The organism is Streptomyces sp. NPDC029014 (genome assembly GCF_055564695.1).
This window is the reverse complement of record NZ_JBVHVT010000017.1, coordinates 1-54,129: the sequence shown is the minus strand read 5'-3', so window position 1 is coordinate 54,129 and position 54,129 is coordinate 1. Positions and strand designations below refer to the sequence as shown.

The window sequence follows — 54,129 nt, the reverse complement described above, 5'->3', positions numbered from 1 at the left end:
TTACGGGTGGAGGGGTTCGCGATGACGCGCACGGCGACCGACTGGCAGGCCTGGCAGGACAGCTGGGACCGTCAGCAGGAGGCGTACATGCCGGACCGCGAGGAGCGGTTCCGCGTGATGCTGGACATGCTGGAGGCGTTCGTCGGCCCCACCCCCCGGGTGCTGGATCTGGCGTGCGGTACGGGAAGTATTACGGACCGCGTCCTCAAGCGGTTCCCGGGCGCGACGAGCACGGGCGTGGACCTCGACCCGGCGCTGCTGACCATCGCGCGCGGCCACTTCGCCGGCGACGAGCGGGTCACGTTCGTCACCGCCGACCTCAAGGACCCCGACTGGACGGCGGCGCTCCCCCACGGCACGTACGACGCCGTACTGACGGCCACCGCGCTGCACTGGCTGCACAGCCCGCAGCTCGCGACCCTCTACGGGCAGCTCGCCCCGCTGGTGCGCGAGGGCGGGGTCTTCATGAACGCCGACCACATGCCCGACGCCTCGACCCCGCGGATCAACGGGGCCGACCGCGTCGCCCGGCACGCCGCCCTGGACCGGGCCCGCGCGGCCGGCGCCCTGGACTGGGCGGGGTGGTGGGCGGTCGCGGCCGCCGACCCGGTGCTCGCCGAGCCCACCAGGCGCCGCTTCGAGATCTACGGCGAGCACGCCGACGGGGACACCCCGGACGCGGCCTGGCACGCCCGGACCCTGCGCGGGGCCGGCTTCGCCGAGGCGCGCGCGGTCTGGTGCTCCCCCTCCGACTCCCTGGTCCTCGGTCTGAAGTAGGAGTCCCCGCAGGAGAGCGAGAACCCGCGCAACGCGGGAGGGGCGGTACGGGATTCCGTACCGCCCCTCCCGGGGTGTCGGGCGCCGGCCCGGCCGGCTCAGAGCACCTTGGACAGGAACGCCTTCGTCCGGTCGTGCTGCGGGTTGCCGAGGACCTCGCGCGGGTGGCCGGACTCGACCACGACGCCGCCGTCCATGAAGACGAGGTTGTCGCCGACCTCGCGGGCGAAGCCCATCTCGTGCGTGACCACGACCATGGTCATGCCCGACTCGGCCAGGTCCCGCATGACGTCGAGGACGTCGCCGACGAGCTCGGGGTCGAGCGCCGAGGTGGGCTCGTCGAACAGCATCAGCTTCGGCTCCATGGCCAGCGCACGGGCGATCGCCACGCGCTGCTGCTGGCCGCCGGAGAGCTGCGAGGGGTAGTTCCCGCCCTTGTCGCCGAGGCCGACCCGGTCGAGCAGCTTGATGGCGCGCTCGCGGGCCACCGCCTTGGACTCGCGCTTGACCATCACCGGCGCTTCCATGACGTTCTCGATGGCCGTCATGTGCGGGAAGAGGTTGAAGCGCTGGAAGACCATGCCGATGTCCCGGCGCTGGGCCGCGACCTCGCTGTCCTTCAGCTCGTAGAGCTTGTCGCCCTTCTGGCGGTAGCCGACGAGCTCGCCGTCTACGTACAGCTTGCCGCCGTTGACCTTCTCCAGGTGGTTGATGCACCGGAGGAAGGTCGACTTGCCCGAGCCCGAGGGGCCGATCAGGCAGAACACCTCACGCGGGGCGACCTCCAGGTCGATGCCCTTGAGGATGTGCGCAGCGCCGTAGGACTTGTGGACGCCCTCGGCCTTCACCATGGCAGTCGTCATCAGGCCACCGCCTTGCGGTTCGAGAAGCGGGAGATGTTCGCCTTGAGCTTCTGCCACGGCGTGGGCGGCAGGGTGCGCAGCGCACCGCGGGCGTAGTGCCGCTCCAGGTAGTACTGGCCGATCGAGAAGACGCTGGTCAGCGCCAGGTACCAGATGGACGCGACGAAGAACATCTCCATCACCGCGAACGAGGTGGACGCGATGTCCTGGGCGGCCCGCAGCAGGTCGAAGTACTGCACGGCCACGACCAGCGACGAGGTCTTGAGCATGTTGATGAACTCGTTGCCCGTCGGCGGGACGATCACGCGCATGGCCTGCGGGAGAACCACGCGGCGCATGGTCTGCGTCTGGGTCATGCCCAGGGCGTGCGAGGCCTCGGTCTGGCCCTCGTCGACGGACTGGATGCCGGCGCGGACGATCTCCGCCATGTACGCGCCCTCGTTCAGGCCGAGGCCCAGCAGGGCGGCCAGGAACGGCGTCATGACCTGGGTCATCTCGTCCTTGTAGAACCCGAGGTTCAGGATCGGGAAGATCAGGGCGAGGTTGAACCAGATGAGGAGCTGGACGTACACCGGGGTACCGCGGAAGAACCAGATGTAGAACCAGGCGATCGTGCTGGTCACGGGGTTCTTCGAGAGCCGCATCACCGCGAAGACGACACCGAGGACCAGGCCCAGCGCCATCGAGGTGACGCTGATCCAGATGGTGTTGCCGACGCCCTTGATGATCGTGGGGTCGAACAGCTTCTCGGGCACGGTGGCCCAGCGCACGTTGCCCTGGGAGAAGGCGTAGATGAGCGCTGCGGCGAGTGCGAGGACGACCACGGCGCTGATCCACCGGCCGTAGTGGCGCACCGGGATGGCGCGGATCGCCTCGTGGGGGACGGCCCCGGCCGGCGGGTTGTCCGCCGGGCCGGAGGCCTTGTCGAGCTTGTCAGTCACAGTGACTGCCCTTCGATGGTGCAAGGAAGACGAAGTACGAGGGGAGTACTCCGCGGGGTCACTGGCCGGCGTTGACCTTGGCCTCGGTCACGGCGCCGGAGCCCGCGTTCCACTTGTCCAGGGCGGCCTTGTAGGTGCCGTCCTTGATGATCGCGTCGAGCGCCTGCTGGAGGGCGTCGCGGAGCTCGGTGTTCTTCTTGTCCACGGCGATGCCGAAGAGGCCGGCGTCCGTCGGGTCGGCGATCGCCTCGAAGTCGTTGCCGCCGCCCGCGGTCTTCGCGATGTACGCGGCGACCGGGGAGTCGTTCAGGTCGGCGGCGGCGCCACCGGCCTTCACGCGGGTCTGGGCCTCGGCGTCGGTCGGGAAGGACTCGATGCCGAGCTCGCCCTTGCCCTCCGACTTGCACTTCTCGGCCAGGTCCTTGGCGGCCTGCTCGTAGGTGGTGCCGCGCTGGACGGCGACCTTCTTGCCGCACAGGTCGGCGAGGGTCTTGAGGCCCTCCGGGTTGCCCTTCTTGACCAGCAGGGCCGTGGAGGAGGTGAAGTAGTCGACGAAGTCGACGCCCGCACCGGTCTTGTTGCCCTTGTCGTCCAGGCCCTCCTGGCGGGCCTTGGTGTCGCTCAGCGAGGACATGACCACGTCGCTGCGGCCGGTCTGCATGCTGCCGATCAGGGTGTCGAAGGTGCCGGACTCGAACTTGAACTGCACACCCAGCTGCTTCGCCAGCGCCGCAGCGACGTCGGGGTCGACACCGACGATCTTGCCGCCCTCGGTGAACTCCATCGGGGCGTAGGTCGCGTCCGTACCGACCTTGATCACGCCCGCGTCCTGGATCTTCTTCGGGAGCTTGGCGAAGAGCGGGGCGGAGCTGTTCGCGGCCTGGCCCGACGGGGTCGTGGAGGCCTTGTCGGTCTGGTCGCCGCAACCGGTCAGGATCAGGGCGCCGGCGACCGCGATCGCGCCGACCGCGGCAATCCGGGACCGGGCGGCGGTCGTACGACGGGTGGTGCTTGCGGTCATGAGCTGGTTCCTCCGGCTGACTGGTGAAGAGCAAGCGAGAGCGGTCGGGCACACACCTTCGAGTGTCGCGACCTCGTGTGAATCCGCATCTTGCCATTCGGACTGACGCATTCAGGCAGTTCGTCAGGTCAAAATCGGATAACGGGTGTCCCGGAGTGTCCAACTTGCCTACGGGAAGCGCGCCGGTGGACCGAAGAAACGGCTGTGACCTGGCGTTTTTACTGGATGATTTACGGCTCGTCTCGCCTATTGGACAGAGCCGTTTGGACCTTTCGCCGAAATCGGGACAAGAGCCCTCCAGTACCGCGGGAAGCGACTCGTCTGGGTGAGCGTTCTTCAGGTACAACGGATCCTTACACCCCTCATCCGGGGCTCAGGGCGCGCGTGCGGCGCGCCCCGCGCGTACGAGCCTCCCCTTCGCGGAGACGGGCCAACCGTCGATGCGGAGTACGTACGCGGTGCCCGCCCACCCCTTAACCAGGAGTGGCCACCCTCAACGACAGAAGACTTAAGGGGTCTAGAACAGTGGCAGCGGAGATCGTCAATCCTCGCAGCGACAGCGATACGGACAACAACCCCGACGCGGTGTTCGCACTGCACCGGGGCGGCAAGATGGCCATCCAGGCCACGGTGCCGGTCCAGAACAAGGACGACCTGTCCCTCGCCTACACGCCCGGCGTGGCAAAGGTCTGCACCGCGATCGCGGAGCAGCCCGACCTCGTCAACGAATACACATGGAAGTCCAACGTGGTCGCCGTCGTCACCGACGGCACGGCCGTGCTCGGACTCGGCGACATCGGTCCCGAGGCCTCCCTTCCGGTGATGGAAGGCAAGGCCATCCTCTTCAAGCAGTTCGGTGGTGTGGACGCGGTTCCGATCGCGCTCGCCACCAAGGACACCGACGAGATCGTGGACACCGTCGTCCGCCTCGCGCCCTCCTTCGGGGGGGTGAACCTGGAGGACATCTCGGCGCCGCGCTGCTTCGAGATCGAGCGCCGCCTCCAGGAGGCGCTCGACATCCCGATCTTCCACGACGACCAGCACGGCACGGCCATCGTGACGCTGGCCGCCCTGCGCAACGCCGCCAAGCTCACCGGGCGCACGCTCGGCGACCTGCGCGCCGTGATCTCGGGCGCCGGCGCGGCGGGCATCGCCATCGCCAAGATCCTCGTGGACGCGGGCATCGGTGACGTGTGCGTCACCGACCGCAAGGGCGTCGTGTCCGCCGACCGCGGCGACCTGACGGACGTCAAGGCCGAGATCGCGGGCCTGACCAACCGGTCCGGGATCACCGGCTCGCTGGAGCAGGCCCTGGCCGGCGCGGACGTGTTCATCGGCGTCTCGGGCGGCACGGTGCCCGAGGAGGCGGTGGCCTCGATGGCGAAGGAGTCCTTCGTCTTCGCCATGGCCAACCCGAATCCTGAGGTCCACCCGGACGTCGCGCACAAGTACGCGGCGGTCGTGGCCACGGGCCGCTCGGACTTCCCGAACCAGATCAACAACGTGCTGGCCTTCCCGGGCATCTTCGCGGGCGCCCTCAAGGTCCGCGCCGCCCGAATCACCGAGGGCATGAAGATCGCCGCTGCCGACGCCATCGCCGGTGTCGTGGGTGACGAGCTCGCCGCCGACTACGTGATCCCGTCGCCGTTCGACGAGCGGGTCGCGGACGCGGTGGCGGCCGCGGTCGCGGCTGCGGCCAAGGTCGACGGCGTGGCCCGACTGGGCTGACGGTACCGCTGTGCGTGAAGGGGCCCGGCCGGAGCGATCCGGTCGGGCCCCTTCACGTGCGGGCCCACCCGCGGGCGCACCCTCCCCGCCCCCGAACCGGGAGGGGTCGCGCCGCGTCGGCGAGTTGTGCGAGGCACGCCTCGGAAGAGGGGGGCGGCCTGAATGACAGGCTCATGACGAGCCGCCGCCTGGCCTGAATACTACCCCTCCGCCAGGCTTGATCTTGTCATTCCACTTAGTGCTTTCTGCGACACAAGACCGCAGGTACAGCGCGTAGTTGAGTGCATGACGGACAGTTCCGTTCATGATCCAAGCACCCACTGTTCACCACCTTCCCGGACGCGGGGCGACGCAGCTTCGGTTCCCGGGTCCGACCTGCGGTCCGAACCTTTCTCGGGGCCGGCGGGTGCGACGAAGACCTCACCGACCGAAGGCACGTCAGGGGTGGCCGGCCGGGCTACCGGGCGGTAGCGTCGCCGCATGTTCGCTGCCTACGCCGCCCGAATCGACCGTGACCAGCCGCTGAGCGGCCTTGAGCTGGGCGAGCGCCCGGCCCCCGAGGCCCGCCCCGGCTGGGTGACCGTGAACGTCAGGGCCGCCTCCCTCAACCACCACGACCTCTGGTCGCTGCGCGGGGTCGGCCTCGCCGAGGACAAGCTCCCGATGATCCTCGGCTGCGACGCCGCCGGCATCGACCAGGACGGCAACGAGGTCGTCCTGCACTCCGTGATCGGCCAGAGCGGCCACGGCGTCGGGCCGGACGAGCCCCGGTCCATCCTCACCGAGCGCTACCAGGGCACCTTCGCCGAGCAGGTCACCGTCCCCGCGTGGAACGTGCTGCGCAAGCCCGCCGAGCTGTCCTTCGAGGAGGCCGCATGCCTTCCCACGGCCTGGCTGACGGCCTACCGGATGCTCTTCACCAACGCGGGCGTCCGGCCCGGCGACTCGGTCCTGGTGCAGGGCGCGGGCGGCGGGGTCGCCACCGCGGCCATCGCCCTCGGCAAGGCGGCGGGCCTGCGGGTCTTCGCGACCAGCCGGGACGAGGCCAAGCGCGAGCGGGCCGTGGAGCTGGGCGCCGTGGAGGCCTTCGAGCCGGGCGCGCGGCTGCCGCAGCGGGTGGACGCGGTGATCGAGACGGTCGGCGCGGCCACCTGGTCGCACTCGGTCAAGTCCCTGCGCCCGGGCGGCACCCTCGTCATCTCGGGCGCCACCAGCGGCGACCGCCCGGCCCACGCCGAGCTGACCCGGATCTTCTTCCTGGAGCTCAAGGTGGTCGGCTCCACGATGGGCTCCAAGGACGAGCTGGAGGACCTGCTGTCGTTCTGCGCGGCGACCGGGCTGCGACCGGTGATCGACGAGGTACTGCCGCTGGACCGGGCCCGCGAGGGCTTCGAAAAGCTCGCCTCCGGCGACCTCTTCGGCAAGGTCGTCCTGACCGTGTGACGCCCCGGGGTCCCGCCGCGCCACGCGTCAACAAAGGTTGACACCCTGAGGGTGTCAACCTACATTGACATGCATGACGGAAGCGACCGATCTCGCCGAGCGGGCCGGCGACCGCGACCCCCGTGTGGGCCTGCGCGCCGTCGCGGCGCTCCGGCGGCTGCTGGAGCAGCTGGAAGCCGTACAGGTGCGCAGTGCCCGCGCACAGGGGTGGTCCTGGCAGGAGATCGCGGCCGAGCTGGGCGTCAGCCGGCAGGCCGTGCACAAGAAGCACGGGAGGGCCTGATGTTCGAACGCTTCACGCGGGACGCCCGGGACGTCGTGACCGGCGCCGTGGCCGAGGCCCGGCGGTCCGGGGACACCAGGGTCACCGAGGAGCACCTGCTGCGGGCGCTCCTGGAGCGGGGCGTGCTGGACGGCCTCGGCGTGGACCGGGCCGCCGTGGCCGCGGACCTGGCGGCGGCCCGCCGCCGGGGCGGCATGACCCGGGCCGACGAGGAGGCCCTCGCCGGGCTCGGGATCGACCTCGCCGAGGTCGTCTCCCGCGTCGAGGAGGTCCACGGCGCGGGCGCGCTGGCCGCCGCCGCACCGCGGCGGCGGACCCTGGGGTCCTCGCTGCGCTCGGCCCTGGGCCGCCCCGAGCCGACCGCCCGCCACGTCCCCTTCGGCGAGGGCGGCAGGAAGACCCTGGAGCAGTCCCTGCGCATCGCGGTCGGCCGCCGGGAGAACCACATCACCGCCCTGCACCTGCTGCTCGCCCTGCTCTCCCGGCCGGGCACGGCCGCCGAGGTGCTCGCCGACCACGGAGTCACCTACGCGGCGGCGGAGGCGGGACCGGCCGTCTGAGGCCGTGCGTACGCGTGCCCCCTCCCCCCGTGGGAGGGGGCAACGCGCGACGGCGCGCCGCGGGCGCTAGCGGGACGGCTTCAGGGTGGCCGCGATGCGGTCGGCCGCGGTGGCCAGGTGGGCCCGGGCCTGCGCCAGTTGGTCCGCGGTGACGCCGTGGTCGCGGGCCGTGTCGCGGACGTCGTCGCGGAAGCGGTCCAGGAGCCGGTCCAGGTCGCGGGCCGGGTCGCCGGTGGGCGCGAGGTCCTCGGCCCAGCGCGGGCGCGGGCCGGCGTCCGTGACGGGGGCGTCCGCGGTGGCGGCCGACGGGCCGGCCGCGGTGCCGCCCAGCCAGCTTCCGGCCAGGCTGCCGAGGACCCCGCCGGACTTGGCGAACTGCTCCTGGAGCTGGCTCGCGATCCGCATGACCTCCTCGCGGGCCCGCTCCTGCGCCTCCTTGGCCTGGCGGCGGGCCTGCTGGGCCTCTTCGCGGGCCCGGCGGCTCTCGTCCTTCGCCCGGCGCGCCTGCTCCTTCCACTCCTGTCTCGCCCGGCGCAGCTCCTCCTTGGCCGCCGCCCAGGACTCGTCCTCCACCCGGGTGGCCGAGGCGGAGGCCGCCGCCTGCATCTCGCGCCGCAGGGCGCCGGCCGCCCCGCGTACGTCGTCGCGGATCTCGGCGGCCAGTTCGGAGACCGAGTCGCGGATCTCCAGCTCCAGGTCGGCGAGTTCCCCGCCGCGGTCGGCCAGTTCGGCGCGACCGGCGTCGGTGATGGAGTACACCTTCCGCCCGCCCTCGGTGGCGTGCGTGACCAGCCCCTCCGCCTCCAGCTTGGCCAGGCGCGGGTACACCGTGCCCGCGGAGGGCGCGTACAGGCCCTGGAAGCGCTCCTCCAGCAGGCGGATCACCTCGTAGCCGTGGCGCGGGGCCTCGTCCAGGAGCTTGAGCAGGTAGAGGCGGAGACGTCCGTGGGCGAAGACGGGCGGCATGTCAGAGCACCTTCTTGTCGAGCACGAGCGGGGTGGCCGGGGGGTCGGCGGGCGGCCGGCGCAGCAGGGCGATCGAACCGGAGACGGTGGTGGCGCGTAGGCTCCCGGTGCCCGCGCCCAGGGTCCCGGTGATCCGCTTGGCGCTCATCTGGCCGGAGACCCGCAGGTCCTCGAAGGCGTTGGAGACGCCGCCGGTGGCGGTGTTGGCCTCGACCCGCGCGTCGGTCGGGTGCGGCAGGCGGATCGCGAGCTGGCCGGAGACGGAGTTCAGGGCGATGTCCACGCCGGCGGGCGCCGCCGGGTCCGCGTCCAGGTCGATCAGCATGTCGCCGCTGACCGAGTCGGCCCGTACGGTAAGGCCCGCGCCGTCGACCACGGTCAGCTCGCCGGAGACCGAGCGGAAGCCGAGCTCGCCGGTGACGGACTGGGCCTCGACGTTGCCGGAGACGGTGTGCGCGCAGACCCGGCCGGACAGCCCGACCAGGGTGGAGTCCCCGGAGACGCCGTTGACGTCGGTGCCGCCGCGGATGCCGGAGACCACGGCGGCGGCGCTGACGGCGGCCACGCGCACCCGGGTGGCGGCGGGGACGGTGAGGGTGACGGTGGCGCTGCGCTCCCAGGCCTTGCGGCCCTCCTCGTTGGAGCCGGTCCAGGCCTTCCAGGGCTTGGACTCGAACCACTTCTTGAAGCCCTGCGAGCCGTTCCAGGGCAGGTCCTCGTAGGAGAGGGTGAGGGTGCCGCCCTCCTGGACCACGAACAGGGGCGGGCCGTCGACCGCGGTCGCCTCCAGGCGCGCCGGTCCCTCGTCGGCGACGACGTTGACCGTGCCGCCGACGAGGCGGACGCGCAGCTCGGTCACCGGCTCGTCGAAGGCGAGCTTCTGCGGTTCACCCACCGACCAGGTCTTCTGCTCTGCCATGGCGTCGCTCCTCCTCGGTAAGGACGCGGCACGCAACATATCGCGTCTTCTGAACAACACGATATATCGCGGTCCGTCGAAGTCAAGGGCGCGGCCACCGGCGGCATGCCGAAGCACCCGGCGCCGGTCCGCGGCGTCGGTACGGGGCAGGGCTTGCGGGGCGGGGGCGAGGGTGGGGGCGGCCGCGGGCTACGAAGCGGCCAGCAGGGGGCTCGCGTGGTGGTGCAGCCAGGCCCGGTACGGCGGGGCGTTCAGGGCGGCCTCGCGGTAGGCGGCGCGGAGGTCCTCGTAGGCCTCGGCGTACTCGCCGGGCCGGGTCGCGAGCAGCAGCCGGACGGCCAGGGGGTCGCCGGCGAGCGGCCGGATCGCCATGTCGGTGCGCGGCCCGGAGGTGGGCTGGCAGGGGGCGACGGCCTCGCCGGAGACGATCAGCGAGGCCGCGGTGTGGTAGTCGGCGTGCAGGACGGGCGGGTCGACCCCGGCCTCGGCGAACACCCGCCGCAGGCCGTCCCATTCGCCGTCCACCGAGGGGTCCACGGTCCACCGGTCCTCGGCGAGGTCCTGCAGCTCGACCACCGGACGGGCGGCCGCCGGATGGTCCAGGGACATCGACACGAACTGCGGCTCCCGCTCCATCAGGACCCGCACCTCCAGGCCGGGCGGCACCCTGAGCGGGCTGCCCTCCACCTCGTGGACGAACGCCACGTCGAGCTGGTCCGCGACCACCATGCGCAGCAGGGCGTTCGGGGAGCCGTCGACGACCAGCGAGGTCTCGGCGTCGGGCCACCGCCGGTGCAGCCGGCGCAGCCAGCCGGGCAGGGCGCGACTGGCCGTCGAACCGATCCGCAGCCGCGGCCCGCGGGCCGCCGCCCGGGCTTCGGCGACGAGGGCGGCCATGCCGTCGACGAGCGGGCGGGCCCGGCCGAGCACGGTCCGGCCGAAAGGAGTGGGTCGGCATCCGGTCCGTTCGCGCAGGAACAGCTCGCCGTCCAGGGCGCGTTCGATACGGCGCAACTGGGTCGTCAAGGAGGGCTGGCTCACGCCGAGCTGCCGCGCCGCCTTGTGCAGGCTGCCGGCGTCGGCGATGGCGCACAGCGCGCGCAGATGCCTCACCTCGAGCTCCATGTCCCGAGGGTAGGTCGGCCCCTGCACACTTCACCAGCCACTGATACCCCACCGAATCACGCCATTCTCAAGGATGTTGGCTCGCCGTCACCCTCCCGATAGCACGGTGTTATCGCTGGCTGACATCATCCGCCGGCCCCTCCGACTCCCGCAGACTCCGGTACCGAACGACCCACCCCCCGCACCGGATTGAGTAGGAGCCCCCCACATGCGCCACTCCCGTATGCCCCGGAAGAGCCTGCCCGCCGCCGCCGTCGGTCTGGCCCTCGCCGCCGCCCTCGGTGGTTTCGCCCCCACCGCCAGCGCCGCCTCCGCCCCGGCCGGCAGCGCCGAGTCCTACGCCGCGTACGAGCGCTCGCAGGAGAACCAGGCCGCCAACAAGGCGTTCTTCGAGGCCGTGCAGCGCTCGGTGGCCGAGCAGCGCGCCGCGAACCCGGGCGCCCTGGTCGTGACGGTCACGTACAACACCCGCAACGCGCCGAGCTTCCGCTCCCAGATCGCCCGCTCCACCCAGATATGGAACGGCTCGGTCTCGAACGTGAGGCTCCAGGAGGTCTCCTCCGGCGGGAACTTCGCCTACTACGAGGGCAACGACTCGCGCGGCTCGTACGCGAGCACCGACGGGCACGGCCGCGGCTACATCTTCCTGGACTACCGGCAGAACCAGCAGTACAACTCCACCCGCGTCACCGCGCACGAGACCGGCCACGTGCTGGGCCTGCCCGACCACTACTCCGGCCCCTGCTCCGAGCTGATGTCGGGCGGCGGCCCGGGCACCTCGTGCACCAACGCCAACCCGAACAGCGCCGAGCGCGCCCGGGTCAACCAGCTGTGGGCCAACGGCTTCGCCGCCTCGGGCCTGGGCACCAAGAGCTGACACCCGGCCCGCGGCCGTACCCGAACGGGGCCCGCTTCCCGGTCCCGCGCGGATCCGCCCGGATCCGCGCGGGAGCCTCCCGGGACGGTGGCGCCCCGTTCCCGGCGCCCGGGGCTAGGCCGCCCCGGGCGCGTAATCCCGGCAGTCCGGGTTCCGGCAGGGACCCGGCACCCATTCCGGGATGAAGATCCCGAGCGCCTTGCGCCGCCTGACGAGCGTGTCGACGGGGAGCCCGCAGGCCGCGCACGAGCGCTGCTCGTGCCCGGCGTGCGGGGCGACCACCTCGTGCCCGTGCGGCGGGTGGCGCTCGGACTGTTGCTGTTCACCGGCCATACCTCCACGGTAGGCCGGTTCCGTGCGTTCGGCGGGGTTCAGCGCTTGCGCGCGTAGGTGGTGATCGTCTGGCCGCCGCCGCAGGCCATGAAGCCGGTCTGCTCCAGCTCCCGCAGCCCGAAGCCGGCGCGGGACATCGGCATGCCGGACCCCAGGAACACCGGGTAGGTCTTGACGACGAACTCGTCGATCTCCTCGACCAGCTGCCCCGCCAGGTCGGCGCCACCGCACAGCCAGATGCCGAGGCCCGGCTCCGCCTTCAGCTCGCGCACCCGGGCCACGACGTCGCCGCTGATCAGCTTCACCGCCGGGTCGGGCGGGGTGACGAGGGACCGGGAGACCACGTACTGGTCGAGGTGGGCGTACGGGCTGGTCATGCCCGCCTTGAGGCCCGGTTCGTAGGTGGCGCGGCCCATCAGGACGGCGTCGAAGTGGCGGGCCTCGAAGTCCTCGGGGATGCCGAACAGCCCGCGGGCCGGCTCGGGCAGGGTCTCGGGGTACTCCGCCGCGAGGGTGGCGCGGTACTCGGCGTCCAGCCAGTCGTTGAAGAAGTCGGCGCTGCCGTCCGGGTCTCCGATGAAGCCGTCGACGGAGGTGGCGATGAAGTAGGTGAGCTTGCGCAAGGGTTCTCTCTCGTCTTCGTCGGTGGGCGCCCCGCACGGGGGTTCGCCCCAAAGTACTCCGCGTGAAGTGGTCAGGCCGCCGTCGTCGGCTGCGGCTTGCGCCACATCGGCCACATCAGCGGCCCGTCCGGCAGCTGCACCGCCTCGCCCGTGAACTCCCAGCCGAGCCGCTCGTACAGCCGCATGCTCCGCTCGCTGCTCGCCTCCAGGTACGCGGGCACGCCCTCCCGGTCGCAGCGGTCCAGGACCGGCCGCATCAGCTCGGTCCCCAGCCCCCGGCCCTGCCACCCGGGGGCGACCGCGATCATCAGCAGGTACTCGTGCTCCTCGGCCGTCGGGTGCACCGCCCCCGTCAGCCGGCCGACCAGCTCGCAGCGCTCGTTGTCCGGGTCGGCCGCCGCGCGCATCCGGGCCGGGACGTCGTCCTCGGCGGCCCCGTCCTCAGGCTCGCCCGCCGGGATCCGCAGCCACAGGGCGGCCGCCGAGCCGTCCGCGGCGTAGTCGATCCGGCCCTCCTCCAGCGCCACGTCGACGAAGACCCCGAGGAAGGCGCCGTGCACGGCGGCCCGGTGCTCCGGATCGGGGAAGACCCAGCTGCTCACCGGGTCCTCGCGGAACGCCTCGTCGAGCAGCCGTGCCACCGCGTCCCGGTCCGACCGGCCCGCCCGGCGTATCTCCAGCACCACTGGTCACACCCTTCGCTCACGTGTTCAACAACCGCAAGCGATCCTAGAGTTGGACCACGATGGCTGAAAGTCCCGTTCCGGCACCGTGCAGTGCCGGAACGGGACTTGCGCACCGCTCGTTCTCCGCTACTCCTCCGCCGGATCAGACCGGTTCACCGGGGGCGGCGGGCCCACCGGTTCACCGGGTGCGGCGGGTGACGAACTCCGCCAGCGCCAGCAGCCCGCCCGCCGCCCCGAGGTCCGGGACCGCCCGGGACAGCTGCTGCACCGCCCGGCCCATCCGGTCCGCGGCATGGGCCTGCGCCCAGTCCCGTCCGCCGGCCCGCTCCACGGCGTCCGCGGCGCGCCGGACGTCGTCCCCGGTCATGGGGCCCGCGTACAGGGCGGCCAGTTCCTCGCCCGCCGCGGTGCCGGAGGTGAGGGCCGCGACCACCGGGAGGGACTTCTTGCGGGCGATGAGGTCCGCCCCGGCGGGCTTGCCCGTGTGTCCGGGATCCCCCCAGATGCCGAGCAGGTCGTCGATCAGCTGGAAGGCCAGGCCGGCCTCCCGTCCGAAGGCGTCCAGCGCCTCGACCTCGTCCGGCCCGGCGCCGGCGTACAGCGCGCCGAGCGCGCAGGCGCAGCCCAGCAGCGCGCCGGTCTTGGCCGTGGCCATGGCCAGGCACTCGTCGAGCGGAACGTGCGCCCGCTGTTCGAAGGCGCAGTCGGCCTGCTGGCCCGCGCACAGCTCGATCACGCAGGACGCGAGCCGGGCGGAGGCGGCCCCCGACGCGGGGTGCGGGTCCTGCGCCAGCAGCCGCTGCGCGAGGGCGGCCATCGCGTCCCCGGTGATGACCGCGTCCGGCACCCCGAACACGGTCCAGGCCGTGGCCCGCCCCCGCCGCGTCACGTCCTCGTCGATGACGTCGTCGTGCAGCAGCGTGAAGTTGTGCGCCAGTTCCACGGCCGCCGCCGCCCGCACCGCGCCCTCGGAGGCGCCGCCGTACGGGCCGTCCTGCCCGTCCCCGCCACCCCGCAGGGCGCGGGCGGCGGCGAGCACCAGGGCGGGCCGGATGGCCTTGCCCGCGCTGCCCGCGGCCGGGGTGCCGTCCGCGTGCTCCCAGCCGAAGTGGTACATCGCCACCCGGCGCATGGGGCCCGGCAGGCCCTCCAGTGCCCGGCGCAGTTCCGGATCGACCGCCTCTCGTGCCCGCTCCAGCAGGGCCGCGGCCTCCTGCCCCTCGCTGGTGGTGATCGCCTCAGTGGTACCCATCGCTGCCCCCGATCGCTGGTGTTGTCCGGCCCGGCCGCTCAGTGCCGGCGGGCGATCTCGACGTTCTCCAGGACGCCCAACGCGTCCGGCACCAGCACCGCCGCGGAGAAGTAGGTCGTGACCAGGTAGGAGATGATCGCCTGCTCGTCGATGCCCATGAACCGCACCGAGGTGCTCGGCTCGATCTCGTCCGGGATGCCGGGCTGGCGCAGGCCGATCACGCCGGACTCGTCCTCACCGGTGCGCAGGCAGAGGACGGACGTCGTCCGGGTGTCACTGATCGGGATCTTGTCGCACGGGAAGATCGGCACACCGCGCCACGTGGCGATCCGGGTCCCCTCGACGTCGACGGTCTCCGGGTACAGGCCGCGCTCGTTGCACTCGCGGCCGAAGGCGGCGATGGCCCGGGGGTGGGCGAGGAAGAGCTTCGAGCCGCGCCGCATGCTGAGCAGCTCGTCCATGTCGTCCGGGGTGGGCGCGCCGGCGTGCGGCTGGATGCGCTGGCCGTGGTCGGCGTTGTGGAGGAGGCCGAACTCCCGGTTGTTGATCATCTCGTGCTCTTGGCGCTCGCGCAGCGCCTCGACCGTGAGCCGCAGTTGCTGCTCGGTCTGGTTCATCGGGTGGTTGTAGAGGTCGGCGACGCGGGTGTGGACCCGCAGGACCGTTTGCGCGAGGGAGAGTTCGTACTCGCGCGGCCGGGTCTCGTAGTCGACGAAGGTGCCGGGGAGGGCGGGCTCGCCGCGGTGTCCGGCGGAGAGGTCGATGGCTGCCTCGCCGTACGTGTTGGTGTGCCGCTCGGGCTCGGCCCGGACGGACTCCACGTGCCGGCGCAGCGATTCGGCGCGGTCCGCGAGCAGCCGGAAGTCCTGGCGGGACAGGACGAGGGCGGTGCCGGGGGTGGCGGCGCGCGCGGTGTACTCGCAGATGGCGTCGTCGTCGATGAGGGAGTCCTCGCCGAAGTAGGCCCCGTCGGCGACGGTCCGCAGGACCGCGTCCTCGCCGTAGGGGCCGGGGCCGATCTGGTCGATCCGGCCGTGGGCGATGAGGAACACCTGGTCGGAGGGGCTTCCGAAGGAGGTCAGCTCCTCGCCGGCTGCGAAGTCGATCTGGCGGCACCGCTGGGCGAGCTCGGCGAGCACGTCCGGGTCCTCGTAAGTGCGCAGCAGCGGGAGCTCGCCGAGCTCGGCGGGGATGACCTGGACCCGGGACCCGGTCTGGACGAACTCGACGCGGCCGTCGCCGACGGTGTAGCTGAGCCGGCGGTTCACCCGGTACGTGCCGCCCTGGACGGGCACCCACGGGAGCATCTTCAGGAGCCACCGGGAGGTGATCTCCTGCATCTGCGGGGCGGACTTGGTCGTGGTTGCCAAGTTCCGTGCGGCCGACGTCGCGAGACTCTGCTGGGGAGTCCGGACCTCGGGTTCGGAACCTGCCTGGACCGACATGTGCATCCCTTTCGATCACGCCATGGATCTGCTGGAGAAGCCTTTCAGCACGCCGCGTGGTGGGACCATTACACAAACGGGTGGACTACGCCGTCCGAGCGCTGGGCACCCTCTGGAGTTACCCCTTTCCCCATGGGCCCCGCCCGCCCCAGCCTCTTTCCGGCCACCGGCCCCACGGGGCCCTAACTTGAATCCGAGATGCAAGTTTTCTACGGTGGGGCCATGCGGCTGACCCGATTCACCGACCTCGCCCTGCGCACCCTGATGCGCCTGGCCGTCGCCGAGGAGGACCTCCCCACCACGCGCGACGTGGCGGCGTCGATGGAGGTCCCGTACACGCACACGACCAAGGTCGTCGCCCGCCTGCAACACCTCGGCCTGGTCGAGGCGCGGCGCGGCCGGGGCGGCGGGCTCGCACTGACCGCGGCCGGGCGGGCCGCCTCGGTGGGCGGGGTGGTCCGCGAACTGGAGGGCGTCGGCGACGTCGTGGAGTGCGAGGGCAGCACGCCCTGCCCGCTGCGCGGCGCCTGCATCCTGCGCGGGGCGCTGCGCCGGGCCCAGGAGGCGTTCTTCGCGACGCTGGACCCGCTGACGGTGAACGACCTGGTCGCGGCGCCCACCGGCCCCGTCCTGCTGGGCATTTCGGGCAGCGGGACGGCAGGTCGGGCCGAAGGTCCCTGAGCGGGGGGCCGGATGGCCGGTTCGCGTCGGCCGGGCGGGGACCTAGCGTGATGCCGGGCGACGGCCCGGACGGACACCCACACCCACACCAGGACCCGTCCGTACGCACGCATAAAAACTTGCATCTCACATACCAATTAAACGGACCACTCACACCAAGGCGAGGACCTTCTGATGCTTTCCGCGAAGTCGGCAGAGACCGTACGCGCCACTCTGCCCGCCGTGGGCGCCGCCATCGGCGACATCACGGAGCTGTTCTACGCGAAGCTCTTCGCGGCCCACCCCGAGCTGCTGCGGGACCTGTTCAACCGCGGCAACCAGAACGCCGGCCTGCAGAAGCAGGCCCTCGCCGGCTCCATCGCCGCCTTCGCGACCCACCTCGTCGAGCGGCCCGACGCCCGCCCCGACGTCATGCTGAACCGGATCGCGCACAAGCACGCCTCCCTCGGCGTCACCCGCGAGCAGTACCCGATCGTCCACCAGCACCTCTTCGAGGCGATCGTCGACATCCTCGGCGAGGCCGTCACCCCCGAGGTCGCCGAGGCCTGGACCGAGGTCTACTGGCTGATGGCGAACGCCCTCATCGCCATCGAGGAGCGGCTCTACGCCGAGCAGCAGGTCCTCGCCGGCGACGTCTGGCGCTCCTGGACGGTCACCGACCGCGCGGCGGAGACCGCCGACTGCACCACCTTCCACCTCACCCCCGCCGACGGCGCGCCGGCACCGGACTTCAGGCCCGGCCAGTACGTCTCCGTCCAGGTCGAACTCCCCGACGGCGCCCGCCAGATCCGCCAGTACAGCCTGACCGGCGCGCCCGCCTCCCCGGTGCGCACGATCACCGTCAAGCGGATCCACGGCCCCTCCGCCCTCGGCCCCGACGGCGAGGTCTCGAACCACCTGCACCACCGGGTGCCGGTCGGCGCCACCCTGCGGGTGTCGGCCCCGTACGGCGACCTGGTCCTGCAGGACACCGGCGCCCCGGTGCTGCTCGCCTCCGCGGGAATCGGCTGCACCCCGATGCTGTCGATGCTGGAGCACCTGGCCGAGACCGGGCACGCCGCCCCGGTCACCGTCCTGCACGCCGACCGCTCCCCCGCCGACCACGCGCTGCGCGCCGACCACCGGGCGCTGGCGCTCAAGCTGGCCGACGGCACCGCCCGGTTCTGGTACGAGGCCGACGCCGAGCCCGGTGACGGCGAGGGCCGCATGGACCTGGCCGACGTACCGGTCGAGCCGGGGACCCAGGTCTACCTGTGCGGGCCGCTGCCCTTCATGCGCGGGGTGCGCGAGCAGCTGCTCGCCAAGGGCGTGCGGGCCGCGGACGTCCACTACGAGGTCTTCGGCCCGGACATGTGGCTGGCCTCGGAGTAACGACCGTGATGGGCGGGCCGGTCGGGGCGCGTGTCCGGATCGGCTCGCTCGCTGTGCGAACGCCCTAGCCAGCGAAGGACCTCCTCCATTACACCGGTTGCAACGAGGCGGCCACGCAGGGTGACCGCAGCGGACCCGCAAAGGAGGCGGCCATGGCCGCACCCATGTCAGCGGACCGGTTCATCAACGCACTGCGCAACGAGGGACTGACCGTCGTCGAGGTCGGTGCCTGGCGCACGCACAACCGCAACCACAAGGGGCCCTGGGGCCCGGTGCACGGGGTGATGATCCACCACACCGTCACCCGGGGCACCGCGTACACCGTCGAGCTCTGCCGTACCGGCGACGAGGACCTGCCCGGCCCCCTCTGCCACGGCGTGATCACCAAGGACGGCCGGGTCCACCTGGTCGGCTACGGCCGGGCCAACCACGCCGGTGCGGGCGACGCCGACGTCCTGGCGGCCGTCATCGCCGAGAAGCGGCTGCCGCCCGACAACCAGACCAACACCGACGGCAACCGCTACTTCTACGGCTTCGAATGCGAGAACCTCGGCGACGGCGAGGACCCCTGGCCGGCCGTCCAGCTCGACGCGATGGCCCGGGCGGCGGCCGCCGTGTGCCGGGTGCACGGCTGGACCGAGCGCTCGGTGATCGGACACCTGGAGTGGCGCCCCGGCAAGATCGACCCGAAGGGCTTCACGATGGCCTCGTTCCGCGGCCGTGTGGCGGAACGCCTGAAGTAGCCCGCCGCAGGGCCGTGACGTGCGGGGGTGCCGCACGGGCAGCGCACAATGGGCGGGTGGAACACTCCCTGGACCCCGACGCCGATGCGCTGCTGCAGGCCCGGCCCCCGTCGCCGCTGCGGGAGGTCCGGGACGACCGGTTCGAGCGGCACGGGGTGCGGCTGCTGCTCAAGCGGGACGACCTCGTCCACCCGGAGCTGCCCGGCAACAAGTGGCGCAAGCTCGCGCCCAACCTCCGGGCCGCCGTCGCCGGCGGGTACCCGGGCCTGGTGACCTTCGGCGGGGCCTACTCGAACCACCTGAGGGCCACCGCCGCGGCCGGACGGCTGCTGGGGATCGCCACCACCGGCATCGTGCGCGGGGACGAACTGGCGGGGCGCCCGCTCAACGCCTCCCTCGCCCGGTGCGCCGCCGACGGGATGCGGCTGCACTTCGTGACCCGGTCCGCCTACCGGCGCAAGGCCGAGCCCGGGGCGGCCCGGGAGCTGATCGCCGGCGCCGGCGCCGCCGGGGCGTACCCCGTGCCCGAGGGCGGCAGCAATGCGCTCGCCCTGCAGGGGTGCGCCGAGCTGGGCCGTGAGCTGCACGGCGCCTGCGACGTGGTGGCCGTGGCCTGCGGCACGGGCGGGACCCTGGCCGGGCTGGCGGCGGGCCTCGCCCCCGGACAGCGGGCGCTCGGGGTACCCGTCCTGGCCGGCGGGTTCCTGGCCGCGGAGATACGTTCCCTCCAGCTGCGGGCCTTCGGCGGGCCGGCCGGCGACTGGAGCCTGGCCGAGGGCTTCGACCACGGCGGCTACGCCCGCGTCCCGGCCGCCCTGGAGGCCTTCGCCGCGGACTTCGAGGACCGCCACGGCCTCCCGGTCGAGCGGATCTACGTGGCCAAGCTGCTGTGGGCGCTGGCCGAGCTGACGGCGGCCGGCGCCTTCCCCGCGGGGAGCTCGGTCACCGCCGTCGTCACCGGCCGGCCCGCGGATCCCGAGCCGTCCCCCCTCCCCCAGGAGGGTCCGCCCTCCTGGGAGGGGCCGCCTTCCTAGGAGGGGCCGCCTTCCTAGGAGGCCTCCTCGCGGTAGGCCGCCGCCTCCTCCAGGTCCAGCCGGCGCAGCAGCGCCCGCAGCATCTCGTCGTCGATCCGCCGCAGGTCCCGCAGGGACACGAACACCTCCCGCTCGGATTCGATCATCTCCCGCGAGAGCCGCCGGTAGATGTCGTCCGCCGACTCCCCGGTGAGCGGGTTGACCTCGCCGAGGCGCTCCCACACCGCGTTGCGCCGCCGCTCCAGCACCGTGCGCAGCCGCTCCGCCAGCGGTGGCGGCAGCGCGTTCTCCGGCTCGGACAGCAACTCGTCGAGCCGCTCCTCCGCCGCCCGGGAGGCCTCGCTCTGGGCCTGCGCCTCGGCGAGCGTCTGCTCCGTGACGTCCCGGGGCCGCAGCCGCAGCAGCCGGATCAGCGGCGGCAGGGTCAGCCCCTGCACCACCAGGGTGGCGATGACCGTGGTGAAGGTGAGGAAGAGGATCAGGTCGCGGTGCGGTACGTCGATGGGCACCGAGAAGGCGATCGCCAGCGAGACCACGCCCCGCATCCCGGCCCAGCCCACCACCACGGGCGCCTTCCACGTGGTGTCCGGCTCCCGCTCCCGGATCCCCGCCGAGAACCACCGCGGCACGAAGGTGGCCGGGAACACCCACACGAACCGGGAGACCACCACCACGAGGAACACCAGGACCGCGTACCAGACGGCCTCGCCGCCCTCGTACTCCACCAGCCCGCGCAGGACGACCGGCAGCTGGAGACCGATCAGTGCGAAGACCACCGACTCCAGGATGAAGGCGACCATCTTCCACACCGCCTCCTCCTGGAGCCGGGTCGCGAAGTCGACCTGCCAGTTGTGGTGCCCGAGGTACAGCGCCACCACGACCACCGCGAGGACGCCCGAGGCGTGCACCCGCTCGGCCGCCGCGTACGCCACGAACGGGATCAGCAGCGACAGGGTGTTCTGCAACAGCGGCTCCCGCAGCCGCGTGCGCAGCTGGTGGATCGGGACCATCAGCGCCAGGCCCATGCCGACGCCGCCCACCGAGGCCAGCAGGAACTCCGCGATGCCGCCGGCCCAGCCGGCGGCCGTGCCGACCGCGGCGGCCAGCGCCACCTTGTAGGCGGTGATCGCGGTCGCGTCGTTGACGAGGGACTCCCCCTGCAGGATGGTCGTGATCCGGTTGGGCAGCCCGAGGCGCCGGGCGATGGCGGTCGCGGCGACGGCGTCGGGCGGGGCGACCACCGCGCCGAGCACCAGCGCCACCGGCAGCGACAGCCCCGGCACCGCGAGGTACACCGCGTATCCGACCGCGAGCGTCGCGAAGAGCACGTACCCGACGGACAGCAGCGCGATCGGCCGGGCGTTGGCCCGCAGGTCGAGGTACGAGCTGTCCACCGCGGCCGTGTACAGCAGCGGCGGGAGCAGCAGCGGCAGCACGATGTGCGGGTCGAGGACGTACGCGGGCACCCCGGGCACGTACGAGGCCCCGAGCCCCACCGCGACCAGCAGCAGCGGCGCGGGCACCGGCGTCCGGCGCGCGATGCCCGCGACGGCGGCACTGACCGCGACCAGCGCCACCAGCGGCAAAACCTCCATCGGCAACCCACCCTCGTTCGTCGCGGCTGATCGGGCTGCGTCCTGCGGCGCCCGTACGTCAGTACGCTGGCCATCATGAGCGAGTGCACCCACCTTCCCGAACTGCCGCGCCCCGAGCCCGTGCCGAGTGCCCAGACCTGCCCCGAATGTCTGGTGCTCGGCAGCCACCCGGTGCAGCTGCGGATGTGCCTGTGGTGCGGCTACGTGGCGTGCTGCGACTCCTCCCCGCACCGGCACGCGACCGCGCACTACCGGACCACCGGCCATCCGGTGATGCGCAGCTTCGAGCCGGGCGAGACCTGGCGGTGGTGTTTCGTCGACGGTTCGATCGTCTGAGCCGGGGGTAGGTCAAACCTCCGCCGGCTCCCCGGATTTGGGCCCGCAGACCCCTAGCCACTGTGCGTACCCGTAGGCATACCATCTGTCACCGGCCGTAGGCGTGGGTGTCCTGATCGGGTTCCATGAGGGGTGCCGCGACACGATCGCCCGGATCGCGGTAGCGTCACCGGCGAAGAGAGCTCGTACCACCTTGGAGGTGAGGGTGTCCCAGATCGCAGGCGAGCCCGGGACCCAGGACTTCGTGGAAGTCCGGCTGCCCGCTGCGGGTGCCTACCTGTCGGTGCTGCGAACGGCCACGGCCGGTCTCGCAGCACGTTTGGACTTCACCCTCGACGAGATCGAGGATCTCCGGATCGCGGTGGACGAGGCCTGCGCGATCCTGCTTCAGCAGGCCGTGCCCGGGTCCGTCCTGAGCTGCGTGTTCCGGCTGGTCGACGATTCGCTGGAGGTGACCGTCTCGGCGCCCACCACGGACGGCCGCGCACCCGAGCGCGACACGTTCGCCTGGACCGTCCTGTCGGCGCTGGCCGGCAAGGTCGAGTCCACGGTGGAGGAGGACAACACGGTGAGCATCAGCCTCTACAAACAGCGCGGCGCGGGTCCAGGCCCGGCGTGAGCGGCGGGGAGACCCCGGTGCGGGGCGGGGACCGGCCCCGGGTACGGCACGAGGTCGACGGCGCCATCCCGGAGCAGCAGCGCGCCCGGCCGCACCCGGCCGACGCGGATGCGGAACACGGCTTTTTGGACTCGGCGGAGCGACGGGCGGGCCCCATGAGCGAAAACCAGCACGAAGAACCACAGGCGTCACGGCCACCCGTGGCCGTGGGGTCGGCCGTCGGCCCGGCCGAGGGCCCGGCCGCGGAAGCGGACGTGGAAGCGGACGCGGCGCTGCCGCCGCTGCCGGACCCGCGCGACCGCAGCGGGGCCCGGGCCCTGTTCGTCGAGCTGCGGGCACTGCCCGACGGTTCGCCGGAGAAGGCCGAGCTGCGCAACCGGCTCGTCCGGATGCACCTGCCGCTGGTCGAGCACCTGGCCCGGCGGTTCCGCAACCGCGGGGAGCCGCTCGACGACCTGACCCAGGTCGCGACGATCGGCCTGATCAAGTCGGTGGACCGGTTCGACCCGGACCGCGGGGTGGAGTTCTCCACGTACGCCACGCCGACGGTGGTCGGGGAGATCAAGCGGCACTTCCGCGACAAGGGCTGGGCGGTACGGGTCCCCCGGCGCCTCCAGGAGCTGCGGCTCTCGCTGACCACGGCCACGGCCGAGCTGTCCCAGCAGCACGGCCGCTCCCCCACGGTCCACGAGCTGGCCGAGCGGCTGGGGATCTCGGAGGAGGAGGTGCTGGAGGGGCTGGAATCGGCCAATGCCTACAGCACGCTCTCGCTGGACGTCCCGGACACCGACGACGAGTCGCCGGCGGTCGCGGACACCCTCGGCGCGGAGGACGAGGCGCTGGAGGGCGTCGAGTACCGCGAGTCGCTCAAGCCGCTGCTGGAGGGGCTGCCGCCGCGGGAGAAGCGGATCCTGCTGCTTCGGTTCTTCGGCAACATGACGCAGTCGCAGATCGCGCAGGAGGTCGGCATCTCCCAGATGCACGTCTCCCGCCTGCTGGCCCGCACTCTGGCCCAGCTCCGCGAGAAGCTCCTGGTGGAGGAGTAGCCGCCCCGCCCCGACCGAGGGCGAACCGGGACCCTAGGAAGAAGAGGTGTGGCCGATTCCGAGGGCTTCGGTCGCCGTCGGGTTCACCAGGAGGGCCACCACCGCCACGGCGGTCACGGCCAGCGCCGCGGCGGCGGCGATCATCGCGCCGCCGGTGGTGTACAGGGTCCAGGCCACCGGCAGCGCCATCAGCTGCGTGATCAGCGCGGGCCCGCGGCTCCAGCGCCGGGCCAGGCGCAGCCCGCGGGCGGCGACCAGCGGCAGCGCGGCGAGGGCGATCAGCGTCAGGCCGCCGGTCTCCGCCTGCTGCGCGGAGTCGGCGTCGCCGGCGATGCCGACGAACAGCATGTAGATGCCGAGGCCGGCGAGCGCCAGGCCTTCCACGGCGGTGAGCGCGGCGGCTGCGGTGAGCCGGCCGGGCAGCGGGGCCGTCGGCTGGTCCGGGGCGGGGGTGGGCTTCGTACTCACCCCTGCAGGGTAGCCGCGCGGCCGGGCCGGCGGCGGGGGCGGGCCCTCGGCCCGCGCCGGCGGGCGGGCAGTATCGGAGCGGTGTGAACGGGTCGGTAGGCTGGCGGTCATGCGTGCACTCCTCGTGGCCAACCCAGCAGCGACGACCACCAGTGCGCGCACGCGCGACGTCCTGATCCACGCCCTGGCCAGCGAGATGAAGCTGGAGGCGGTGACCACCGAGTACCGGGGGCACGCGCGGGACCTCGGCCGGCGGGCCGCCGAGAACGGCCTGGACCTCGTGGTGGCGCTGGGCGGCGACGGCACCGTCAACGAGGTGGTCAACGGACTGCTGCACAACGGCCCCGATCCGGAGCGGCTGCCGCGGCTGGCGGTGGTCCCGGGCGGCTCGACGAACGTGTTCGCCCGCGCGCTCGGCCTGCCCAACGATGCGGTGGAGGCGACGGGCGCCCTGCTGGACGCGCTGCGCGAGCACCGCGAGCGCACGGTGGGCCTGGGGCTGGCGGCGGGCGCGCCGGGCTCGGAGGACGAGTCGGTCCCGGCGCGCTGGTTCACCTTCTGCGCGGGCTTCGGCTTCGACGCGGGTGTGGTGGGTCGGGTCGAGCAGCAGCGGGAGCGCGGCAAGCGCTCGACGCACGCCCTCTACGTACGACAGCTGATGCGCCAGTTCTGGGAGGAGCCGAACCGGCGGCGCGGCACGGTGACGCTGGAGCGCCCGGGCACGGATCCGGTGACGGACCTGGTGCTGTCCATAGTCTGCAACACCTCGCCGTGGACCTACCTGGGCAATCGGCCCCTGTACGCGTCCCCGGAGGCCTCGTTCGACACCGCACTTGACGTGCTGGCGCTCAGTCGTTTGTCAACTCCGGCCGTCGCTCGCTACGCCACACAGCTCCTGACCTCGACTCCTGAGCGCGGTCCGCACGGCAAGCACGCCGTGACTCTGCACGATCTGACCGACTTCACCTTGCATTCGAAGGTGCCGCTCCCGTTCCAGATGGACGGAGACCATCTCGGATTGCGGACCAGCGTTCAGTTCACAGGCGTTCGCCGTGCACTGCGTGTGATTGTGTGAGTAGAAGGCCCCAAAGTCCTTTCAGTCGAACGTTTACGCGCCAGTCCACCCTCAGGATGTAGGGCTGTGACCTAGTAGACACCGACGAATCAAAAAAAACTTTCCGGAAGGGGTTGTATCCCCGTCCGAGGTTTGCGAATCTCTTCATGGCGATCGGGACAGCCCGCAGAACCCGGCTCCCAAGAAGACCGCCAGAACCCCTCCACGAGTCTCCAGATGACCACCCGCCACCCCTGGGCGGTCGCCCTTCCCTCACGGGGGGATTCGTGAAAGCGTTCACATTCACAAGCAACCTGCCCGCAATACAAGGAGATGGAGCAGCCATGGACTGGCGTCACAACGCCGTTTGCCGCGAGGAAGACCCGGAACTCTTCTTCCCCATCGGCAACACCGGTCCTGCGCTGCTGCAGATCGAGGAAGCCAAGGCCGTCTGCCGCCGCTGCCCCGTCATGGAGCAGTGCCTGCAGTGGGCGCTCGAGTCCGGCCAGGACTCCGGCGTCTGGGGCGGTCTCAGCGAGGACGAGCGCCGCGCCATGAAGCGCCGCGCCGCTCGCAACCGGGCGCGCAACGCCAGCGCCTGACATCGACTTTCGAGCCTCGAGCCGCAGCGCGTAGTAACACCTGATAGCGCTCAGCAACGTGCTCTTGAGCCCCGGACGGGAACACCGCCAGCCACCGCTGGACGTTCCCTCCGGGGCTCAGTGCTGTCCGGAGCGCGCAGCCCCGCACGCCGGGCACGGCCCGCTCCCCCGCGCGGCCCGTCACGCTGCGTGACGGGCTCTCGTGCTACTTCTGCGGGCTGACGGGGACGTCGAGGACGACCTTGGTGCCGCGCGGCTCCGCCCGCACCATGTCGAACGTGCCGCCGAGCTCGCCCTCGACGAGGGTGCGGACGATCTGCAGGCCGAGGTTGCCGGCCTTCTGCGGGTCGAAGCCCTCGGGCAGGCCGGAGCCGTCGTCGAGGATGGTGATGAGCAGCCGGCCGTCGGTCCGGCCGGAGCCGCTGCGGGCGGCGGTGACCTCCACCGTGCCGCCCTCCCCCTGGCTGAAGGCGTGCTCCAGGGCGTTCTGCAGGATCTCGGTCAGCACCATCGACAGCGGCGTGGCCACCTCCGCGTCCAGGATCCCGAACCGGCCGATGCGCCGGCAGTCCACCTTGCCCGGCGAGATCTCGGCGACCATCGCGATCACGCGGTCGGCGATCTCGTCGAACTCCACCCGCTCGTCGAGGTTCTGGGACAGGGTCTCGTGCACGATCGCGATCGAACCGACGCGGCGCACGGCCTCGTTGAGCGCCTCGCGGCCGGACTCCGAATCCATCCGTCGGGCCTGCAGCCGCAACAGCGCGGCCACGGTCTGGAGGTTGTTCTTCACCCGGTGGTGGATCTCCCGGATGGTCGCGTCCTTGGTGATCAGTTCGCGTTCGCGACGTCGCAGCTCGGTGACGTCGCGGCACAGGACCAGGGAGCCGATCCGGGTGCCCTTGGGCTTGAGCGGGATGGCCCGCAGCTGGATGACCCCGCCGTTGCCCTCGATCTCGGTCTCGCGCGGGGCCCAGCCGCTGGCGAGCTTGACCAGCGCCTCGTCCACCGGGCCGCGGGACGGGGCGAGTTCGGCGGTGATGGTGCCCAGGTGCTGCCCGACCAGGTCGGAGGCGAGGCCGAGGCGGTGGTACGCGGAGAGCGCGTTGGGGGACGCGTACGTGACGACCCCGTCGGCGTCGAGCCGCATCAGTCCGTCCCCGACGCGCGGGGAGGCGTCCATGTCGACCTGCTGCCCGGGGAACGGGAAGGCCCCGGCCGCGATCATCTGCGCCAGGTCGGAGGCGGACTGGAGGTAGGTGAGCTCCAGCCGGCTCGGTGTACGCACGGTGAGCAGATTGGTGTTGCGCGCGATGACGCCGAGCACCCTGCCCTCGCGGCGCACCGGGATGGACTCGACGCGGACGGGCACCTCCTCGCGCCACTCCGGGTCGCCCTCGCGCACGATCCGGCCCTCGTCGAGGGCGGCGTCCAGCAGCGGGCGCCGGCCGCGCGGCACCAGGTGGCCGACCATGTCGTCCTGGTAGGAGGTGGGGCCGGTGTTGGGGCGCATCTGGGCGACCGAGACGTACCGGGTGCCGTCGAGGGTGGGCACCCACAGCACCAGGTCGGCGAAGGACAGGTCGGAGAGCAGTTGCCACTCCGAGACCAGCAGGTGGAGCCACTCCAGGTCGGTTTCACCGAGAGCGGTGTGCTGGCGTACGAGGTCGTTCATGGAGGGCACCTGGCGAGCGTACCTCGGGCTCGGGCCATGACTTTCCCCACGGCGACTACCCGGGAGTATCCAGGAAGGGCTCACTCCGCGTACTGTTGGAGGAAGTCACGGGTTTCCGGTGCCCGACATTGGATGGACAGAACAGAATGGTCTAGTCCACAATTGACGTAAGCTTCCGCCCTCCCCGCACAGGAGGACGGATAGAGGTGGGCCACGCGCTCTGCCCTGACCGCGCAGGCAACCTCTCAACCGGCCGCCGGGAACCGCACACCCGCCGGCCGTAAGTACTCCGGGCTACGGTGCCGGGCGGGTTGAGGGTCCCGCCCCGGCACCGTGGCCCAGAGGAATTCGCCCGGAGGAATCCTTCACTGCGGCCAGGCGCGCACCGCGAGTTCCGCGACCGCCTCCAGCTCCTCCCGGCCCGCTCCGTCACGCGACTGCTGCGACATCCCCTGGAGCACCGACACCACGTACCGGGCCAGCGCCCGCGCGTCCGTGTCCGCGGGCAGTACGCCGGCCGCGACGTCGGCCCGGACCCGGCTCTCGAACGCCGCCACGTGGGCCGCGCGCCGCTCGCGCAGGGCCTGCGCCACCTCCTGCGAGGTGGTGTTGACGGCCGCGCTGAGCACGAGGCAGCCCGGCGGGTGGGCCGGGTCGGTGTACACCTCGGCGGCTTCCCGCAGGATGCGCTCCGTGGCGGCGCGGGCAGTGGACTCCTCGGCCAGGGCGGTGCTCGCGAAGTCCCCGTACCGGCCGCCGTAGACGGCCACGACCTCGTCGAAGAGCTTGCGCTTGTCCCCGAAGGCCGCGTACAGGCTGGGCGCGCTGATCCCGAGCGAGGCGGTCAGGTCGGAGATCGACGTCGCCTCGTAGCCGTTCTCCCAGAAGGCGAGCATCGCCTTGTCCAGGGCGGCGCCGCGGTCGAAGGAGCGCGGCCTGCCGCGTTGTCCGGTCACCATGCCCAGATTCTATAGCGGCCGCTACGGAATCTGGTACGGTCCATTTCTGTAGCGACCACTAGTGAATGCGAAGGGGGGCGCGTCATGGGCGTGCTCAGCGGCAGGACGGCACTGGTCACGGGCGGCAGCCGCGGCATCGGGCGGGCGATCGCGCAGCGACTCGCACGGGACGGGGCGCTGGTCGCGGTGCACTACGGGCAGAACGACGCGGCGGCCGGGGAGACGGTGGCGGCGATCACCGCCGCCGGCGGGCGGGCGTTCGCGATCCGCGCGGAACTCGGGGTGCCGGGCGACGCCGAGGCGCTCTGGGCGGCGTACGAGGCCCACCCGCTGCACACCGCCGAGGTGGACGTCCTGGTCAACAACGCGGGCGCTCCGGCCTTCGCGGGCATCGCGGAGACCGACGAGGAGACCTACGACCGGGTGCAGGCGCTCAACGCGAAGGCGCCGTTCTTCGTGATCCGGCACGCGCTGGCCCGACTGCGCGACGGCGCCCGGATCGTCAACGTGACCGGCACCCCGGACATCGCCCTGCCGGCGATCCTGGCCACGATCGCGGCGAAGGGTGCGGTCAATGCGCTGACCCGGTCCCTCGCCGCCGAGCTGGCCCCGCGCGGGATCACCGTGAACTCGGTGGGTCCGGGCATCACGGACACCGACCTGAACGCGGCCTGGCTGGCGGACCCCGCGGCGCGGGCGCACGCCTCCTCCCGGTCGGTCTTCCACCGACTGGGCACGGCGGAGGAGGTCGCGGACGTGGTGGCCTTCCTGGCCTCGCCGGACTCCCGCTGGGTGACCGGCCAGCACCTGAACGCGACCGGAGGACTCCAACTGGCCCTGCTCTGAGGACGCGGCCGGGAGGCCGGGCGCGGGGATCGGGACCACCATGGATTCCGGGCGGAATCCACGGCCGGAGCCGCCCCGGCTCTGCTAGATTGGTCTATACCACATACCGTACTCCAGATCGGCAGGCCCCGCGTGGAAGTTGTCATCGTCCCGGACGCCAAGGCAGGCGGAGAGCTCATCGCGGAGGCCATCGCCGCGCTGCTGCGCCGCAAGCCCGACGCCCTGCTCGGCGTGGCGACGGGCTCTACCCCGCTGCCCGTCTACGCGGCCCTCACGGCCAGGGTGCGGGCCGGCGAGGTCGACGTCGCCCGGGCCCGCGTCTGCCAGCTCGACGAGTACGTCGGCCTGCCGGCCGGGCACCCCGAGTCCTACCGGGCCACCGTGCTCCGCGAGGTCGTCGAGCCCCTCGGCCTGTCCGAGGAGTCCTTCATGGGCCCCGACGGCTCCGCCGAGGACCTGGTCGCCGCGTGCGAGGAGTACGACCGTGCCCTCGCCGGGGCGGGCGGTGTCGACCTCCAGCTGCTGGGCATAGGCACCGACGGGCACATCGGCTTCAACGAGCCGTGCTCCTCGCTCTCCTCCCGCACCCGTATCAAGACGCTCACGGAGCAGACCCGCGTGGACAACGCGCGCTTCTTCGGCGACGACCTGGAGCAGGTGCCGCACCACGTCATCACCCAGGGCATCGGCACCATCCTCGACGCCCGCCACCTGGTCCTCCTCGCCACCGGCGAGGGCAAGGCCGAGGCCGTGGCGCAGACCGTCGAGGGCCCGCTGTCCGCGCTGGTCCCGGCCTCCGCGCTGCAGCTGCACCGGCACGCGACCGTCGTCGTGGACGAGGCCGCCGCCTCCGAGCTGAAGCTCGCGGACTACTTCCGCCACACCTACGCGAACAAGCCCGTCTGGCAGGGCCTGTAGCGCGCAGGACGAACGATCCGCACGGACGGAAGGCCGGGCCCCCTCCACGGGGCCCGGCCTTCCGCCGTCTCCGGTACCGCCCGGCCGCCGGCGCCCCACGCACCGGCGGACGGGCGGGCGGGGCGGCGGAGCGGGCGGCCCGGCGGCTATCCGCGCGCGATGACCTCCGCCGCAGCGCGCCCGCACACCCGGGCGGCCCCGTGCGTGGCGATGTACAGGGCGCCGCGCGGCTCGGCCCGCGGCAGCCCCATCTCGACCACGACCGTGTCCGGGCGGGCGGCCACCAGCGCGTCGAGGACCTCGGCCATCCAGGGGTGCCGGTGCGCGTCGCGGACCACGGCGACCACGGTGCGGCCGCCGGCCGCGGCCAGGACGTCGCCGGCCGCGGAGCCCTCCGGGTAGACGCCCGCCCCGGTCCCCGGCACCAGCGCGGCCAGCTCGGCGGCCACGCCCCACGGGGTCTCGTCGCCCACCGCGATGTTGGCGACGGGCGCGAGCGTGGCGACGTACGGGGCCGGGACCGGCCCGCGGCCGCCGGAGACGAGCAGCGCCCGGCGGGCCGCCTCCAGGCCGATGCCGGACGCGCCCCCCTCCGGCGCGCCCGGCACGGCGGGGGCGGGGCGGACCGAGCGGGTCCACTCGGCCAGCGCCCGGACCCGGGCGGCTGCGTCGGCGAGCCGCTCCTCGGGGAGCGCGCCCTCGTGCACGGCGGCGACCAGGGCGTCGCGGAGGCGGAGCACGGTGGCCTCGTCGGCGAGGCCACCGCCCACGCAGATCGCGTCGGCGCCGGCGGCGATGGCGAGGACGGAGCCGCGCTCGATGCCGTACGTCCCGGCGATGGCGTTCATCTCCATGCCGTCGGTGACGATCAGGCCCTCATAGCCGAGCTCCTTGCGCAGCAGCCCGGTCAGGACCTGCGGGCTGAGGGTGGCCGGCCGGGTGGGGTCGAGGGCCGGCACCAGGATGTGGGCGCTCATCACGGCCTTGGTGCCGGCCTCGATGGCGGCTCGGAACGGGACCAGTTCGCGGACGGCCAGGGTCCCCAGGTCGACGTCGATGCGCGGCAGCGCGTGGTGCGAGTCGACGCTGGTGTCGCCGTGGCCCGGGAAGTGCTTGGTGCAGGCGGCGACGCCGGCGGCCTGGAGGCCCTCGACATACGCGGCGGTGTGCCGGGCGGCGAGGGCGGTGTCGGCGCCGAAGGACCGGACGCCGATGACCGGGTTGTCGGGGTTGGAGTTGACGTCGGCGGACGGGGCCCAGTTGAGGTTGACCCCGCACTCGGCGAGGCGTCGGCCCAGCTCGCGGGCGACGCCCCGGGTCAGGTCGGTGTCGTCGACGGCGCCCAGGGCCAGGTTGCCGGGGAAGGAGGAGCCGCCGCGGACCTCCAGGCGGGTGACGTCGCCGCCCTCCTCGTCGATGGCGACGAGGAGGTCGTCCCGCTCGGCCCGCAGCTGCGCGGTGAGCGCGGCGAGCTGCTCCGGCGAGGCGACGTTGCGGCCGAACAGCCCGACCGAGGTGAGTCCCTCGGCGACCCGGCGCAGCACCCAGGCGGGGGCGGTGGTGCCCTCGAAGCCCGGCTGGAGGACGGCGAGCGCGTCGCGGGTGAGGGTGTCGGTGCGGTGCGCAAGGACGGTCATGGGTCGTTATCCCTTCACGGCGCCGGAGGTCATGCCGCCGACGGCCTTGCGCTGGAGGAAGACGAAGATGACCAGGACCGGGACCGCGAAGAGCGAGGACGCGGCCATGGTGGCGCCCCAGTCGTTGCCGAAGGCGGTCTGGAACTGGGTCAGCCACAGCGGCAGGGTCTGCGCCGCCTTGTCCTTGTTCAGGATCAGGACCATGGCGAACTCGTTCCAGGCGGTGATGAAGCCGAAGAGCGAGGTGGACATCAGGCCCGGCGCCAGCAGCGGGAGGATCACCTTGCGGAAGGCCTGGCCGCGGGTGCAGCCGTCGATCTGGGCGGCCTCCTCCAACGTCACCGGGACGGCGGCGATGAAGCCGCGCAGGGTCCAGATGGTGAAGGGCAGGACCATCACGAAGTAGATCGCCGTCAGCAGGGCGAGGCTGTTCAGCATCTCGGCGTCGCGGGCGATCATGTACATCGCGATGACCATGACCTCCCAGGGGGCCATCTGCGCCATCATCACGCCGAGGACGAGGCCCTTGCGGCCCCTGAACTTCATGCGGGCGATCGCGAAGCTCGCGGCGAGCGCCACGAGCAGCGCCAGCAGCACGGCCCCGACGGTGACCAGCAGGCTGTTCTGCACGTACGTCCAGAACAACTCGACGCCGGTGGCCTTGGTGAAGTTGTCGAACGTGGGGGTGAAGACGAAGACGGGGTCCTTGGTGAGGATCTCGCCGGACGGCTTGAGGGCCGAGGAGAACATCCAGTAGACGGGGAAGACGAAGACCACGGCCAGGACCAGGGCGCCGAGGTTCTTCGCGACGGCTCCCGGGCGGACCGGGCGGCGGGTGCGCAGCCGCGGCGCGGGCTTCGGGGCGGTGGTGGTGCTCACTGCTCCTCCTCCTGCTTCAGGATCAGGCGGAAGTAGAAGGACATGACGACCACGAGCATCACGATCGTCAGGACGGATATCGCTGCCGCGAGCGCGTAGTGGCCCTGGCTCTGGCCCTCGACGAAGGCGAAGACGGGCAGGGTCTCCGAGGCGCGGTCGGGGCCGCCGCGGTTCATCGCGTACACCTGGGTGAAGGCCTTGAACACCCAGATCACCTCGAGGAAGGTGGTGATCAGGAAGAACGGCCTGAGGTTGGGGAAGACGACCTGCCAGAACGTCTGCCAGCCGTTCGCGCCGTCCATCCGCGCGGCCTCGTACAGCTCGGCGCCGACGGTGGTCAGGCCGGCGTACATGTTGAGGGCGACGAAGGGGACGGAGCCCCAGACCACCAGGATCGTGACGATCACCAGGGTGGACCAGCCGGTCTCGAACCAGTTGTGCTGCTCGTACCCGGAGAAGCCGAGCGTGCGCATGACCCAGTTCATGACGCCGAACTGCTCGTCGAACAGCCACTGGAAGACGGTCACGGAGGCGACGATCGGCATCGCCCAGGCCATCACCAGGGCCATCGACAAGACCAGGCGCATCCGCTTCCCCAGCCGGTTGAGCAGCAGGCCGAGGAGGCTGCCGATCGCCATGATGAGCGCGACGTTGGCGGCGGTGAAGGCGAAGGTGCGCACGACGACGGTCCAGAAGTGCCCGTCGCCCAGCAGCTGGGTGTAGTTCTCGACGCCGTTGAAGGGCGCCTTGCGCTGGATGAACTCGATCCTGTCGACCTTCTGGAAGGACAGGACGACGTTCTTGGCCAGCGGGTACAGCAGCAGCGCGGCCATGCTGAGCACCGCCGGCGCGATCAGCAGGTACGGCAGCCATCCCGCGGGCGGCGCGGGCCTGGCCGCGCGAGGAGACGGGCCCTTGCGCCCGGCCCCGGTGTGCGGCTGCCGTGGTGCCCCCGACGTGTGCGGCCCGCCGGACTCGTGGGGTGCGTCCTGTGGAGCGGTCGCCGCTCCCTGGGAGTGCACGGTCATGTCTTGGTTTCCTCGCGGTTGGCTGTGGCGACCGGCGTCCGTCGCACCCGGGTCGGCCGCGGGCGGGCGTCGCGTGCGTCTGTCCGTGCGACCGGGGGTACGGCGGGGCGCAGCCGGCGCCCGCCGTACCCCCCGGTGCAGGTGTGGTGCGGGTGTTACTTGTTGATGCGGCTCGCGATGTCCTTGTCCGCGTCGGCGCCCGCCTTGGCGGCGTCCTCGCCCTTGAGGACCTTGGTCATGAACTCCTTGATCGGGTTGGGCTCGGTCTCGACGTTCGCCCAGCCCGGGGTGACCGGGGTGATCTTGCCGTTGACGCCGCCCTTGGCCATGGCCTCGGCGAAGGAGCCCGCGGCCGGGGCGAAGTTGGCGGCGGCCTGGTTCGGCAGCAGCGCGCCCTTGACCTCGGCGGCGTACTTCGTCATCTGGTCCTTGCCGGTGGCCAGGGCCAGCCACTCCTTGGCGAGCTCCTTGTTCTTGGAGCGCTCGGCGACGGCGAGGTTCGAGCCGCCGAGGAAGACGGTGCCCGGCTTGTCGGCGGTCTTGCCCGGGATCGGGAAGTAGCCGAAGTCGGCCTCCTTGCCCGCCTCCTTCAGGGCCTTCTCCGCGCCGCCGGCCTCCCAGCCGAGGCCGATCCAGGAGGCGACGCCGCCCTTGGGGACGATGTCGGTGGACTGCTGCGGGGTGGCCTCGTCCTTGTCCTTCGGAGCGGTGGAGTAGGACTGGAGCTTCTTGTAGAAGTCCATCGCGGAAGCAGCCTGCGGGGTGCCGAGCCCGCCCTTCCACTTGCCGCCGTCCTTGACGGCGAGGTCGCCGCCCTCGTCCCAGATCAGGCCGGCGAGGACGTACCAGCTCTGGCCGGGGAGGTAGATCGGCTGCGTGGCGGGGTCGGCGGCCTTGAGCTTGTCCAGGCCGGCGATCCACTCGTCGCGGGTCTTCGGCGGGGTGACGCCGGCCTTCTCGAAGGCCTTCTTGTCGTAGACGACGACGCGGTTGGCCGCGTACCACGGGGCGGAGTAGAGCTTGCCCTCGTACTCGGCGGAGGACAGCATGCTCTTCTGCCAGGCGTCGGCGCCGAGCTTGCCCTTCTCCTTGGTCAGGTCGGCGAGGCCGCCGGTGACCGCGTAGCCGGCGGTCTGGGTGTTGCCGAGCTCCAGGACGTCCGGCGGGGTGTTCTCGGAGAGGGCGGTGGTGACCTTCTCCTGGATGCCCTTCCAGGCCTGGACCTCGACCTTGACCGTCACACCGGGGTGCTTGGCCGAGAACTCCTTGTTGACCTCGTCGATCCAGGCCTTGGGTGCGGATCCGTCCATCACCCAGACGGTGATCTCCTTGGCGCCGCCCGCGTCGGCCGTGCCCTTGTCGTCGCCGCCCCCGTTGCCGCACGCCGCGACACCGGCCATCATGCCCGCGACACCGACCGCCGCGATGAGCTTGCGCTTCACGCCACCCTCCTCAGGGATGCTGCCTGCAACTTCCCTCGCCCGCCGCGGTGATGCACCGAGTACTGCACAAGTACTGCCCGTGGGGCCGGGATCTGATCCATATTGGTGTAGACCAGTAACCGGAGCTTGGCCTAGACCTTTAGGGGTGTCAAGGGTCTAATGATCGGGTGCCGCGTCCGTTACCGGACCGACACCTGGGGGAGGACGAAGGCCCGTCCCCTCACCCGTGTCACCATGTGACCGCACATATCGGAGGAGCCGGTGACGGCAGCGAAACTGGAGTCGGGAAGGCGGGCGGCGATGGCCACCGAAGGGGCGACCACCGAGCCGGAGGGCGGAGCGGCCACTCGCACCGCACGCGTGCCCAAGTACTACCGACTCAAGCGGCACTTGCTCGACATGACGGAAACGCTGCCGCCCGGCACTCCCGTCCCGCCCGAGCGCACCCTCGCGGCCGAGTTCGACACCTCCCGCACCACCGTGCGCCAGGCCCTGCAGGAACTCGTCGTCGAGGGCCGGCTGGAGCGCATCCAGGGCAAGGGCACCTTCGTGGCCAAGCCCAAGGTCTCCCAGCCGCTGCAACTCTCCTCCTACACGGAGGACATGCGGGCGCAGGGCCTGGAGCCCACCTCGCAGCTCCTGGACATCGGCTACGTGACCGCCGACGACACCCTCGCCGGACTGCTCAAGATCGCTGCGGGCGGGCGCGTCCTGCGCATCGAGCGGCTCCGCCTCGCCAGCGGCGAGCCGATGGCCATCGAGACCACCCACCTGTCGGCCAAGCGCTTCCCCGCGCTGCGCCGCTCGCTGGCCAAGTACACGTCGCTCTACACCGCCCTCGCCGAGGTGTACGGGGTACGGCTCGCCGAGGCCGAGGAGACCATCGAGACCTCCCTGGCCACCCCGCGCGAGGCCGGGCTGCTCGGTACGGACGTCGGCCTGCCGATGCTGATGCTCTCCCGGCACTCCCTGGACGCCGACGGGGAGCCCGTCGAGTGGGTGCGGTCGGTGTACCGCGGAGATCGTTACAAATTCGTCGCCCGACTCCAGCGCCCCGCCGTCTGATCCGTAGTTGACTCTCGTTCCGCTATACGGACGGGGGCTTACGTTCACCGGTCGGCCCCCGTAGATTCCCTGCGCTTGCGCAGATGATCAACGAGGGGACGAGGGTCATGCCGGAACCGGAAGCAACAGACACCCAACGGAGCGCGGCGAGTTCGGACACGGCACCGGACTCGCCCTCCGCAGCAGGCCGCATGACCCCGAAGTCGATCGCCGTCTGGGTGCTCGTCGCCCTCGTCGGGGCCATCGGCTGGGCCGTGCTCGCACTCTCCCGCGGCGAAGAGGTCTCCGCCGCCTGGCTGCTCGCCGCCGCGCTCGGCTCGTACGCCATCGGCTACCGCTTCTACGCGCGCTTCATCGCGGACCGGGTCCTGCGGGTCGACAGGACCCGGGCCACCCCCGCCGAACGCCTCGACAACGGTGTCGACTTCCACCCGACCGACCGCCGGGTGCTCTTCGGCCACCACTTCGCCGCCGTCGCGGGCGCCGGACCGCTCGTCGGCCCCGTGCTCGCCGCGCAGATGGGCTACCTGCCCGGCACCATCTGGATCGTCGCCGGCGTGATCTTCGCGGGTGCCGTCCAGGACATGGTCACCCTCTTCTTCTCCACCCGGCGCGACGGCCGCTCGCTCGGGCAGATGGCCCGGGACGAGATCGGCCCCGTGGGCGGAGCCGCCGCCCTCGTCGCCGTGTTCGCCATCATGATCATCCTGCTGGCGGTGCTGGCCCTGGTCATCGTCAACGCGCTGGCGCACTCGCCCTGGGGCGTCTTCTCCATCGGCATGACCATCCCGATCGCCCTCTTCATGGGCTTCTACCTGCGCGTGCTGCGGCCGGGCCGGGTCACCGAGGTCTCCGTCATCGGCGTCGCCCTGCTGCTGCTCGCGATCGTCGCGGGCGGCTGGGTCGCCGAGTCCTCGCTGGCGGACACCTTCACCCTGGAGAAGGAGACGCTGATCATCTGGATGGTCGCGTACGGCTTCATCGCCTCGGTGCTGCCGGTGTGGATGCTGCTCGCGCCCCGCGACTACCTCTCCACCTTCATGAAGATCGGCACGATCGCGATGCTCGCCCTCGGCGTGGTCATCGCCATGCCGACGCTGCGGATGCCCTCGATCACCGACTTCGCCGCCCGCGGGGACGGCCCGGTCTTCGCCGGGTCGATGTTCCCCTTCGTCTTCATCACCATCGCCTGCGGCGCGCTGTCCGGCTTCCACTCCCTGGTCTCCTCGGGCACCACCCCGAAAATGATCCAGAAGGAGACCCAGGTCCGGGTCATCGGCTACGGCTCCATGCTGACCGAGTCCTTCGTCGCCGTCATGGCGATGATCTGCGCCTGCATCATCGAGCCCGGCCTGTTCTTCGCCGTCAACTCCCCCGGCGGGGTCGTCGGCACCACGGTCCAGACCGCCTCCGAGGCGGTGACGAACCTCGGGTTCAGCGTCTCGCCCGAGTTCCTCGCCCAGGCCGCGAAGGACGTCGAGGAAGCCACCCTGCTGTCCCGTACGGGCGGCGCGCCGACCTTCGCACTCGGAATGTCGGACATCTTCTCGGCCGTCGTCGGCGGCGCCGGCATGAAGGCCTTCTGGTACCACTTCGCCATCATGTTCGAGGCGCTGTTCATCCTGACCACGCTGGACGCGGGCACCCGCGTCGGCCGGTTCATGCTCCAGGACACCCTCGGCAACGTGCACAAGTCCTTCAAGGACATCAGCTGGAAGCCCGGCGTCTGGCTGGCCAGCGCCCTCGTCGTCGGCGGCTGGGGCTACTTCCTGTGGGTCGGCGTCAAGGACCCGCTGGGCGGCATCAACCAGCTCTTCCCGCTGTTCGGCATCGCGAACCAGCTGCTCGCGGCGGTGGCCCTGGCCGTCTGCACGACCCTGCTGGTCAAGTCCGGTCGGCTGAAGTGGGCCTGGGTGACCGGTGTGCCGCTGGCCTGGGACGTGGCCGTCACCCTCACCGCGAGCTGGCAGAAGATCTTCTCGGACGACGTGAAGGTCGGCTTCTTCGCCCAGCGCGACAAGTACCAGGACGGCATCGACGCCGGCAAGGTGCTCGCACCCGCGAAGAACATGGACGAGATGCACACGGTGGTCCTCAACGCCACCGTGGACGGCGTCCTGTCCGGCCTGTTCGCCGTCCTGATCGTCATCGTGCTGCTGGACGCGGCCCGCACCTGCATCCGGGCCGTCCGCAGCCCCGCATCGGTGCGGCTCACCGAGGTCCCGTGGACCGAGTCGAAGATCATCGCTCCGGCCGGGCTCCTCGCGACCCCGCAGGAACGGGCCGAACTCGCCGCCGCCGGCCTCGACTCGGGCGGCGGCCGCGCGAAGGAGCCCGTGGCGTGAGCGGCGGCGCGGTGCGCGGCGCGCTGGCGAAGGCGCGGTTCTACCTGCGGGAGTTCTCCGGCGAGGCGGCGTACGACCGGTACGTCGTGCACGCCCGCTCCCACGATCCGGACGCCGAGGTCATGACCCGCCGCGCCTTCGAACGGGCCCGCACCGACGCCCGCGAGGCGGACCCCCGCGAGGGTTTCCGCTGCTGCTGAGCGCTCGCCGCACCACCGCACGCCGCACGTCGCACGTCGCACGCCGAGGGGCCCCGCCGCATCCGGCGGGGCCCCTCGGCGCGTTGCGGCCGGATCAGCGCGCCCAGTCCTTGAGGACGTCCGTCTGGAGGGTGATGCCGACGGGGTCGGGAAGGACGATGTCCATTCCGTACGGCACGATGTGCGCGCTCTCGTAGCGCCGGCCGTTGGGCTGGGTGTAGACGGACACCTCGCCCTTGGCCCGGTCGATGAGCAGGTAGACGGGAATGCCGGTTTCCGCGTAGGCACGCGGCTTCTCGACGTGGTCGCGGCGCTGCGTGTCGGAGTCCCACAAGGTCACCTCGACGACCATGAGGATCGGGGCCGGGTCGACCCAGTCGCCCTGCCCGACGAAAGCATCCGGGTGCGCGAGTACCGCGTCGGGGATCGCCCGCCCGTCCCGGTACTCCTGCGCCTTGATCCCCTGGCCAGGGTGCAGGAACAGATCGGGCCGTGACTGCATGCAGACCTTGAGCAGCCACTGGATGATGCGCCCGTGGTCGCCGTCCGGCATTGCTTTGCTCCTGATGATCCCGTCGATGAACTCCAGCCGCGTCCCCTCCCTCTCTTGGGCCGCTATGCGCGCCACGGCTTCGAAGTCCTCTGTCAGCATGTGGGGCCGGTGAGTCATCACGCTCATGCCTCGCTCGCCTTTCTCGACGGTGCTGTCCCTGACGATAGCCCCGGGCGCCCGCCCGCGTCCGGCACACTCGGCGGCATGGACATCGACATCCGCATCGCCGAGACCGACGAGTACGAACGGATCGGCGAGATCACCGGGCAGGCCTACACCGGGGACGGGCTGCTCGACCAGAACGAGGACGACACCTACCTGAACGTCCTGCGCGACGTGGCCGGCCGGGCCGCCGACGGCGAGGTGCTGGTCGCCGTCCGGGACGGGGAGGTGCTCGGCGGGGTGACCTTCGCCCCGCCCGGGAGCCCCCTCGCCGACGTCGCCGGCCCGCACGAGGCCGAGTTCCGGATGCTCGCCGTGGCGCCCGGGGCGCGCGGCGCGGGCGTCGGAGAGGCCCTCGTACGGGCGTGCATCGAGCGGGCCCGGGCCCTCGACGGGGTCACCGCGCTGACCCTTTCCACTCAGCCGGCGATGCGCGGCGCCCAGCGGATCTACGCCCGTCTGGGCTTCGTCCGCACCCCGGAACTGGACTGGTCCCCGATCCCCGCACTGACCCTGCTCACCTACCGACTGGAGCTGTGGGGCCACGCTCAGCAAAGGGGCGGACACAACATCTAGGGGGTCACACAGAAACCTCCCCCCACATGTATGCTCATCCTCGCTGTCGCCGCAGGGGAATCCGGTGCGAATCCGGAACTGTCCCGCAACGGTATGAAGTACACCCATCGGTGTCACCGAAGTCCGACGACCTGCCGACGGCGCGCCCGGCTCGACCGAACCGGGTGCCGACCACGTCCGGGCCTCGCGGTAGGGCCTGCGGACGCCGCGCGGTGCTGCCCTCCCACGGGCCCTTGCCCGCGCGCGCCCGCTCGCGCCCGCACCGCCGCCGTCCCGGAGCCGAGCGAGGGAGAGCTCCCCCCGTGACCATCGCGCCTTCCGCACCGCGCGCCGAGTCCGACCCGTCCGACAACGGAACTGAGGGGGGCCCCGGGGCCGCGCTGCTGCGCACCCTCACCGAGCTGACCGCCGACCTTCCCGACACCGACCCCGGCCGGGTCGCCGCCGCCGCCCTGCGCGGCCGCAGCGCGGCCGCCGACGAGGCCGAGCTGCGCGGGCTGGCCACCGAGGCCGCGGCAGGTCTGATCTCCGAGGACCCGGCCTACTCCCGGCTCGCCGCCCGCCTGCTGACGATCGCCGTCGCCGAGGAGGCGGCTGGCCAGGGCGCCACCTCCTTCTCCGCCTCGGTCGAGGTCGGTCACCGCGAGGGCCTGATCGCCGACCGCACCGCCGAGTTCGTCCGGCTGCACGCGAGCCGCCTCGACGCGCTGGTCGAGCACACCCTCGGCGAGGGCGCCGACGACCGCTTCGGCTTCTTCGGCCTGCGCACCCTGCACAGCCGCTACCTGCTGCGCCACCCGATCACCCGCCAGGTCATCGAGACCCCGCAGCACTTCATGCTGCGCGTGGCCTGCGGCCTGGCCGAGAACGACGGCATCGAGGCCGTCGAGGAAGTCGCCTCCCTGTACCGGCTGATGAGCCGCCTGGACTACCTGCCGTCCTCCCCCACGCTCTTCAACTCCGGCACCCGGCACCCGCAGATGTCCTCCTGCTACCTGCTGGACTCCCCGCTGGACGAGCTCGACTCGATCTACGACCGCTACCACCAGGTCGCGCGCCTGTCGAAGCACGCCGGCGGCATCGGCCTGTCGTACTCCCGCATCCGCGCCCGCGGTTCGCTGATCCGCGGCACCAACGGCCACTCCAACGGCATCGTCCCGTTCCTGAAGACCCTCGACGCCTCCGTCGCCGCCGTGAACCAGGGCGGCCGCCGCAAGGGTGCCGCCGCCGTCTACCTGGAGACCTGGCACGCGGACATCGAGGAGTTCCTGGAGCTGCGCGACAACACCGGTGAGGACGCCCGGCGCACGCACAACCTGAACCTGGCGCACTGGATCCCGGACGAGTTCATGCGCCGCGTGAACGCCGACGGCGAGTGGTCGCTGTTCTCCCCGGCCGACGTGCCCGAGCTGGTCGACCTGTACGGCGACGAGTTCGACGCCGCCTACGTCAAGGCCGAGCAGGCGGGCCTGGCCAAGAAGACCATGCCGGCCCGCGAGCTGTACGGCCGCATGATGCGCACCCTCGCGCAGACCGGCCAGGGCTGGATGACCTTCAAGGACGCCTCCAACCGGACCGCGAACCAGACCGCCCTGCCGGGCACGGTCGTCCACTCCTCCAACCTGTGCACCGAGATCATCGAGGTCACCAACGACGGCGAGACGGCCGTCTGCAACCTCGGCTCGGTCAACCTCGGCGCGTTCGTCCTCGCCGAGACGGGCGAGATGGACTGGGAGCGCCTGGACGAGACCGTCCGCACCGCCGTGACCTTCCTCGACCGGGTCGTGGACATCAACTTCTACCCGACCGAGGAGGCCGGCCGCTCCAACGCCAAGTGGCGCCCGGTGGGCCTGGGCGCCATGGGCCTCCAGGACGTCTTCTTCAAGCTGCGCCTGCCCTTCGACTCCGCCGCGGCCAAGGCCCTCTCCACGAAGATCGCCGAGCGGATCATGCTGGCGGCCTACGAGGCCTCCGCCGACCTCGCCGAGAAGCACGGCACCCTCCCGGCCTGGGAGCAGACCCGTACCGCCCAGGGCGTGCTGCACCCCGACCACTACGGTGTCGAGCTCACCTGGCCGGAGCGCTGGGACGCGCTGCGCGCCCGCATCGCGACGACCGGCATGCGCAACTCGCTGCTGCTGGCCATCGCGCCGACCGCGACGATCGCCTCGATCGCCGGCGTGTACGAGTGCATCGAGCCGCAGGTGTCCAACCTGTTCAAGCGCGAGACGCTGTCGGGCGAGTTCCTCCAGGTCAACGGCTACCTGGTGGAGGACCTGAAGAAGCTCGGCGTGTGGGACGCCCAGACCCGGGAGGCGCTGCGCGACTCCTCCGGCTCGGTCCAGGGCTTCAACTGGATCCCGGCCGAGGTCCGCGAGCTGTACCGCACGGCGTGGGAGATCCCGCAGCGCGGCCTGATCGACATGGCGGCGGCCCGTACGCCGTACCTGGACCAGTCGCAGTCGCTGAACCTGTTCATGGAGACGCCGACCATCGGCAAGCTGTCGTCGATGTACGCGTACGCCTGGAAGCAGGGCCTGAAGACCACGTACTACCTGCGCTCGCGTCCGGCGACGAGGATCGCCCGCGCCGCGTCCGGCACCGCCGTCCCGGCCGCCGTACCGGAGACCGCCACGCCCCTCCCGCAGGCCCTCGACGCCGAGGCACTGGCCTGCTCCCTTGAGAACCCCGAGTCCTGCGAGGCCTGCCAGTAATCCCCACCCGCCACCCGACCACCACCCCTGGAGGACGGCGCTTCGCGCCGACTGTTATGACCGACAAGAACCTGCTCGACCCCGGCTTCGAGCTGACGCTCCGCCCGATGCGCTACCCGGACTTCTACGAGCGCTACCGGGACGCGATCAAGAACACGTGGACGGTGGAGGAGGTCGACCTCCACTCGGACGTCGCCGACCTGGCGAAGCTGACGCCCGCCGAGCAGCACATGATCGGCCGACTGGTGGCGTTCTTCGCGACGGGCGACTCGATCGTGGCGAACAACCTGGTCCTGACGCTGTACAAGCACATCAACTCCCCGGAGGCGCGCCTGTACCTGTCGCGCCAGCTGTTCGAGGAGGCCGTGCACGTCCAGTTCTACCTGACGCTGCTCGACACCTACCTGCCCGACCCGGACGACCGGGCGGCCGCGTTCGCCGCGGTGGAGAACATCCCCTCCATCCGTGAGAAGGCCCAGTTCTGCTTCAAGTGGATGGACTCGGTCGAGAAGATCGACCGCCTGGAGACCCAGGCCGACCGCCGCCGTTTCCTGCTGAACCTGATCTGCTTCGCGGCGTGCATCGAGGGCCTGTTCTTCTACGGCGCCTTCGCCTACGTGTACTGGTTCCGGTCGCGCGGTCTGCTGCACGGCCTGGCCACCGGCACCAACTGGGTGTTCCGCGACGAGACCATGCACATGAACTTCGCGTTCGAGGTCGTGGACACGGTCCGCAAGGAGGAGCCGGAGCTCTTCGACGAGGCCCTCCAGCAGCAGGTCACGGACATGCTGAAGGAGGCCGTCGAGGCGGAGCTGCAGTTCGGCCGCGACCTGTGCGGTGACGGCCTGCCGGGCATGAACACCGAGTCGATGCGCGAGTACCTGGAGTGCGTCGCCGACCAGCGTCTGGTCCGCCTGGGCTTCCCGCCGGTGTACGGCTCGCAGAACCCGTTCTCCTTCATGGAGCTGCAGGGCGTCCAGGAGCTGACGAACTTCTTCGAGCGCCGCCCGTCGGCCTACCAGGTCGCCGTCGAGGGCACGGTCGACCTGGACGAGGACTTCTGACCCGTACCGCCGAACGCCGAGGGGCCCGCTCCGGATCCGATCCGGGGCGGGCCCCTCGGGCGTGTGCGGCCCGCGTCAGTCGTTCGGGACGGTCTCGTAGCGCGGGGTGCCCTCGGCCATCTGGCGCAGGGCGTCCTTGCGGTCCCGCTTGGAGAGCCGGTCGATGTACAGGTAGCCGTACAGGTGGTCGGTCTCGTGCTGCAGGCAGCGGGCGAAGTAGCCGGTGCCGCGCACCTTGATCGGGTTGCCCTGGGCGTCCTGGCCGGTGACCTCGGCGTAGTCGGGGCGGGCCAGCGAGGCGTACGCGGTGGGGACCGACAGGCAGCCCTCGTTGGAGTCGTCGAGCACGCGGGCGGCGGCCGGCAGCTCCACGAGCTTCGGGTTGACCACGACACCGGTGTGGCGGACGCCCTCGTCGTCCGGGCAGTCGTAGACGAAGACCTTGGCGTCGACGCCGATCTGGTTCGCGGCCAGGCCGACGCCCTCCGCGGCCCGCTGGCTGGCGAACATGTCGTCGATCAGCTGCGCCAGCTCGTCGCCGAACTCGGTGACGTCCTTGCACTCGCTGTGCAGCACCGGGTTGCCGACGACGGTGATCGGGCGGGCGGTACCGCGCTCGCGGTGGGCGAGCTCGCGCGCCTCACAGTCCTCGGTGTCCACGACGTAACCGTCGTCGTCCACCGCGATGACCTCGTTCTCCTGCTGCGCCATGTTCCGACGTACGCCTTCCGTAAGTCCACCCGTTCACAATGTGCCGGTACAGCCTACGGTGCCCGGTCAGCAGACTTCTTCGAGATCCCGCCACTCACGGGTGTCCGGGCTGTCGGCGACCCAGCCGTCGAGCAGCCCGCGCACCAGGCCGGCCGGTGCGGCGATCCCGCATTCGCGCTCGGGGACCCACAGCGAGCCGGAGCCGGCCGTGCGGTGGCCGAGCGGGCCGGGGTGGCCGGGTTCGCTGTGGTCGTGGGGGTCCAGGTGCTCGCCGTCGCCCTCGCCGCTCGGCATCACGCTCTCCGAACAGGTCCGGCACAGCAGCCGCACCGAGGAGGACCAGTCCTCGGCGGCGAAGCCCGCGTCCGAGGCGAGCTGTTCCAGGGCGTCCCGGTCGGTCTCGGTGGCCGCCTCCAGCAGCACCACCCAGGTCGGTACCGGGGACGGCGCCCACAGCTCGATCTCGTCGAAGACGGGGTAGGCGGGGCCGGCCGCGGTGACCCGCTCGCCGTTGGGGACCCCGTCGTGCAGCACGACCTCGCCCCAGCGCCGGCCGGACGAGGGCAGCGGGATGGACAGCACCTCGATGCGGGCCGGGTCCAGTCGGCGGCCCCAGACCACCTCGGCCTCGCCCTCCGGGGACAGCCGGACGGCGGCGCTGCCGAGCTCCATGCCGACGGGTTCGCCGCCCCTGCCGTGCGGGTCCCCGGGCACCTTCAGCCCGTACGCCTGCCAGGCCCGCCGGGCCAGCGGCCAGTCCTGCAGTGCGGTCGCGGCGATGCCGACGTTCCACCAGTCCGGGGCGCCGGTCCCGCGGTCCAGCAGGGCCACGGCCCGCAGCCCGGCGGCCCGCGCCTGCTCCCAGTCGTGCCGGAACTTGTGCAGCAGGGCCAGGTTGAACCAGGACTCCGACAGCCAGGGCTCCAGGTCGGCGGCCCTGGTCAGCAGCGCACCCGCGTCCTCGTACCGGCCGTCGCCGATCAGCGTGAACGCGCGGTCGGTGGCCTGCCGCCACGAGGCGGAGGGCCTATGCCGTACCTTCCCGAAGATCCTCACGATTCCCGCCTGCTTGGGGGCACCCCCAGCGGTGGCTGGGGAACGACTTGCAGCCTTGCGGACACCCTCACGGACGCTCCTACTCGCATCCAACCATGCCCACTCGGACGGCCGCTCATTACCCATGGGTTACCCAGGTGGGGCGGGATCAACTCTGTCACGTCCCACCTGGCCGGAACCCTGGCGGGGCACCCCCCGGGGACAGACGGACGCCCCCGGGGTTGGCGCCTTCGGGTGAAACGGAGGGGCCTTCCGGGGGCGGAGTCGCCTGCGGTCGTCGGCGTCGTCAGCCGGCGGCGGGGTCCGCGGTGACGTCGTGGTCGGGCACCGCCTGCCCCGAGCGGATCAGCTCGATCCGCCCCATCACCTTGGAGCGCAGGTCGCTCGGCACGTCGTCCGAGCCGCAGCAGCGCTTCACCAGTTTCTTCACGGCCTGCTCCAGGCCGTACTTCTCCAGGCAGGGGTTGCACTCGCCGAAGTGCGTCTCGAACTTCGTGCAGTCGCTGTCCGGCATCTCGTGGTCCAGGAACTCGTAGAGGTGGTCAAGTACCTCCGAGCACTCCGTCTCGTGCGGCTCTCCGCAGCTCATGAGCCCGAGCCTTTCAGGTCGTTCGACTCTCCCGCGCCCGCCGGGACCAGCCCGCGCTCGCGGGCGTAGTCCTCCAGCAGTCCGCGGAGTTGACGGCGGCCACGGTGCAGTCGCGACATGACCGTACCGATGGGTGTACCCATGATGTCCGCGATCTCCTTGTACGCAAACCCCTCTACGTCGGCGAGATAGACCGCGATGCGGAACTCCTCCGGAATGGCCTGAAGCGCTTCCTTCACATCGGAATCGGGCAGGTGGTCGAGCGCCTGCGACTCGGCCGAGCGCAGTCCCGTCGACATGTGCGACTCGGCGCGCGCCAGCTGCCAGTCCTCGATCTCCTCCGCCGCACTGCGCTGCGGCTCGCGCTGCTTCTTGCGGTAGGAGTTGATGAAGGTGTTGGTCAGAATGCGGTAGAGCCACGCCTTGAGGTTGGTGCCCTCACGGAACTGGTGGAAGGACGCGTACGCCTTGGCGTACGTCTCCTGGACCAGGTCCTCGGCGTCGGCCGGATTGCGCGTCATGCGCAGCGCGGCCGAGTACATCTGGTCGAGGTAACCGAGGGCGTCCCGCTCGAAGCGCGCGTTGCGCTCGGCGGTCGTCTCCTCCGCGTGGCCCTCCTCGGTCCCAGCGACAGGACCCACCTCCTCCGACTGCGCGGCGGCTCCGAAAGCGGACCCGCTCGAATCGGAGAATAGTCGACCTTCCCGGCCCTCCGCCGCCCGGAGCGGGCTGCGCTTGGGCGCGGGGAGGACCGTCCATTCCAGCCCAGCAGCCTGCGGACGGTCCTGGCTGATGACCTGGGTCATGCGGCTCCCTCTCCTCCGACGAGATCCTGTACGTTCCGACATCCGGCACAACAGAAGGGTCGGGCCGCGCATTCCCGGCGGGGCGTGCGGGGTCGGGCTCTGTGTCAGGTCGTACCGGCGGGGGGTGCGGCGGCACCGAATCGGCCGGACCGGCGGGGCAGTGCTTCCAGCCAGGCGGCCACGGCCCGCGTGATCACGGCGAGGGCCTCGTCCTGCGTCTGCTCCGCCTTCTTCGGCACGGCGAAGCCGTGGTCCCCTTGCGCCACCTCGGCCAGCTCGTACGGTTGCGGCCCGGCCGGCGGCGGGAACTCCTCCGGCCGCCCGAACGGGTCCCGGCCGCCCTGGACGACCAGCGTGGGCAGCCCGGCCCCGGTCAGCTCCTCGGCCCGGGACTTCTCGGGCCTGCCCGGCGGGTGCAGCGGGAAGGCCAGGGCCAGCACCCCGGCCGCGCCGAGTGCGGCGCCGGTCCGGCAGGCCACCCGGGCCCCGGCGCTGCGTCCGCCCGCCACCACGGGCAGCCCTGGCCGCTCCAGCGCCGGCCACAGCCCGTGCCAGCCCTCGTCGAGCACCTTGGGCGCGGCCGCGACCTTCTTTCCGGCGACCCTCCAGGGTTGCTCGACCAGAGCCACGGTGATCCCGCGGGCGGGCAGGGCGGCGGCCAGCGCCCGCAGGTCGCGCGCCTCGATGCCGCCGCCCGCCCCGTGACCGAGGGCCAGGACGAGTCGGGCCTCGGGTGCGGGGTGCCAGGTGATGCGGGCCTCGCCCGCCGGGGTGGGGACGCTCTCGGTGCGCGTGCGCGTGGTCATGCCCCCATCCTGCCCGGCGCGGGGGCGCGGAGGCGGGAGGCGGAGGGGCGGCCAGAAGAGCCAGAAGAGCCACAGAAGAGGGGGACCAGGGGCTAGAAGAGGGTGCCCTCTTCCGGCGCGTCCAGCTCCGTCAGCAGCTCGGGCCCGTTGTTGCGCACGCTGCTGACGGCGGTGGAGACCGGGAAGGCGCGCATCAGACCGCCGGGCGGCGGGGCGAGCAGCTCCTGCAGCGAGCCGTCGGCGTCGGTGTTCGCCGGGTCCAGCCAGGCGTCCCAGCGGTCCGGGGTGAGCATCAGCGGCATCCGGGGGTGGATCTCGGAGAGCGAGCGCGGCCCGTCGGCGGGGGCGACGGCCAGCGGTGCGCTTTCGGCCTCGGCGGTGATCACCGAGCAGGTCGCCCACCAGGCCTGCGGGTGGTCGTCGGGCAGGGTGCGGTCGCGCCAGAACTCGTAGATGCCGGCCATGGCGAAGACGGAGCCGTCGGCGGGGAGCACGAAGTACGGCTGCTTGCGGGCCCGCTTCCGCTTCCCCTCGACCTCCAGCAGGCGCTCGTCATGGGCGGTGACCCACTCGTAGTACCCGTCGGCGGGGACGATGCAGCGGCGCTGCATGAAGGGGCGGCGGAAGGACGGCTTCTCGGCGAGGGTCTCGGACCGGGCGTTTATCATCCGGGCGGCGCCGTCGGGGTTCTTGGCCCAGGACGGGACGAGGCCCCACCGCAGGACGCGCAGCTGGCGAACCGGACGCGGGCTCGGGGCGTCTTTGAGGGGGCGGTCGAGGACGACGTGGACCTGCTTCGTCGGCGCCACGTTCCAGTCGGGGGCCAGGGTCTCCTCGGGCTCCCACCGCTCGACGCCGAAGATCCGGGCCAGGTCCTCGGGCCCCCGGCCCGCTGCATACCGTCCACACATGGCTGCCACACTGCCATGTCGCCCCCAGCTACCGCTGGGAGGTGCCCCCTGACCCTCACCGCAAGGAGTCCGCCGCTTTATGGACAGCACCACGCCGGCCGGCCTGTGGGACCGGCTCACGGGCATACAGACCCCGCCGGCCCTCTGGCTGGTGATCGTGACGGGCCTGGCCGCGCTGGCGCTCGTGGCGCCGCACCCGGTGTGGCGGGTGTCCCGCAACGCCGTGACCATCGCGCACGAGGGCGGCCACGGCCTGCTGGCGCTGCTGACGGGCCGGCGCCTCGACGGGATCCGGCTGCACTCGGACACCAGCGGCGTCACCGTCAGCCGCGGCAAGCCGACCGGCCTCGGGATGATCCTGACGGCCGCCGCCGGGTACACCGCGCCCTCGTTGCTGGGGCTCGGCGGGGCCGCGCTGCTGTCGGCCCACCGGATCACGCTGCTGCTGTGGGCGGCCACCGCGCTGCTGCTCGCGATGCTGGTGATGATCCGCAACGCGTACGGCGCCCTGACGGTGGTGCTGGCCGGCGGCACGTTCGTCCTGGTCTCCTGGCTCGCCGCGGCCGAGGTGCAGGCGGGCTTCGCGTACGCGGCCGTGTGGTTCCTGCTGCTGGGCGGGGTGCGGCCGGTGTTCGAGCTGGGGGCCAAGCGCCGGCACGGCGGGGCGCCGGATTCCGACGCGGACCAGCTGGGCCGACTCACCCACACGCACCCGGTGCTGTGGCTGTTCCTCTTCCACGCCGTGGCGCTGTGCTCGCTGATCGGCGGCGCACGCTGGCTTCTCAACCTCTGAGACCGCCCGGCGGGGCACGGCTCGATCACGATCAGCGCCCGGTCGGAGCCACTAAAGTGGTGGCCATGACCCAGACCCCCGCGCTCCCCGCCCTCTGGCCTGCCCCGCACGCCGACGGCACCGTCCACGCCACCGTCACCGTGCCCGGGTCGAAGTCGGTGACGAACCGGGCCCTGGTCCTCGCGGCGCTCTCCGCGGAGCCCGGCTGGGTGCGCCGCCCGCTGCGCTCGCGGGACTCGCAGCTGATGGCGGACGCGCTGCGGGCCATGGGCGTGGGCATCGAGGAGACCGTCTCCTCCAGCTCCGGCGACGGCGCGGGCGGCGAGGCCTGGCGGATCATCCCGGCGGCCCTGCACGGCCCGGCCACCGTGGACGTCGGCAACGCCGGCACGGTCATGCGCTTCCTGCCGCCGGTCGCCACCCTCGCCGACGGCGACATCCGCTTCGACGGCGACCCGCGGTCCTACGAGCGGCCGCTCGGCCAGGTCATCACCGCCCTGCGCGGGCTGGGTGCCCGCATCGACGACGGCGGCCGCGGCGCGCTGCCGCTGACCGTCCAGGGCGGCGGGGCGCTGGAGGGCGGCTCGGTCGAGCTCGACGCGAGCAACTCGTCCCAGTTCATCTCCGCGCTGCTGCTCGCGGCCCCGCGGTTCAACCAGGGCGTGGAGGTGCGGCACGTCGGCGCGACCCTGCCCTCGATGCCGCACATCCGGATGACGGTGGAGATGCTGCGCGCGGCCGGCGCCCGGGTCGACACGCCGGAGGCGGGTGGCGAGCCGAACGTGTGGCGGGTGGCGCCGAGCGCGCTGCTGGGCCGCGACATGGTGGTCGAGCCGGACCTGTCGAACGCCCAGCCGTTCCTGGCGGCGGCCCTGATCACGGGCGGCACGGTCACCATCCCGGACTGGCCGCGCCGCACCACGCAGCCCGGCGACGAGCTGCGCCGGATCTTCACGGAGATGGGCGGCTCCTGCGAGCTGACCGACGCGGGCCTGGTCTTCACGGGCACCGGCAAGATCCACGGCATCGACGTGGACCTGGGCGAGGTCGGCGAACTGACGCCCGGCATCGCGGCCGTCGCCGCGCTGGCCGACTCCCCGTCCACCCTGCGCGGGGTGGCGCACCTCCGGCTGCACGAGACGGACCGGCTGGCGGCCCTGACCGCGGAGATCAACGGGCTCGGCGGCGAGGTCACGGAGACCGCCGACGGCCTGCACATCCGCCCGCGCCCGCTGCACGGCGGCGTGTTCCACACCTACGACGACCACCGGATGGCCACCGCGGGCGCCGTGCTCGGCCTGGCGGTCGAGGGCGTGCAGATCGAGAACGTGGCGACGACCGCGAAGACGCTGCCGGACTTCCCGAGGATGTGGGCGGACATGCTCGCGGGATCGGGAGCGTAGGTCCGTCATGCGCAGGTACGGCAAGCACACCGACGAGGACGACATCCGGTCCCGCCCCAACCCCAAGGGCAACCGGCCCCGCACGAGCAAGCGCCCCAAGCACGAGGACGCGGCGGAGGGCTTCGTCCTCACCGTCGACCGCGGCCGGCTGACCTGCCTGGTGGAGGACCGCACGGTCGTCGCCATGAAGGCGCGCGAGCTCGGCCGCAAGGCCGCGGTGGTCGGCGACCGGGTGTGGCTCGTCGGGGACCTGTCCGGCAAGAAGGACACCCTCGCGCGGATCGTGCGGATCGAGGAGCGCAGGTCCGTCCTGCGGCGCACCGCGGACGACGACGACCCGTACGAGCGGGTGGTCGTCGCCAACGCCGACCAGTTGGCGATCGTCACCGCGCTGGCCGACCCGGAGCCGCGGCCGCGCATGATCGACCGCTGTCTGGTGGCCGCGTACGACGCCGGGCTGGAGCCCCTGCTGGTGCTCACCAAGTCGGACCTGACGTCCCCGGACAAGATCCTGGAGATCTACGCGACGCTGGGCGTGAACTACGTGGTGACCAACCGCGAGGAACTGGCGGCCGGCGAGGCCGCCGAACGGGTGCGCGAGCGGCTGGCCGGACGGATCACCGCCTTCGTGGGCCACTCGGGGGTCGGCAAGACCACCCTGGTGAACTCGCTGGTCAGCGCGGGCCGCCAGCGCGCGACCGGCCACGTCAACGCCGTGACCGGGCGCGGCCGGCACACCACCACCTCGGCGCTCGCGCTGCCGCTGCCGTCGGGTGACGGCTGGGTCATCGACACGCCGGGCGTGCGGTCGTTCGGCCTGCACCACGTGGACCCCTCGCGGGTGATCCTGGCCTTCCCGGACCTGGTGCCGGGTACGGAGGAGTGCCCGCGCGCGTGCAGCCACGACGAGCAGGACTGTGCGCTGGACGCCTGGGTGGCGGAGGGGCACGCGGATCCGGTCCGGCTGGACTCGCTGCGGCGGCTGCTGCGGACGCGGGAGCGACGCGAGGGCGACTGATCGTCCTGCGGGTCCGCGGCGTTCGGCAGGGTTCGGCGGGTTTGCCGGGGTTCAGCGGGGTTTGCCGGGGTCATGGTCCGGTAAATGCATAACCGCATTGAGTGACGCGATGTCACGTGACGCGGGGAGGCATCCGCCATGGCCTGGCTGCTGGTCGTCGTCGCCGGACTCCTGGAGACCGGGTTCGCGGTCTGCCTCAAGCTGTCCCACGGGTTCACCCGGCTGTGGCCGACGATCGCCTTCGCCTCCTTCGCGCTCGGCAGCTTCGGCCTGCTGACGCTGGCCCTGAAGAAGCTGGACGTGGGGCCGGCGTACGCGGTGTGGACGGGCATCGGCGCGGCCGGGACCGCGATCTACGGCATGGTCTTCCTCGGCGACCTGGTCTCCACCCTCAAGATCGTCTCGATCACGCTGGTCATCCTCGGGGTCATCGGCCTCCAGCTGTCCGGGTCGGCTCACTGAGCAGCCGCAGCAGCCCGAGCAGTTCCCCGAGCCCCGGCTCCCGCGCCGGGGCTATCACGTACGACAGCGCCAGCCGTACGGCCAGTTCGCACCGCTGCGCACCGTCGCCCGGCGCGAGCACGGCCGCCGCCCGCTCCCGCACCGCCCGGGCCAGCTCGCCGGGCGCGGGCGCGGGCACGCCGGGCCGGGAGCCCTGCCCGGGCGGCACCGGCAGGTTGCCGTCCCAGGACCCGGTCAGCAGGGCTCGTACGAGGGGACGCGCGCGGGCCGCCCGTACGGTCCACTCCGCGACCGAGGCGAGCCGGTCGCCGCCGCTGGCGGCCGGGGTGCGCAGCACCCGGTCGACCCCGTCGAGGTACCAGTCGGCCTCGCGGCGCACGAGGGCGCGGCCGAGGCCCGCCTTGCCGCCGAACTCGTTGTAGAGGGTCTGCCGGGACACCCCGGCGGCGGCCGCCACGTCGACCATCCTCACGGACGGCCAGGGGCGCGCCAAGAGCGCCACCGACGCCGCCTCCAGCAACGACTCCCGGGCTGCCGGCATCCGCGCCTCCCCGCTCGACTCCACCGCCAGAGTTGACGGGTCGACAGATCCTGTCAAGGGCGCCTGCCCGGCCGCTCCGTGGACGCCGCTCGCCCGCCCCTGCGGCTGCCGATACTGTTCGGGCATGCCCGAGTACGAAGATGACCTGCACCTCGCCCAGGAGCTCGCCGACGCGGCGGACGCCGTCACCATGGAGCGCTTCCGCGCCCTCGACCTGAAGGTCGAGACGAAGCCGGACATGACCCCGGTGAGCGAGGCGGACCGGGCCGCCGAGGAAGTGGTCCGGGCGGGGATCGAGGCCGCGCGGCCCGCGGACGCCATCCTGGGCGAGGAGTACGGCCTGAAGGGCGGCGGCCCGCGCCGCTGGGTCGTGGACCCGATCGACGGCACGAAGAACTACGTGCGCGGGGTGCCCGTCTGGGCGACCCTGATCTCGCTGATGGAGGAGGGCTCCGACGGGGTGTTCCGGCCCGTCGTCGGGGTGGTCTCGGCGCCCGCGCTGGGCCGGCGCTGGTGGGCGGCGCAGGGCGGGGGCGCGTACGCGGGCGGTGCGCTGGGCGGCGAGCCGCAGCGCATCGGGGTGTCGCAGGTGGGCTCCCTGGGCGACGCCTCGTTCTCGTACTCCTCGCTGAGCGGCTGGGAGGAGCAGGGCCGGCTCGACGGGTTCCTGGAGCTGACCCGGCAGTGCTGGCGGACCCGCGGCTACGGGGACTTCTGGCCGTACATGATGGTCGCGGAGGGCTCGCTCGACCTGTGCGCCGAGCCGGAGTTGAACCTGTGGGACATGGCGGCCATCGCGGCCGTGGTCCAGGAGGCGGGTGGACGCTTCACCAGCCTGGACGGGGTGGACGGCGTGCACGGCGGGAACGCGGCGGCCTCCAACGGGCTGCTGCACGAGGAGATGCTCGGGTACCTGCACCCCCGCGCCTGAGCGCGCCCGGGCCTGCGCCCGTTCCTGCACCAGGACAACCGAGTGCGCCCCCTTGATGACCCTCCGTGTCCGTGGGAATCTGAGACTCCCCCGCTTGTGCACTTGTGAATGGCTTCTCAAGCGGAGGACTCTTCCAGGAGGTGGCTCTCTTCATGCTCGTCCGTGACGCCATGAGCACCGTGATCCTCACCCTCGGCCCCGCCCACACCATCCGCCAGGCGGCCTGTCTGATGTCAGGCCGCCGGGTCGGCGCAGCAGTCGTCCTCGATCCCGAACACAGCGGCATCGGCATCCTGACCGAACGGGACGTCCTCAACTCCATCGGCGCGGGCCACAACCCCGACCGGGAGTCCGTGGGCGCGCACACCACGAACAACGTGGTGTTCTGCACCCCGGAGACGACCTTGCAGGATGCCGCCGAGGCAATGGCCCACGGCGGCTTCCGGCACCTGATCGTCGTCGAGGGCGGCGGCCCCGTCGGCATCGTGTCCGTCCGCGACATCATCCGCTGCTGGGTGCCGGCCCGGCGCAGCACCGTGGCGGCATAGCGAACGGCGGGGGGGGGGGGGGGGGGGGGGGGGGGGGGGGGGGGGGGGGGGGGGGGGGGGGGGGGGGGGGGGGGGGGGGGGGGGGGGGGGGGGAGGGGGG

56 protein-coding genes and 1 riboswitch are annotated in these 54,129 nt (G+C 72.0%); of the genes, 29 read left to right on the top strand and 27 right to left on the bottom strand.

The window, feature by feature from the left end:
- The first annotated feature begins 21 nt into the window (after positions 1-21).
- Entirely contained in the window at positions 22-777 is a 756-nt protein-coding gene (locus ACZ4VL_RS11915) for a class I SAM-dependent methyltransferase (protein ID WP_468198707.1), read from the top strand.
- A 98-nt stretch (positions 778-875) separates the two neighbouring features.
- Here the strand turns inward: ACZ4VL_RS11915 and ACZ4VL_RS11910 are convergent, their stop codons facing one another.
- Genes ACZ4VL_RS11910 through ACZ4VL_RS11900 form a run of 3 tightly spaced genes read right to left on the bottom strand, consistent with a single transcriptional unit; the run spans position 876 to position 3,602 of the window.
- The gene (locus tag ACZ4VL_RS11910) at positions 876-1,640 is read right to left on the bottom strand and encodes an amino acid ABC transporter ATP-binding protein (protein WP_468198705.1); all 765 of its coding nucleotides are present in this window, start codon (positions 1,638-1,640) and stop codon (positions 876-878) included.
- On the bottom strand, positions 1,640-2,581 hold the full coding sequence (locus ACZ4VL_RS11905; RefSeq protein ID WP_468198703.1) for an amino acid ABC transporter permease: 942 nt from the start codon (positions 2,579-2,581) through the stop codon (positions 1,640-1,642). Before ACZ4VL_RS11905 ends, ACZ4VL_RS11910 begins: the two co-directional genes overlap by 1 nt.
- A 58-nt stretch (positions 2,582-2,639) precedes the next feature.
- Positions 2,640-3,602 (bottom strand): ABC transporter substrate-binding protein, encoded by a 963-nt coding sequence (locus ACZ4VL_RS11900; protein WP_468198701.1) that lies wholly within the window; start codon positions 3,600-3,602, stop codon positions 2,640-2,642.
- 525 nt (positions 3,603-4,127) lie between these two features.
- Between ACZ4VL_RS11900 and ACZ4VL_RS11895 the strand changes: the two genes are divergently transcribed.
- From ACZ4VL_RS11895 to ACZ4VL_RS11880, 4 genes are all read left to right on the top strand, one after another.
- Positions 4,128-5,330, top strand: coding sequence for an NAD(P)-dependent malic enzyme (locus ACZ4VL_RS11895; RefSeq protein WP_468198699.1), 1,203 nt, complete (start codon positions 4,128-4,130; stop codon positions 5,328-5,330).
- Positions 5,331-5,810: 480 nt separating this feature from the next.
- A complete protein-coding gene (locus tag ACZ4VL_RS11890; RefSeq protein ID WP_468198696.1) occupies positions 5,811-6,773 on the top strand; it encodes a zinc-binding dehydrogenase in 963 nt (320 codons plus the stop codon).
- 73 nt (positions 6,774-6,846) lie between these two features.
- The gene (locus tag ACZ4VL_RS11885) at positions 6,847-7,056 is read left to right on the top strand and encodes a helix-turn-helix domain-containing protein (RefSeq protein WP_054220957.1); all 210 of its coding nucleotides are present in this window, start codon (positions 6,847-6,849) and stop codon (positions 7,054-7,056) included.
- On the top strand, positions 7,056-7,616 hold the full coding sequence (locus ACZ4VL_RS11880) for a Clp protease N-terminal domain-containing protein (protein ID WP_468198694.1): 561 nt from the start codon (positions 7,056-7,058) through the stop codon (positions 7,614-7,616). The genes ACZ4VL_RS11885 and ACZ4VL_RS11880 overlap by 1 nt, the downstream gene beginning before the upstream one ends.
- Positions 7,617-7,682: 66 nt before the next feature.
- Here ACZ4VL_RS11880 and ACZ4VL_RS11875 read toward each other — a convergent pair whose 3' ends face one another.
- From ACZ4VL_RS11875 to ACZ4VL_RS11865, 3 genes are all read right to left on the bottom strand, one after another.
- Entirely contained in the window at positions 7,683-8,582 is a 900-nt protein-coding gene (locus ACZ4VL_RS11875) for a PadR family transcriptional regulator (protein WP_468198692.1), read from the bottom strand.
- Between the two features lies 1 nt (position 8,583).
- Positions 8,584-9,501, bottom strand: a complete 918-nt coding sequence (locus tag ACZ4VL_RS11870) for a DUF4097 family beta strand repeat-containing protein (protein ID WP_468198689.1) — start codon at positions 9,499-9,501, stop codon at positions 8,584-8,586.
- 189 nt (positions 9,502-9,690) lie between these two features.
- On the bottom strand, positions 9,691-10,626 hold the full coding sequence (locus ACZ4VL_RS11865; protein ID WP_468198687.1) for a LysR family transcriptional regulator: 936 nt from the start codon (positions 10,624-10,626) through the stop codon (positions 9,691-9,693).
- 208 nt (positions 10,627-10,834) lie between these two features.
- On the opposite strand from ACZ4VL_RS11865, the gene snpA reads away from it, so the two are divergent.
- Positions 10,835-11,503, top strand: a complete 669-nt coding sequence (gene snpA / locus ACZ4VL_RS11860; RefSeq protein WP_468198684.1) for a snapalysin — start codon at positions 10,835-10,837, stop codon at positions 11,501-11,503.
- 114 nt (positions 11,504-11,617) lie between these two features.
- Here snpA and ACZ4VL_RS11855 read toward each other — a convergent pair whose 3' ends face one another.
- The 5 genes from ACZ4VL_RS11855 to ACZ4VL_RS11835 all read right to left on the bottom strand — a co-directional run bounded on the left by ACZ4VL_RS11855 (position 11,618) and on the right by ACZ4VL_RS11835 (position 15,842).
- Positions 11,618-11,836, bottom strand: a complete 219-nt coding sequence (locus ACZ4VL_RS11855; protein ID WP_468198682.1) for a hypothetical protein — start codon at positions 11,834-11,836, stop codon at positions 11,618-11,620.
- Positions 11,837-11,874: 38 nt separating this feature from the next.
- Positions 11,875-12,459, bottom strand: a complete 585-nt coding sequence (locus ACZ4VL_RS11850) for a dihydrofolate reductase family protein (protein WP_404233949.1) — start codon at positions 12,457-12,459, stop codon at positions 11,875-11,877.
- Between the two features lie 71 nt (positions 12,460-12,530).
- Complete coding sequence (locus ACZ4VL_RS11845; protein ID WP_468198678.1) at positions 12,531-13,145, bottom strand: GNAT family N-acetyltransferase; 615 nt, start codon at positions 13,143-13,145, stop codon at positions 12,531-12,533.
- 178 nt (positions 13,146-13,323) lie between these two features.
- On the bottom strand, positions 13,324-14,397 hold the full coding sequence (locus tag ACZ4VL_RS11840) for a family 2 encapsulin nanocompartment cargo protein polyprenyl transferase (RefSeq protein WP_468198676.1): 1,074 nt from the start codon (positions 14,395-14,397) through the stop codon (positions 13,324-13,326).
- A 38-nt stretch (positions 14,398-14,435) separates the two neighbouring features.
- On the bottom strand, positions 14,436-15,842 hold the full coding sequence (locus ACZ4VL_RS11835; protein ID WP_468198673.1) for a family 2B encapsulin nanocompartment shell protein: 1,407 nt from the start codon (positions 15,840-15,842) through the stop codon (positions 14,436-14,438).
- A 222-nt stretch (positions 15,843-16,064) separates the two neighbouring features.
- Here ACZ4VL_RS11835 and ACZ4VL_RS11830 point away from each other — a divergent pair, with 222 nt between their 5' ends.
- The 4 genes from ACZ4VL_RS11830 (at position 16,065) to ACZ4VL_RS11815 (ending at position 19,671) form a co-directional block, all read left to right on the top strand.
- The gene (locus ACZ4VL_RS11830) at positions 16,065-16,523 is read left to right on the top strand and encodes an RrF2 family transcriptional regulator (protein ID WP_468198670.1); all 459 of its coding nucleotides are present in this window, start codon (positions 16,065-16,067) and stop codon (positions 16,521-16,523) included.
- 174 nt (positions 16,524-16,697) lie between these two features.
- Entirely contained in the window at positions 16,698-17,894 is a 1,197-nt protein-coding gene (locus ACZ4VL_RS11825; protein WP_468198667.1) for a globin domain-containing protein, read from the top strand.
- A 152-nt stretch (positions 17,895-18,046) separates the two neighbouring features.
- Positions 18,047-18,637, top strand: coding sequence for an N-acetylmuramoyl-L-alanine amidase (locus tag ACZ4VL_RS11820; protein WP_404233959.1), 591 nt, complete (start codon positions 18,047-18,049; stop codon positions 18,635-18,637).
- Between the two features lie 56 nt (positions 18,638-18,693).
- On the top strand, positions 18,694-19,671 hold the full coding sequence (locus ACZ4VL_RS11815; RefSeq protein ID WP_468198665.1) for a 1-aminocyclopropane-1-carboxylate deaminase/D-cysteine desulfhydrase: 978 nt from the start codon (positions 18,694-18,696) through the stop codon (positions 19,669-19,671).
- A gap of 14 nt (positions 19,672-19,685) precedes the next feature.
- On the opposite strand, the gene ACZ4VL_RS11810 is transcribed toward ACZ4VL_RS11815, so the two are convergent.
- A complete protein-coding gene (locus tag ACZ4VL_RS11810; RefSeq protein ID WP_468198663.1) occupies positions 19,686-21,266 on the bottom strand; it encodes a Na+/H+ antiporter in 1,581 nt (526 codons plus the stop codon).
- Positions 21,267-21,341: 75 nt separating this feature from the next.
- Here ACZ4VL_RS11810 and ACZ4VL_RS11805 point away from each other — a divergent pair, with 75 nt between their 5' ends.
- From ACZ4VL_RS11805 to ACZ4VL_RS11795, 3 genes are all read left to right on the top strand, one after another.
- Complete coding sequence (locus ACZ4VL_RS11805; protein ID WP_361089062.1) at positions 21,342-21,602, top strand: UBP-type zinc finger domain-containing protein; 261 nt, start codon at positions 21,342-21,344, stop codon at positions 21,600-21,602.
- 205 nt (positions 21,603-21,807) lie between these two features.
- On the top strand, positions 21,808-22,221 hold the full coding sequence (locus ACZ4VL_RS11800; protein WP_361089064.1) for an ATP-binding protein: 414 nt from the start codon (positions 21,808-21,810) through the stop codon (positions 22,219-22,221).
- Positions 22,218-23,267: an RNA polymerase sigma factor SigF gene (locus ACZ4VL_RS11795; protein ID WP_468198660.1), complete on the top strand. Its 1,050-nt coding sequence runs from the start codon at positions 22,218-22,220 to the stop codon at positions 23,265-23,267. Before ACZ4VL_RS11800 ends, ACZ4VL_RS11795 begins: the two co-directional genes overlap by 4 nt.
- Positions 23,268-23,300: 33 nt before the next feature.
- On the opposite strand, the gene ACZ4VL_RS11790 is transcribed toward ACZ4VL_RS11795, so the two are convergent.
- A complete protein-coding gene (locus ACZ4VL_RS11790) occupies positions 23,301-23,735 on the bottom strand; it encodes a hypothetical protein (protein ID WP_468198658.1) in 435 nt (144 codons plus the stop codon).
- 109 nt (positions 23,736-23,844) lie between these two features.
- Here ACZ4VL_RS11790 and ACZ4VL_RS11785 point away from each other — a divergent pair, with 109 nt between their 5' ends.
- Together ACZ4VL_RS11785 and ACZ4VL_RS11780 are read left to right on the top strand one after the other, a co-directional pair.
- Positions 23,845-24,810 carry a diacylglycerol/lipid kinase family protein gene (locus ACZ4VL_RS11785; protein ID WP_468198656.1) on the top strand — a complete coding sequence of 322 codons (966 nt, stop codon included), beginning with the start codon at positions 23,845-23,847 and terminating at the stop codon, positions 24,808-24,810.
- A gap of 323 nt (positions 24,811-25,133) precedes the next feature.
- Positions 25,134-25,391: a WhiB family transcriptional regulator gene (locus tag ACZ4VL_RS11780; protein WP_003953983.1), complete on the top strand. Its 258-nt coding sequence runs from the start codon at positions 25,134-25,136 to the stop codon at positions 25,389-25,391.
- Between the two features lie 205 nt (positions 25,392-25,596).
- Here the strand turns inward: ACZ4VL_RS11780 and ACZ4VL_RS11775 are convergent, their stop codons facing one another.
- Both ACZ4VL_RS11775 and ACZ4VL_RS11770 read right to left on the bottom strand, forming a co-directional pair.
- The gene (locus ACZ4VL_RS11775) at positions 25,597-27,066 is read right to left on the bottom strand and encodes a sensor histidine kinase (protein ID WP_468198816.1); all 1,470 of its coding nucleotides are present in this window, start codon (positions 27,064-27,066) and stop codon (positions 25,597-25,599) included.
- Positions 27,067-27,431: 365 nt separating this feature from the next.
- Entirely contained in the window at positions 27,432-28,025 is a 594-nt protein-coding gene (locus tag ACZ4VL_RS11770) for a TetR/AcrR family transcriptional regulator (RefSeq protein WP_468198653.1), read from the bottom strand.
- Between the two features lie 84 nt (positions 28,026-28,109).
- Here ACZ4VL_RS11770 and ACZ4VL_RS11765 point away from each other — a divergent pair, with 84 nt between their 5' ends.
- Positions 28,110-28,871 (top strand): SDR family oxidoreductase, encoded by a 762-nt coding sequence (locus ACZ4VL_RS11765; RefSeq protein WP_468198651.1) that lies wholly within the window; start codon positions 28,110-28,112, stop codon positions 28,869-28,871.
- A 132-nt stretch (positions 28,872-29,003) separates the two neighbouring features.
- Complete coding sequence (gene nagB / locus ACZ4VL_RS11760) at positions 29,004-29,789, top strand: glucosamine-6-phosphate deaminase (RefSeq protein ID WP_468198649.1); 786 nt, start codon at positions 29,004-29,006, stop codon at positions 29,787-29,789.
- A gap of 146 nt (positions 29,790-29,935) precedes the next feature.
- On the opposite strand, the gene ACZ4VL_RS11755 is transcribed toward nagB, so the two are convergent.
- The 4 genes from ACZ4VL_RS11755 to ACZ4VL_RS11740 form a co-directional block, all read right to left on the bottom strand.
- Complete coding sequence (locus ACZ4VL_RS11755) at positions 29,936-31,426, bottom strand: glycoside hydrolase family 3 protein (protein ID WP_468198647.1); 1,491 nt, start codon at positions 31,424-31,426, stop codon at positions 29,936-29,938.
- A gap of 6 nt (positions 31,427-31,432) precedes the next feature.
- Complete coding sequence (locus ACZ4VL_RS11750) at positions 31,433-32,269, bottom strand: carbohydrate ABC transporter permease (protein WP_468198814.1); 837 nt, start codon at positions 32,267-32,269, stop codon at positions 31,433-31,435.
- Between the two features lie 32 nt (positions 32,270-32,301).
- Positions 32,302-33,333 carry a carbohydrate ABC transporter permease gene (locus ACZ4VL_RS11745; protein WP_468198644.1) on the bottom strand — a complete coding sequence of 344 codons (1,032 nt, stop codon included), beginning with the start codon at positions 33,331-33,333 and terminating at the stop codon, positions 32,302-32,304.
- A gap of 155 nt (positions 33,334-33,488) precedes the next feature.
- Positions 33,489-34,775 carry an extracellular solute-binding protein gene (locus ACZ4VL_RS11740; protein ID WP_468198642.1) on the bottom strand — a complete coding sequence of 429 codons (1,287 nt, stop codon included), beginning with the start codon at positions 34,773-34,775 and terminating at the stop codon, positions 33,489-33,491.
- Between the two features lie 300 nt (positions 34,776-35,075).
- Here ACZ4VL_RS11740 and ACZ4VL_RS11735 point away from each other — a divergent pair, with 300 nt between their 5' ends.
- The 3 genes from ACZ4VL_RS11735 (at position 35,076) to ACZ4VL_RS11725 (ending at position 38,385) form a co-directional block, all read left to right on the top strand.
- Positions 35,076-35,840, top strand: coding sequence for a GntR family transcriptional regulator (locus tag ACZ4VL_RS11735; protein ID WP_468198812.1), 765 nt, complete (start codon positions 35,076-35,078; stop codon positions 35,838-35,840).
- A gap of 191 nt (positions 35,841-36,031) precedes the next feature.
- Positions 36,032-38,185, top strand: coding sequence for a carbon starvation CstA family protein (locus ACZ4VL_RS11730; protein ID WP_468198639.1), 2,154 nt, complete (start codon positions 36,032-36,034; stop codon positions 38,183-38,185).
- Positions 38,182-38,385, top strand: coding sequence for a YbdD/YjiX family protein (locus ACZ4VL_RS11725; RefSeq protein ID WP_468198636.1), 204 nt, complete (start codon positions 38,182-38,184; stop codon positions 38,383-38,385). The genes ACZ4VL_RS11730 and ACZ4VL_RS11725 overlap by 4 nt, the downstream gene beginning before the upstream one ends.
- 94 nt (positions 38,386-38,479) lie before the next feature.
- Here ACZ4VL_RS11725 and ACZ4VL_RS11720 read toward each other — a convergent pair whose 3' ends face one another.
- Positions 38,480-39,064 carry a Uma2 family endonuclease gene (locus ACZ4VL_RS11720; protein ID WP_468198634.1) on the bottom strand — a complete coding sequence of 195 codons (585 nt, stop codon included), beginning with the start codon at positions 39,062-39,064 and terminating at the stop codon, positions 38,480-38,482.
- Between the two features lie 78 nt (positions 39,065-39,142).
- Between ACZ4VL_RS11720 and ACZ4VL_RS11715 the strand changes: the two genes are divergently transcribed.
- From ACZ4VL_RS11715 to ACZ4VL_RS11705, 3 genes are all read left to right on the top strand, one after another.
- Entirely contained in the window at positions 39,143-39,676 is a 534-nt protein-coding gene (locus ACZ4VL_RS11715; protein ID WP_468198631.1) for a GNAT family N-acetyltransferase, read from the top strand.
- A 24-nt stretch (positions 39,677-39,700) separates the two neighbouring features.
- Positions 39,701-39,829: riboswitch (cobalamin riboswitch) on the top strand.
- A gap of 149 nt (positions 39,830-39,978) precedes the next feature.
- Complete coding sequence (locus tag ACZ4VL_RS11710; protein WP_468198629.1) at positions 39,979-42,390, top strand: ribonucleoside-diphosphate reductase subunit alpha; 2,412 nt, start codon at positions 39,979-39,981, stop codon at positions 42,388-42,390.
- Positions 42,391-42,446: 56 nt separating this feature from the next.
- Positions 42,447-43,454: a ribonucleotide-diphosphate reductase subunit beta gene (locus ACZ4VL_RS11705; protein ID WP_468198626.1), complete on the top strand. Its 1,008-nt coding sequence runs from the start codon at positions 42,447-42,449 to the stop codon at positions 43,452-43,454.
- 75 nt (positions 43,455-43,529) lie between these two features.
- On the opposite strand, the gene def is transcribed toward ACZ4VL_RS11705, so the two are convergent.
- The 6 genes from def to ACZ4VL_RS11675 form a co-directional block, all read right to left on the bottom strand.
- Complete coding sequence (gene def / locus ACZ4VL_RS11700; RefSeq protein WP_361089092.1) at positions 43,530-44,165, bottom strand: peptide deformylase; 636 nt, start codon at positions 44,163-44,165, stop codon at positions 43,530-43,532.
- Between the two features lie 66 nt (positions 44,166-44,231).
- The gene (locus ACZ4VL_RS11695) at positions 44,232-45,221 is read right to left on the bottom strand and encodes a tetratricopeptide repeat protein (RefSeq protein ID WP_468198623.1); all 990 of its coding nucleotides are present in this window, start codon (positions 45,219-45,221) and stop codon (positions 44,232-44,234) included.
- A 286-nt stretch (positions 45,222-45,507) separates the two neighbouring features.
- The gene (gene rsrA / locus ACZ4VL_RS11690) at positions 45,508-45,810 is read right to left on the bottom strand and encodes a mycothiol system anti-sigma-R factor (protein ID WP_179172862.1); all 303 of its coding nucleotides are present in this window, start codon (positions 45,808-45,810) and stop codon (positions 45,508-45,510) included.
- A complete protein-coding gene (locus ACZ4VL_RS11685; protein WP_179172889.1) occupies positions 45,807-46,451 on the bottom strand; it encodes a sigma-70 family RNA polymerase sigma factor in 645 nt (214 codons plus the stop codon). Before ACZ4VL_RS11685 ends, rsrA begins: the two co-directional genes overlap by 4 nt.
- A gap of 269 nt (positions 46,452-46,720) precedes the next feature.
- Positions 46,721-47,422, bottom strand: a complete 702-nt coding sequence (locus ACZ4VL_RS11680; protein WP_468198620.1) for an alpha/beta hydrolase family protein — start codon at positions 47,420-47,422, stop codon at positions 46,721-46,723.
- Positions 47,423-47,514: 92 nt separating this feature from the next.
- Positions 47,515-48,333 carry an SOS response-associated peptidase gene (locus tag ACZ4VL_RS11675; protein ID WP_468198618.1) on the bottom strand — a complete coding sequence of 273 codons (819 nt, stop codon included), beginning with the start codon at positions 48,331-48,333 and terminating at the stop codon, positions 47,515-47,517.
- A gap of 79 nt (positions 48,334-48,412) precedes the next feature.
- On the opposite strand from ACZ4VL_RS11675, the gene ACZ4VL_RS11670 reads away from it, so the two are divergent.
- From ACZ4VL_RS11670 to ACZ4VL_RS11655, 4 genes are all read left to right on the top strand, one after another.
- Positions 48,413-49,126, top strand: a complete 714-nt coding sequence (locus ACZ4VL_RS11670) for a M50 family metallopeptidase (protein WP_468198616.1) — start codon at positions 48,413-48,415, stop codon at positions 49,124-49,126.
- Between the two features lie 65 nt (positions 49,127-49,191).
- Positions 49,192-50,529 carry a 3-phosphoshikimate 1-carboxyvinyltransferase gene (aroA, locus tag ACZ4VL_RS11665; protein ID WP_468198614.1) on the top strand — a complete coding sequence of 446 codons (1,338 nt, stop codon included), beginning with the start codon at positions 49,192-49,194 and terminating at the stop codon, positions 50,527-50,529.
- Positions 50,530-50,536: 7 nt separating this feature from the next.
- The gene (gene rsgA / locus ACZ4VL_RS11660; RefSeq protein ID WP_468198612.1) at positions 50,537-51,547 is read left to right on the top strand and encodes a ribosome small subunit-dependent GTPase A; all 1,011 of its coding nucleotides are present in this window, start codon (positions 50,537-50,539) and stop codon (positions 51,545-51,547) included.
- A gap of 138 nt (positions 51,548-51,685) precedes the next feature.
- Positions 51,686-52,009: a DMT family transporter gene (locus ACZ4VL_RS11655; RefSeq protein WP_361089106.1), complete on the top strand. Its 324-nt coding sequence runs from the start codon at positions 51,686-51,688 to the stop codon at positions 52,007-52,009.
- On the opposite strand, the gene ACZ4VL_RS11650 is transcribed toward ACZ4VL_RS11655, so the two are convergent.
- The gene (locus ACZ4VL_RS11650) at positions 51,975-52,550 is read right to left on the bottom strand and encodes a TetR/AcrR family transcriptional regulator (RefSeq protein ID WP_468198610.1); all 576 of its coding nucleotides are present in this window, start codon (positions 52,548-52,550) and stop codon (positions 51,975-51,977) included. The genes ACZ4VL_RS11655 and ACZ4VL_RS11650 overlap by 35 nt on opposite strands.
- Before the next feature lie 124 nt (positions 52,551-52,674).
- On the opposite strand from ACZ4VL_RS11650, the gene hisN reads away from it, so the two are divergent.
- Both hisN and ACZ4VL_RS11640 read left to right on the top strand, forming a co-directional pair.
- Positions 52,675-53,481: a histidinol-phosphatase gene (gene hisN / locus ACZ4VL_RS11645; RefSeq protein WP_468198608.1), complete on the top strand. Its 807-nt coding sequence runs from the start codon at positions 52,675-52,677 to the stop codon at positions 53,479-53,481.
- A gap of 152 nt (positions 53,482-53,633) precedes the next feature.
- Entirely contained in the window at positions 53,634-54,029 is a 396-nt protein-coding gene (locus ACZ4VL_RS11640) for a CBS domain-containing protein (protein ID WP_468198605.1), read from the top strand.
- Positions 54,030-54,129: the final 100 nt, after the last annotated feature.

Excerpts from the sequence above, each read along its gene's own strand:
- ACZ4VL_RS11915 (WP_468198707.1), top strand. The coding sequence starts at position 22 with ATGACGCGCACGGCGACCGACTGGCAGGCCTGGCAGGACAGCTGGGAC.
- ACZ4VL_RS11910 (WP_468198705.1), bottom strand. The coding sequence starts at position 1,640 with ATGACGACTGCCATGGTGAAGGCCGAGGGCGTCCACAAGTCCTACGGC.
- ACZ4VL_RS11900 (WP_468198701.1), bottom strand. The coding sequence starts at position 3,602 with ATGACCGCAAGCACCACCCGTCGTACGACCGCCGCCCGGTCCCGGATT.
- ACZ4VL_RS11890 (WP_468198696.1), top strand. The coding sequence starts at position 5,811 with ATGTTCGCTGCCTACGCCGCCCGAATCGACCGTGACCAGCCGCTGAGC.
- ACZ4VL_RS11885 (WP_054220957.1), top strand. The coding sequence starts at position 6,847 with ATGACGGAAGCGACCGATCTCGCCGAGCGGGCCGGCGACCGCGACCCC.
- ACZ4VL_RS11880 (WP_468198694.1), top strand. The coding sequence starts at position 7,056 with ATGTTCGAACGCTTCACGCGGGACGCCCGGGACGTCGTGACCGGCGCC.
- ACZ4VL_RS11875 (WP_468198692.1), bottom strand. The coding sequence starts at position 8,582 with ATGCCGCCCGTCTTCGCCCACGGACGTCTCCGCCTCTACCTGCTCAAG.
- ACZ4VL_RS11870 (WP_468198689.1), bottom strand. The coding sequence starts at position 9,501 with ATGGCAGAGCAGAAGACCTGGTCGGTGGGTGAACCGCAGAAGCTCGCC.
- ACZ4VL_RS11865 (WP_468198687.1), bottom strand. The coding sequence starts at position 10,626 with ATGGAGCTCGAGGTGAGGCATCTGCGCGCGCTGTGCGCCATCGCCGAC.
- snpA (WP_468198684.1), top strand. The coding sequence starts at position 10,835 with ATGCGCCACTCCCGTATGCCCCGGAAGAGCCTGCCCGCCGCCGCCGTC.
- ACZ4VL_RS11855 (WP_468198682.1), bottom strand. The coding sequence starts at position 11,836 with ATGGCCGGTGAACAGCAACAGTCCGAGCGCCACCCGCCGCACGGGCAC.
- ACZ4VL_RS11840 (WP_468198676.1), bottom strand. The coding sequence starts at position 14,397 with ATGGGTACCACTGAGGCGATCACCACCAGCGAGGGGCAGGAGGCCGCG.
- ACZ4VL_RS11835 (WP_468198673.1), bottom strand. The coding sequence starts at position 15,842 with ATGTCGGTCCAGGCAGGTTCCGAACCCGAGGTCCGGACTCCCCAGCAG.
- ACZ4VL_RS11830 (WP_468198670.1), top strand. The coding sequence starts at position 16,065 with ATGCGGCTGACCCGATTCACCGACCTCGCCCTGCGCACCCTGATGCGC.
- ACZ4VL_RS11825 (WP_468198667.1), top strand. The coding sequence starts at position 16,698 with ATGCTTTCCGCGAAGTCGGCAGAGACCGTACGCGCCACTCTGCCCGCC.
- ACZ4VL_RS11820 (WP_404233959.1), top strand. The coding sequence starts at position 18,047 with ATGGCCGCACCCATGTCAGCGGACCGGTTCATCAACGCACTGCGCAAC.
- ACZ4VL_RS11810 (WP_468198663.1), bottom strand. The coding sequence starts at position 21,266 with ATGGAGGTTTTGCCGCTGGTGGCGCTGGTCGCGGTCAGTGCCGCCGTC.
- ACZ4VL_RS11805 (WP_361089062.1), top strand. The coding sequence starts at position 21,342 with ATGAGCGAGTGCACCCACCTTCCCGAACTGCCGCGCCCCGAGCCCGTG.
- ACZ4VL_RS11785 (WP_468198656.1), top strand. The coding sequence starts at position 23,845 with ATGCGTGCACTCCTCGTGGCCAACCCAGCAGCGACGACCACCAGTGCG.
- ACZ4VL_RS11780 (WP_003953983.1), top strand. The coding sequence starts at position 25,134 with ATGGACTGGCGTCACAACGCCGTTTGCCGCGAGGAAGACCCGGAACTC.
- ACZ4VL_RS11775 (WP_468198816.1), bottom strand. The coding sequence starts at position 27,066 with ATGAACGACCTCGTACGCCAGCACACCGCTCTCGGTGAAACCGACCTG.
- ACZ4VL_RS11770 (WP_468198653.1), bottom strand. The coding sequence starts at position 28,025 with ATGGTGACCGGACAACGCGGCAGGCCGCGCTCCTTCGACCGCGGCGCC.
- ACZ4VL_RS11765 (WP_468198651.1), top strand. The coding sequence starts at position 28,110 with ATGGGCGTGCTCAGCGGCAGGACGGCACTGGTCACGGGCGGCAGCCGC.
- ACZ4VL_RS11755 (WP_468198647.1), bottom strand. The coding sequence starts at position 31,426 with ATGACCGTCCTTGCGCACCGCACCGACACCCTCACCCGCGACGCGCTC.
- ACZ4VL_RS11745 (WP_468198644.1), bottom strand. The coding sequence starts at position 33,333 with ATGACCGTGCACTCCCAGGGAGCGGCGACCGCTCCACAGGACGCACCC.
- ACZ4VL_RS11735 (WP_468198812.1), top strand. The coding sequence starts at position 35,076 with ATGGCCACCGAAGGGGCGACCACCGAGCCGGAGGGCGGAGCGGCCACT.
- ACZ4VL_RS11730 (WP_468198639.1), top strand. The coding sequence starts at position 36,032 with ATGACCCCGAAGTCGATCGCCGTCTGGGTGCTCGTCGCCCTCGTCGGG.
- ACZ4VL_RS11720 (WP_468198634.1), bottom strand. The coding sequence starts at position 39,064 with ATGAGCGTGATGACTCACCGGCCCCACATGCTGACAGAGGACTTCGAA.
- ACZ4VL_RS11715 (WP_468198631.1), top strand. The coding sequence starts at position 39,143 with ATGGACATCGACATCCGCATCGCCGAGACCGACGAGTACGAACGGATC.
- ACZ4VL_RS11705 (WP_468198626.1), top strand. The coding sequence starts at position 42,447 with ATGACCGACAAGAACCTGCTCGACCCCGGCTTCGAGCTGACGCTCCGC.
- def (WP_361089092.1), bottom strand. The coding sequence starts at position 44,165 with ATGGCGCAGCAGGAGAACGAGGTCATCGCGGTGGACGACGACGGTTAC.
- rsrA (WP_179172862.1), bottom strand. The coding sequence starts at position 45,810 with ATGAGCTGCGGAGAGCCGCACGAGACGGAGTGCTCGGAGGTACTTGAC.
- ACZ4VL_RS11680 (WP_468198620.1), bottom strand. The coding sequence starts at position 47,422 with ATGACCACGCGCACGCGCACCGAGAGCGTCCCCACCCCGGCGGGCGAG.
- ACZ4VL_RS11675 (WP_468198618.1), bottom strand. The coding sequence starts at position 48,333 with ATGTGTGGACGGTATGCAGCGGGCCGGGGGCCCGAGGACCTGGCCCGG.
- ACZ4VL_RS11670 (WP_468198616.1), top strand. The coding sequence starts at position 48,413 with ATGGACAGCACCACGCCGGCCGGCCTGTGGGACCGGCTCACGGGCATA.
- aroA (WP_468198614.1), top strand. The coding sequence starts at position 49,192 with ATGACCCAGACCCCCGCGCTCCCCGCCCTCTGGCCTGCCCCGCACGCC.
- rsgA (WP_468198612.1), top strand. The coding sequence starts at position 50,537 with ATGCGCAGGTACGGCAAGCACACCGACGAGGACGACATCCGGTCCCGC.
- ACZ4VL_RS11655 (WP_361089106.1), top strand. The coding sequence starts at position 51,686 with ATGGCCTGGCTGCTGGTCGTCGTCGCCGGACTCCTGGAGACCGGGTTC.
- ACZ4VL_RS11650 (WP_468198610.1), bottom strand. The coding sequence starts at position 52,550 with ATGCCGGCAGCCCGGGAGTCGTTGCTGGAGGCGGCGTCGGTGGCGCTC.
- hisN (WP_468198608.1), top strand. The coding sequence starts at position 52,675 with ATGCCCGAGTACGAAGATGACCTGCACCTCGCCCAGGAGCTCGCCGAC.
- ACZ4VL_RS11640 (WP_468198605.1), top strand. The coding sequence starts at position 53,634 with ATGCTCGTCCGTGACGCCATGAGCACCGTGATCCTCACCCTCGGCCCC.